The organism is Pseudomonas sp. KCJK8993 (assembly GCF_046230915.1).
Classification (GTDB): Bacteria; Pseudomonadota; Gammaproteobacteria; order Pseudomonadales; family Pseudomonadaceae; genus Aquipseudomonas; species Aquipseudomonas piscis.
This window is the reverse complement of sequence record NZ_JBJJLO010000028.1, coordinates 1-56,370: the sequence shown is the minus strand read 5'-3', so window position 1 is coordinate 56,370 and position 56,370 is coordinate 1. Positions and strand designations below refer to the sequence as shown.

Below are 56,370 nucleotides of genomic sequence, written 5' to 3'. Positions count from 1 at the left end.
ATCGGGCCGGCAACGTGCTCGACAGTGGCATCGAAAACAAGGCGCCGAACATGTTGCTCAACCGTGCCGCGCAAACCAGTTTGCGCCGCGTGGAAAAAGTCTCGCCGTTCCCGGCGGACGCCTTCTCGGGCAAGAACAAGCAACGGTTCACCGCGACCTTTAGCTACAACGTGGAATAACCCATCACCTATTAACGAAAGTTGTAAGCAAGGGATTGACCCGTGAAGATCAATAAACTTTATGCCCTGCTTCTGGCATCGGGCCTGGGCAGTTTTGCGCCATTGGTTCTGGCCGACGATAGCGTGGACGTCGGTGCGGTGAACGTTGCCGGCAAACAGTCCCTGGGCAATGGCCACATGATCAAGGAAGAAAGCGCCAAGGCGCGTTCCACCGTGACCAAGGAAGCCATGGACCAGATGGCGCCCACCGCCAACGCCGTGGACAAGCTCAAGTACACCCCGGGGATCAACGTCTCCAGCACCGATGCCACGGGCCTGAGCGGCACCAACTTCACCATGCGCGGGATGAACTCCGACCAGGTGGGCCTTTCCTCCGATGGTTTCCCGATCAACGATTCGGGTGACTACTCCATCTATCCGAACCTGATGGGCGATTCGGAAAACTTCAGCGAAGTGTTCGTCACCCAGGGCTCGTCCGAGGCCGACGGTCCGCACATCGGCTCCAGCGGCGGCAACATCGGCCTGGTGACCGCGCGCCCGACCAAGGACTTCGGTGTATTCGTCAAGCAATCGGTGGGTTCGAACAACCTGCGCAAATCCTTTGCCCGGCTGAACACCGGTGACCTGGGCGGCTTCAAGACCTGGGTCTCGGCCTCCCACACAGAAGGCGACAAGTGGAAGGGCAAGGGCACCCTGCGCGCCGACAAGATCGAGTGGAACACCCTGTTCGAAGACGGCAACGGCAACTCCACCAACGCCATCTTCAAGTACAACAAGCAGGAAAACTACAACTACAACAGCGTCAGCAAGGCCCAGTTCCAAAACCAGGGGCGACGCGTGGACTATTCGGAAAGCACCGTGTTCAAGAACGGCAGCGTGTCCCAGTCCTACAAGCTCAACCGCAACCCCTTCGAAAGCCTGACCGCTTCGGTGACCCAGCGCTTCCAGCTGCGTGACGACCTGAGCCTGACCTTCAACCCGTACTACGTGTGGTCCAACGGCGGCAGCTTCAGCGGCCAGACCGCCACCACCCTGTCCGCCTCTTCCAGCAAGGCCGGCAACTATGACCTGAGGGGCCTGCCCAGCGGTACCTACTACCGGCCTTCCTGGACCGAGACCTGGCGCCCGGGCATGACCACCAAGCTCAAGTGGGACCTCAACGAAGAGCACAGCCTGGACGTTGGCTACTGGTACGAGCGCGCCCGCCAGCGCCAGACCCAGCCCTTCATCGGCATCAAGGCCAATGGCGCGCCGGAAAACGTCTGGGGCGACTACCAGGGTTCCGACCAGCTGGTGGATCGCAATGGCGCCACGGTCCAGGGCCGGCACCAGTACACCGTGACCCCGGCACAGAAACTCTGGGTGCAAGACACCTGGCAGGCGACCCCGGACCTGACCCTGACCGGGGCCCTGGCCTACCAGCATGTGGAGCGTGACGGCAACAACCTCGGCAGCCTGACCGACAAGCCGGAAAAGCGGAACGTGCGTTATCACGAGTTCTTGCCCAGCTTCAACGCCAAGTACCAGATCGACCCGAACAACCAGGCGTTCTACAACGTCACCCGCAACATGCGCACGCCGCCCAACTACGTGCTCTACAACAAGGGCGACTCGATCAGCCTGAAACCCGAGCTGAGCTGGAACCAGGAACTGGGCTGGCGCTACAGCGAAGACAACATGGCCCTGAGCGCGACGCTGTTCTACATCACCTTCAAGGACCGGCAGATCTCCACCACCGACGTCAATGGCGACTACGTGGTGGCCAACGTCGGCGAGGTGAAGAACCGCGGCCTGGAGCTGGAGTGGAGCGGGTTGCTGCCGCACAACTTCAACTACTACGCCTCGTACACCTACACCAAGTCCGAGCAGATGGACGACCTGACCAACAAGAACGTGTTGCTGCCGACCTCCGGCAAGCAACTGGCCAACGTGCCGCAGAACATGTTCAACCTGAGCCTGGGCTACGACGATTCGCGCTACTACGGCAACGTCGTCGGCAAGTACGTCGGCGCCTTCTACGGCGACCTGACCAACGACGAGAAGATCTCCGGGCGCACCGTGTTCGACCTCAACGCCGGTATCCACCTGCCAGTGGACAAGAAAGTGCTGAAGTCCGCGACCCTGCGCTTCTCGATGCTCAACGTGTTCGACAAGGAATACCTGGCCTCGACCCGCACCGTGTCGTTCAACACCGTGAAGACCAATGGCCTGGCGCCGAGCACTGCCTACTACAACGTCGGCGAGGAGCGGACCGCGATGGTCTCCCTGGAAGCCGCGTTCTGATTCGTTTCAGGTACAAGAGGACATGACGATGGACATGAATCTGCTGCACGACATCACCTTCTACACCATGTACGGCGCCGCCGCGATCGCCGCCTTCATCGCGGTGGAGCGGGGTATCTACTTCAGCTTCAGCCTGCGCCAGGCAAAGAAACTGGAGACCGTGCTCAACCCGAAGATGCACAGCGTCGACGACCTGCCGGCGCAGCTGCGCGAGCGCAACAGCCTGCCCCTGGAAATGGTCGCCGAGCTGTTCGCCCACAAGCAGGGGCTGGCCAGCCACAAGGACCTGGAAGACCTCAGCGAGTCGATCTACATCGCCACCCGCAGCAAGCTGATGCATGGCCTGTGGCTGCTGGAGACGGTGGTTACCGCTGCACCTTTGCTGGGCCTGCTGGGCACCATCCTGGGGATCATCGACACCTTCAAGGCCTTGGCCGAGACCGGTGTCTCCGACCCGGGCGAGGTGTCCAAGGGTATCGGCACCGCGCTGTACGCCACGGCACTGGGGATCGCCATCGCCCTGGGCAGCATGATCTTCCACAACCACTTCCAGGATCGGGTCGAACGCATCACCGACCACCTGAAGATCCTGCTGCTGCGCGCCGGCATGGGCACGGCCCTGAAAGCCCCGGCACCAGCGCAAGCGGTGCAGGGCACCCTGCAACCTGCCTGATAAGCTACGCGCCGTAGCCGCTGCCCAAGGCCGCGGGCGATGACCGGGCGGGCGCTCCCAGAGCGTCCGCCAGGCTCGCCGCGCCGCCTGCGCCAGCGGCTTTTTTCTTGCCGACAATACAAGGACTTTTTCCATGTCGCGTCCTCGTCCCGTCCCCCTGTTGCTGGGGGCGCTGACCCTGGCCCTGGCCACCCTGGCCGGTTGCAACTCGGTCTCCCACGAACCGCAACCGGTGGCGGTGAACATCGTCGCCATCAACGACCTGCACGGTAACTTGCAAGCCAACCCCTTCAGCTTCAAGGACCCGAGCGCCCCCGGCGGCGTGCGCAAGCTCCAGGCCGGCGGTATCGCCACCCTGGGCGGCATGCTCGGCCAGCTACGCCAGGAAGATCCGCAACTGTTGTTCATCGGCGCCGGCGACCTGGTGGGTGGCAGCCCGCCCTTGTCGGCCATGTGGGCCGACGAGCCGACCCTGGACGCCCTGCGCCAGATGGGCCTGAAGCTCAGCGCCATCGGCAACCACGAACTGGACCAGGGCAAGGCCGAGTTCCTGCGCCAGGTCAACGGTGGCTGCCAATCGCCACGGCCGGACAAGGCCTGCCAGTTCCGCCCGGACTACGCAGGCAGCGGCTTTCCCTACCTGGCCGCCAACCTGATGGACAGCGACACCGGCATGCCGCTGCTGCCGGCCTACCGCATCGAACAAGTGCGCGGGGTCAAGGTGGCCTTCGTCGGCGCGGTATTGCGTGACGTGGCCTCGGTGGTCAGCGCCAAGGGCATGCGTGGCCTGCAAGTGGCGGATGAAGCCGACTCCATCAACAAGCTCATTCCCGAGCTCAAGGCCCAGGGCGCCAACGCCATCGTCGCCGTGGTGCACCAGGGCGGCGCGACCCCCGAGCCGTTCGACAAGCCCGACTGCTCGCAACTGGGTGGCGACATCGTCGACGTGGCCAAGCGTCTCGACCCGGCGGTGGACGTGCTGGTCAGCGCCCATTCGCACCAGGGCTACCTGTGCAAGGTCGGCTCGCTGCTGGTGACCCAGGGCAATTCCTATGGCCACCTGCTGACCCACCTGACCCTGCAAGTGACCCCGGGCCAGCACCGGGTCACGGACATCAAGGCGGTCAACCTGCTGGCCGACCCGGCGCGTTATCCACAGGACCCGGGCCTGGCCCGGTTGCAGCGCGACGTCGAGGCGCGCAGCAATGAAGTGTTGCTCAGCCCGGTGGCAGCGATTGGCGCCCCGTCCATCACCCGACGCGCCGATGGCGCCGGGGAAATGCCCCTGGGCGACCTGATCGCCGATGCCCACCTGGCCGCCGGCCAGGCCAATGGCGCGAAGATCGCCTTCATGAACACCGGTGGCATTCGCAGCGACCTGGCCCTGGAGCCCGGGCAGGCCAAGCTCAACTACGGGCAGTTGGCGACCCTGCAACCCTTCAACAACGCCCTGGTCGCTTTCGACCTCACTGGCCGGCAGTTGCAGCAAGTGCTCAACCAGCAGTGGAAAGGCACGGACGATGCCAACATCCTCCAGGTCTCACGGGGTTTCAGCTACCGCTGGGACGCCAAGCGCCCGGTGGGGGACCGCGTGGTGCCGGACAGCTTGCGCCTGGATGGCCAGCCATTGCGCGCCGATACCCGTTACCGGGTGGTGATGAACGCCTTCCTGGGCGAAGGCGGTGATCGTTTCAGCCTGTTCAAGGACGGCACCCAGCGCAGCGACCTGGGCATCAGCGACCTGGACGCCATGTTGCAGTACCTCAAGGACATGGAGCACCAGGGCAAGCCGGCCGGCTCCGCCACCAGCGCCGGGCGGATCCAGCGCAGCAATTGAGGTGTGCGGGCGACAGCCGATGGGCCGCTGAAGGTCCTGCGGACCTTGTCGCCGCTTCGCAGGCTCAGCAGCGGCTACAGGTGCTTCGGGCACTTGCTGGGTGTAGCCGCTGCCGCAGGCTGCGCCCGGGCGCGCAGCGGTCGTAGAACCGGCTTGCCAGGTCCGCTCGTGGACTCACTCCAACGCGGCTGAAAATATTTTCAAAAAATGGCTGAGGTCTTTGCCCTCGACATCCGTGTAGTGCTTGAAAGTGCGATCAATTCGCATTCAATGTGCTCCTACACACGAGTCTCAAGCATGAAGTCCAGGGCAAATTCGGTGGCAAACGCTGCGGTAAAACGTTGGTTCGGCGCATCCGCGCTGATGGTGTCGGGGTTGGCGCTGCTGCCCCTGGGCGTGGCCCTGGCGGCCGAATCCGGCAGTGCCCAGCACAGCGCGCTCTTCAACTTCACCATTGCCGCCAAGCCACTGCCCCAGGCGTTGAGCGATTTCACCCGGGTCACCGGTATCAGCGTGGTCTACACCACCGATACGCCCTATGGCGTCCAGGCGCCGGCGCTCAATGGCCAGTTCGGGGCCGAGCAGGCCTTGCAGCGCTTGTTGGGCGGTTCCGGGTTCACTTACCGGCGCAGCGATGCCCGCACCCTGGTCCTCGAACCGCTGCCCCAAGGTGCCGGCTTGAACCTGGGCGCCACCAGCGTCACCGCCCTGGGGGCCGACGACAGCACCAGCTACCAGCCGCCGGCCACCACCTCGGTGGCGCGCAGCCAGGCGCTGAACCAGGAAATCCCGCAGATCATCAACGTGGTCCCGGCCCAGGTCCTGAAGGACCAGGTCCCGCGCAACCTGGACGACGCGCTGAAGAACGTCAGCGGCATCACCCAGACCAACACCCTGGGCGGCACCCAGGATGCGGTGCTGCTGCGGGGTTTTGGCGACAACCGCAACGGCTCGATCATGCGCGATAGCATGCCGGTGGTGCAGGGCCGCGCCCTGAACGCCACGGCCGAGCGGGTCGAAGTGCTCAAGGGGCCGTCCTCGCTGCTCTACGGCATCCAGGACCCGGGCGGGGTGATCAACGTGGTCAGCAAGAAGCCTGAGCTGCAACAGTCCACCGCCCTGACCGTGCGCGGCTCGACCTACGGCTCGGGCAAGAACGGCAGCGGTGGCAGCCTGGACACCACCGGGCCGCTCGGCGACTCCGGGCTGGCCTACCGCTTGATCGTCGATCACGAAGACGAAGATTACTGGCGCAACTTCGGCACCCATCGCGAATCCCTGGTGGCGCCGTCCCTGGCCTGGTATGGCGAGCGCACCAAGGTCCTGCTGGCCTACGAGCATCGCGAGTTCCTGACCCCGTTCGACCGTGGCACGGCCATCGATCCCAAGACCAACCATCCACTGGACATCCCGGCCACCCGGCGCCTGGACGAGCCGTTCAACGACATGGAAGGGCGCTCGGACCTGTACCGCTTCGAGGTCGACCACGAACTTGGCGACGACTGGCAGGCCCACTTCGGCTACAGCTGGAACCGCGAGACCTACGACGCCAGCCAGGTGCGCCTGACCGCGGTGAATGCCAACGGCACCCTGACCCGGACCATGGACGGCACCCAGGGCGCCCTGACCACCGATCGCTACGCCACCGCCAGCCTGGAAGGCAAGGTGCAGCTGGCCGGCATGCAGCATGACCTGGTGTTCGGCCTCGACGACGAGTACCGCAAGATCTATCGCGCCGACCTGATTCGCGGCAAGAACACCCGTTTCGACTACCGCAACCCGGTGTACGGCCAGCAGGTGGCGGGCACCAACGTCAGCGCCCCGGACAGCGACCAGACCGACTTGCTGCGCAGCGACTCGCTGTTCTTCCAGGACGCCATCCACCTCACCGACCAGTGGATCCTGGTGGGCGGCGGACGCTTCCAGGAGTACGACCAGTACGCCGGCAAGGGCCGGCCGTTCCATGCCAACACCGACAGCAACGGGCAGAAGTTCGTGCCCCGTGCCGGCCTGGTGTATCGCTACACCGACCAGCTGTCGTTCTATGGCAGCTACACCGAATCGTTCAAGCCCAACTCCAGCATCGCCCAGCTGGCCGGTGGCACCGCGGTGCTGGATGGCTCCATCGAGCCTGAAGAAGCCAAGTCCTGGGAGCTGGGGGCCAAGCTCGATATTCCCGGGCGCATCACCGCCAGCGCGGCGCTGTTCGACATCACCAAGCGCAACGTGCTGGTGTCCACCGCCACGGCCACCGAGACGGTCACCAGCGTGGCCGGCGAGGTGCATTCCAAGGGCCTGGAGCTGGACCTGACCGGCCAGCTCAGCGACCAGTGGAGCCTGATCGGCAGCTACGCCTACACCGATGCCCAAGTGACCAAGGACACCCAGTACAAGGGCAAGCAGTTGCAGAACGTGGCCAAGAACAGCGGCTCGCTGTCGGCAGTCTACGACTTCGGCAGCCTGCTGGGCGGCGATCGCCTGCGGGTCGGCGCCGGCGCTCGTTATGTCGGCGAGCGCGCCGGCGATGCGCCCAACAGCTTCGACCTGCCGGGCTACACCGTGGCCGATGCCTTCGCCACCTACGACACCAAGCTCGAAGGGCAGAAGGTCAAGTTCCAGCTCAACGTCAAGAACCTGTTCGACAGGACCTACTACACCTCGTCGGCGAGCAAGTACTTCGTCTCCCTGGGCGATTCACGGCAAGTGTCGCTGTCCAGCACCCTGGAGTTCTGATGAGGATCCGTCACCTGTGGTTCCTGGCCCTGGGCTTCTGCCACCTGGCCCTGGCGGCGCAACCCGAGGGCGCGGCGGCCGATGCCCGCCTGTATCACCGTGAGCACCAGGCGCTGTTGCCGGGCGCCGGTTCGAGCTGGGGCTTCATCGCCCTGGACCCGGTCCGGCCCTATCTGTTCCTGGCCCGGCGCGACAACGGCCTGAGCGTGTTCGATGTGGACAAGCAGCGCCCGCTGCGGACCCTGGAGCAGTCGGCGGGGGCCAATGGCGTGGTGTTCGTGCCCGAACTGGACCGGGTGCTGGTGCTCAATACCGATGGCAGCCTGGGCGTGGTGCAGTTATCCACACTCAAGCCGCTCAAGCGTATCGCCGTGTCCCAGAGCAACCTCAACAGCGCGGTGTACGAGCCGAAAACCGGCCAGGTGATCATCGTCAGCGGGCGCCGGGCCGATCGCTCGACGCTGTTCGTCTTCGATCCGCAGCAGGAGCGGATCGTCGCCGCCCATGACCTGGCGGTGAAGAAGATCGACCCGCTGCTGCTCAAGGGCGATGGCAGCTTCTTCTTGCCGATGCGCGACGAAGGCGTGCTGGCGCGGTTGTCGTCCAGCAGCTTCGAGGTCCTGGATCGCTGGCAGTATCCCGATTGCCAGCGGCCCAGTGCCCTGGCCCAGGATGAACAGCGTTCGCGGTTGTTCCTCGCCTGTCGCGGCGAGCGCCCACGGTTGCTGGTGCTCGATCGCGACAACGGCGCGCTCAAGGCCAGCCTGCCGCTCACCCGGGACGTCAACGCCCTGGCCTACGACCCGCAGTCCCGGCGCGTGCTGGTGGCCAGCGGGGTGGACGCCAACCTCAGCCTGATCGCCCAGCTCGATGCCGACCGCTACCAGGCGCTGGGCAGCGTCAGCACCCAACCCATGGCCTATAACATGGCGTTCGACCCGCGTAGCCGGAAGGTCTACCTGGCAGCGATGGACTTCACTCAACCGGCGCCGACCCCGGGTGAGCCGAAGCCGGACCCGTTGTTCCATGCCAATACCTTCAAGGTCCTGACCCTGGCGCCCTGAGGCCGGGGTCAGCCGGCGAAGGCCTGGCGGTATTCGCCCGGGGTGCCGCCCACGGCCTGGCGGAAGCGGTTGGTGAAGTGGCTGGCGCTGGCGAAGCCGCAGGCCAGGGCGATGTCCCCCAGGGGCCGGGCGCTGCTGCGCAACAGCAGGCGCGCCCGCTCCAGGCGCCGGGCCAGCACATATTGGTGCGGCGGCAGGCCGAAGCTTGCGCGGAACATCCGCGCGAAGTGGTACTCGGAGAGGGCGCACAGGCCGGCCAGTTGGCCCAGGCTCAGGGGCGTGTCGAGCTGGCTGTCGATGTAGTCCGCCAGCAGGCGCCGTTGGTGGGCGGCCAGGCCGCCCTTGAGGCGCAGGCCCTGGCGCAGGCCGGCCTGGTTGAGCAAGGCGTGGCCGAGCATCTCGTGGGCCAGGCTGCTGGTCAGCAGGCGTTCGCCGGGCTCGTTCCAGTTCAACCGGATCAGTTGCTGGAAGTGCCGGGTCTGCTGCGGGTCGTCGAGGAACAGGCTCTCGCGCAGCTGCATCTCCCGGGGTTCGCGGTCCAGCAAGGTGACGCAACCCAGGGCGAACTGCTGTGGGCTGAAGTACACGTGGGCCAGGCGAATGTCGCCATTGATCACCCAGGCCGACTGGTGCTCGGCGGGCAGGATGCACAGCTTGCCCGGGCCGCCCAGGGTTCCGGGCCGGTCGCGGCGGAAGGTACCGGTGCCGCCGGCGATGTAGCAGGACAGGGTGTGGTGGCTGGGCGCGGCATATTCCTGGGCGTCGTGATGGTTGCTCCACATGGCCGCCCACAAGCCGTCCCCCAGTTCGGCGCTGTGCTCCAGGCGCGCGTGGGGCGAGCGGTTCAGGGCTTGGAAGACTTGCAGGCTATCCAGTGCGGACATGGTGATCGAATCGCGAGGTTCGTGTGCCGATGTTGCGCATCCTACTCCGTCGCGTCCGGGCTGCCAGCCGGTTGCCGATAAAAACCGCAAGTTTGTGCAAGCGCAGGCTGGGTTCCGGGCGCGAGACTGTGTTCCTTATACAAGGAGCCGTGCCATGAACCTGTCGTTGTACTTGTTGACCGTGCTGATCTGGGGCACCACCTGGATCGCCCTGAAGCTGCAGTTGGGCGTGGTGGCGATTCCGGTATCCATCGTCTATCGCTTCGCCCTCGCGGCCCTGGTGCTGTTCGTCATGCTCCTGGCCAGCGGCAAGCTGCAGGCGATGAACCGCCGCGCCCACCTGATCTGCCTGGCCCAGGGCCTGTGCCTGTTCTGCCTCAACTTCATGTGCTTCCTGCATGCCAGCCAGTGGGTGCCCACTGGCCTGGTGGCGGTGGTGTTCTCCACCGCGACCTTGTGGAACGCCCTCAATGCGCGGGTGTTCTTCGGCCAGAAGATCGCCCGCAACGTGCTGCTCGGTGGCGGCCTGGGCCTGCTGGGGCTGGGGCTGCTGTTCTGGCCGGAGCTGGTGGGCCATGGCGCCAGCCCGCAGACCTTGCTCGGCCTGGGGCTGGGCCTGTTGGGCACCCTGTGCTTCTCGGCCGGCAACATGCTCTCCAGCCTGCAGCAGAAGGCCGGGCTCAAGCCCATGACCACCAACGCCTGGGGCATGGCCTACGGAGCGACTCTACTGGCCCTGTACTGCCTGGCCCAGGGCATCGCCTTCGATGTGGAATGGAGCACGCGCTATATCGGCTCGCTGCTGTACCTGGTGATTCCCGGCTCGGTGATCGGTTTCACCGCCTACCTGACCCTGGTGGGGCGCATGGGCCCGGAACGGGCGGCCTATTGCACGGTGCTGTTCCCGGTGGTGGCGCTGAACGTCTCGGCGGTGGTGGAGGGCTACCAGTGGACCGCCCCGGCCCTGGCCGGCCTGGTCCTGGTGATGCTGGGCAACGTCCTGGTCTTCCGCAAGCCCGGCACCGCCAGCAAACCCGCGAAACTGCGCGCAACGGCCTGACCCCCACCACTCTGCGAGGCTGCGCCCTCGTGCGCAGCCTCGCAGGCTCGACAGCGGCTACAGCTTCAGGCCTTCCACACCTGGGGGTTGACCAGGTCTTGCGGGCGCTGGCCCAGCAGGGCGCTGCGCAGGTTGCTCATGGCGCGCTCGGCCATGGCGTCGCGGGTCTCGCCGGTGGCCGAGCCGACATGGGGCAGGGTCAGGGCGTTCTTGAGCTGGAACAGCGGCGACTGCGCCAGCGGTTCCTTTTCGTACACGTCCAGGCCGGCACCACGAATCTGGCCGTTCTGCAGGGCTTGGACCAGCGCCGGCTCGTCCACCACCGGGCCACGGGAAATGTTCACCAGGATCGCGCTGGGCTTCATCAACGCCAGTTCGCGCTGGCCGATCAGGTGCCGGGTCTGCTCGCTCAGCGGCACCACCAGGCAGACGAAATCGGCCTCGGCCAGCAACTGCTCGAGGCTGCGGTACTGCGCGCCCAGCTCCTGTTCCAGGGCGGCCTTGCGGCTGTTGCCGCTGTAGAGAATCGGCATGCCGAAGCCCAGGCGTCCACGGCGGGCGATGGCCGCGCCGATATTGCCCATGCCGACGATCCCCAGGGTCTTGCCATGTACATCGCAGCCGAACAACGCCGGGCCGACGCTGGCTTGCCACTGCCCGGCCTTGGTCCAGGCGTCCAGCTCGGCGACCCGGCGGGCGCTGCCCATGAGCAGGGCGAAGGCCAGGTCGGCGGTGCTTTCGGTGAGCACATCGGGGGTGTTGGTGAGCATCAGCCCGCGTTCGTTGAAGTAGTCCAGGTCGTAGTTGTCGAAGCCCACCGAGATGCTCGACACCACTTCCAGTTGCGTCGCGTGCTCCAGCTGCGCGCGCCCCAGCTTGCGGCCGACGCCGATCAGGCCGTGGGCCCGGGGCAGGGCTTCGTTGAATTGGGCGGCGATATCCCCCTGCTTGGGATTGGGCACTATGACTTCGAAGTCCTGTTGCAGGCGCTCGGTCATCTGGGCAGTGATGCGGCTGAAGGCTAGTACGGTCTTTTTCATCGCGAAGCGGCTCGTCAGGCGGGGGAAAATGCTTGGCACGCTACCATCAAACAGCCCGTTCCATGGGCTTTTTCTGGCCTGGCCTCCGCGCCAGGGGCCGGTTGTTCAGTGCCCGGAGCGGGCGCTGGCCAGGGTGCCGCTCAGCTCATAGGACGCCAGTTCGGTCTGGTTCGCGGCGAGGATCTCCGGCAACGAACCGCGCAAGTACTCGACCCAGGTCTTGATCTTGGCGTCCAGGTACTGGCGCGAGGGGTAGATGGCGTAGAGGTTCAGCTCCTGGGAGCGGTACTTGGGCATGACCCGCACCAGGGTCCCGTTGCGCAGGGCCTCGATGGCCGCGTACACCGGTAGCACGCCGATGCCCATGCCGCTGATGATCGCGGTCTTCATGGCGTCGGCCGAGTTCACCAGGAACGGCGAGCTGTTGATAGTGACCATTTCCTGGCCTTCCGGACCGTCGAAGGCCCACTTCTCCAGGGGAATCACCGGGCTCACCAGGCGCAGGCAGGCATGGTGCAGCAGGTCGCTGGGCTTCTGCGGGCAGCCGTGGGCCTTCACGTAGGCGGGCGAGGCGCAGACGATGCTGTAGGTGATCCCCAGGCGCTGGGACACGAACCCCGAGTCGGGCAACTCGCTGGCCAGGACGATGGACACGTCGTAGCCCTCGTCCAGCAGGTCCGGCACGCGGTTGGCCATGGTCAGGTCGAAGGTCACGTCCGGGTGCGACTTGCGATAGCGGGCGATGGCGTCGATCACGAAGTGCTGGCCGATGCCGGTCATGGTGTGGACTTTCAACTGCCCGGCGGGGCGGGCATGGGCGTCGCTGGCCTCGGCCTCGGCTTCCTCGACGTAGGCCAGGATCTGCTCGCAGCGCAGCAGGTAGCGCTTGCCGGCCTCGGTCAGGGCAATACGCCGGGTGGTGCGATTGAGCAAGCGGGTTTGCAGGTGTGCCTCGAGATTGGAGACGGCGCGCGAGACGTTGGCCGTGGTGGTGTCCAGTTGCACGGCAGCGGCAGTGAAGCTGCCGGCTTCGGCGACACAACTGAAGGCACGCATGTTTTGCAAGGTGTCCATGGGGTGCTCTCAAAGGAGATTGCAAATTGTGACACGAAGTTTCTGTTTTTACAGGCGTCTGGGGATACGACCAAGGGATTATCGCGTTTACGGTAACAAAGATTCACAGGAATCCCAGCTTATCGCCGAACCGGCCGCCCCCTAGAATTGCGCCGATCCGCAGGAGCCTTGCCGACGAAGCGCCGTCCGACCCGATATCCGGGCCTGGACCGTTGGCCAGCCGGCACCTGCGAGAGATTTGCCATCCCCCTCGATCTCAGGAATTCGCAGCAGTGCCGCGTCGCATCAGCAGAGGGTTCAAGACCCTCAGTGTTTGGGCTTTATCGTTAGCAATCAGCGGCTGCATCGGAACCGGAGGCATTGCCCCACAAGGCAAGACACTTCCCGCTAATACATTGGCCACCGACGAGGCGATCCAGAGCGCCGCGCGCGATGCCCACTGGCCCAGTGCCCAGTGGTGGCAGGCCTATGGCGACCCGCAGCTCAACCGTTGGATCGACCTGGCCCTACAAGGCAGCCCGAGCATGGCCATGGCCGCTGCCCGGGTGCGCCAGGCCAAGGCCATGGCCGGCATCGCCGAGTCGGCCGAGTCGCTGCAGGTCAAGGGCGACGCCACTCTCAAGCGCCACAACTGGCCCACCGACCCGTTCTATGGCCCCGGGGCGCTGTCCAACAGCACCACCTGGGACAACAACGCCGCCCTGGGCTTCAGCTATGCGCTGGACCTGTGGGGTCGGGAAAGCAACGCCACCGAGCGCGCCGTGGACCTGGCCCACATGAGCGTGGCCGAGGCCCGCCTGGCCCAGCTGGAACTGGTGAACAACGTGGTGCGCAGTTATATCCAGTTGTCCCTGCACTTCGCTCAGCGCGATATCGCCCTGGCCACCCTCAAGCAGCAGCAACAGATTCTCGAGCTGGCGCAGCGGCGCCTGGACGCTGGCATCGGCACGCATTTCGAAGTGAGCCAGGCCGAAGCGCCGCTGCCGGAAACCCATCGCCAGATCGACGCCCTGGATGAAGAAATCGCCCTGGCCCGCAACCAACTGGCGGCCCTGGCCGGCAAGGGGCCGGGGGAGGGCGCGCAGTTGCAACGACCGAGCCTGGCCCTGGACGCGGCGCTGAAACTGCCGTCGGCCCTGCCCGCCGAACTCCTGGGCCAGCGCCCGGACGTGGTCGCCAGTCGTTGGCAGGTGGCGGCCCAGGCCCGGGGCATCGACGTGGCCCATGCCGGTTTCTATCCCAACGTCGACCTGGTGGGCAGCATCGGCTTCATGGCCACCGGCGGCGGGGCCCTGGAGTTCCTCACCGGCAAGAAGCTCAACTACAACGTCGGCCCGGCCATCAGCCTGCCGATCTTCGACGGCGGCCGCTTGCGTTCGCAACTGGGTGAAGCCTCGGCCGGCTACGACCTGGCCGTGGCCAGGTACAACCAGACCCTGGTGGATGCGCTCAAGGGCATTTCCGACCAGTTGATTCGTCGTGAGTCCATGGACAAGCAGCAGTCGTTCGCCGCCGAGTCGGTGGCCGCCGCGCAGAAGACCTACGACCTGGCCACCGTGGCGTTCCAGCGCGGCCTGACCGACTACCTCAATGTGCTCAATGCCCAGACCCTGCTGTTGCATCAGCAACAGGTGCAACAGCAGGTCCAGGCCGCGCGCCTGGTCGCCCAGGCCGACCTGGTGACCGCCCTGGGCGGTGGCCTGCAAGCCGGTCGCGACGTGCCCTCCGACAAACAGATCCAAGCGCCCAAGACCCCGGCGGCCCTGGCCGTCCTTGATCACTGAAGCAGGTTTCGATGACTTCCTTGCCCGCACCCTTGCGCTGGCTGTATTCCCTTGAGTGGCGCCGGGGTTTCTTCGACTGGGCACGCAGCGACGGCGTGACCTGGGTCTATATCTTCAAGGTCCTGGCGGCGGCGTTCCTCACCCTGTGGCTGGCCATGCGCCTGGAGTTGCCGCAGCCGCGCACGGCGATGATCACCGTGTTCATCGTCATGCAGCCGCAGAGCGGCCAGGTGTTCGCCAAGAGCTTCTATCGCTTCCTCGGTACCCTGGCCGGCTCGGCGGTGATGGTGGCGCTGATCGCCTTGTTCGCCCAGAACACCGAACTGTTCCTGGGCTCGCTGGCGATCTGGGTCGGTATCTGCTCGGCTGGCGCTGCGCGCTATCGCAACTTCCGCGCCTATGGCTTCGTCCTCGCCGGCTACACCGCGGCCATGGTCGGCTTGCCGGCCCTGGCCCATCCGGAGGGCGCCTTCATGGCGGCGGTCTGGCGGGTGCTGGAGATCTCCCTGGGGATTCTCTGCTCGACCCTGGTCAGCGCCGCGATCCTGCCGCAGACCGCCAGTGCCGCCATGCGCAACGCCTTGTACCAGCGCTTCGGAGTGTTCGCGATGTTCGTCACCGACGGCCTGCGCGGCCGCAGCCAGCGCGATGCCTTCGAAAGCAGCAACGTGCGCTTCATCGCCGAGGCGGTGGGCCTGGAAGGGCTGCGCAGCGTGACCGTGTTCGAAGACCCGCACATGCGCCGGCGCAACGGTCGCCTGAGCCGCCTGAACAGCGAGTTCATGGGCATCACCACGCGCTTCAACGCCCTGCATCAGTTGCTCGAACGCCTGCGCAGCAGCGGTGCCGATCACGTGGTGGCGGCGATCAAGCCCGGGCTCTACGACCTGGCGGAGTTGCTGGACGGGTTCTCCGGGCGGGCCCTGACCAGCCCCGACGCGGCCCGCCTGGCCACGGCGCTGGCGGCCTATAAAGGCGAGCTGCCGGCGCGGGTGCGCAGTCTGCGCGCGGCGTTCCAGGACACCGCCCCCAGCGATGCCGAGCAACTGGACTTCCACACCGCCTACGAGCTGCTGTACCGCTTCGTCGACGAACTGCACAGCTACGCCCAGACCCACGCCTCCCTGGCCGAGCACAGCCATGAGCGCGAACGCTGGGACGAGCCCTACACCCCGCGGACCAACTGGCTGGCCTCGGCCGCCTCGGGGATTCGCGCCGCCTTCGTCCTGCTGGTGCTGGGCAGCTACTGGGTCGCCACCGCCTGGCCCAGTGGCGCCACCATGACCCTGATCGCCGCCGCCACCATCGGCCTGTCGGCCGCCACCCCCAACCCCAAGCGCATGGCGTTCCAGATGGCCTGCGGGACCTTCATCGGCGCCCTGGTGGGGTTCGTCGAGATGTTCTTCGTGTTCCCCTGGCTCGACGGTTTCCCGCTGCTGTGCCTGACCTTGGCGCCAGTGATCGTGCTGGGCTCGTTCCTGGCCTCGCGGCCCAAGTACGCCGGGGTCGGCCTGGGCTTGCTGATCTTCTTCAGCACCGGCTCGGTGCCGGACAACCTGACGATCTATAACCCCTACGCCTTCATCAACGACTACATCGCCATGGTCATGGGCATGCTGGTGTGCGCCGCGGCCGGGGCGATCATCCTGCCGCCCAACAGCCGCTGGCTGTGGCGCCGCCTGGAGCAGGACCTGCGCGGCCAGGTGGTGTATGCCATCAGCGGCAAGCTCAAGGGCCTGGCGTCGAGCTTCGAGAGCAGCACCCGCGACCTGCTGCACCAGGCCTATGGCCTGGCGGTGGGCCAGCCCAAGGTGCAGAGCGAGCTGCTGCGCTGGATGTTCGTGGTGCTGGAGGTCGGCCACGCCATCATCGAGCTGCGCAAGGAGCAGGCGATCCTCCCGGTGCACCCGGCCTATGCCGAATCCCAGCCCTGGCGCCAGGCGATCCGGGTCATGGGTCGCTCCCTGGTGCGGCTGTTCCTGCAACCGAGCCAGAGCAACCTGGAGCGCGGGCTGATCGCCGTTGACCACGCCATCAGCCGGGTCCAGGCCACCGACGAACCCTTCGCCCCGCACTTCGACACCTCGGCCTTGCGCCGGGTGAAGAGCTACCTGCATTTCATCCGTACTTCGTTGCTCGACCCGCAATCGCCGCTGGCGGCCTATGCCGTGGCCAAGCCGGCGGTGCCCGCGCCCCAAGGACCTGCACATGCCTCGTGAAATCGCCTTCCACGGCGTTTACATGCCGACCATGACCCTGATGTTCTTCATCGCCGCGGCCCTGGCCTGGGCCCTGGACCGGTTCATCTCCGGTTATGACCTGTATCGCTTCTTCTGGCACCCGGCGCTGCTGCGCCTGAGCCTGTTCTGCTGTCTGTTCGGCGCCATGGCGCTCACTGTCTACCGTTGAGACCCCCGCAATGAAAAAGTTCTTCAGCCTGCTCGCCACCCTGCTCGTGCTGGCCCTGGCCCTGTGGATCGGCCGTACCCTGTGGGAGCACTACATGTACACCCCCTGGACCCGCGATGGGCGGGTACGGGCCGACGTCATCAACGTCGCCGCCGACGTCACCGGCGAGGTGATGGACGTACCGGTCAAGGACAACCAGCTGGTGCACAAGGGCGATTTGCTGATGCAGATCGACCCCGAGCACTACCAGATCGCGGTCAAGCAGGCGCAATCGCTGGTGGCCTCGAAAAAGGCCACCTGGGAGATGCGCAAGGTCAACGCCCGGCGCCGCGCCGACCTGGACAGCCTGGTGATCTCCAAGGAAAACCGCGACGACGCCGGCAACATCGCCGACTCGGCCCTGGCCGACTACCAGCACGCCCAGGCCCAGCTGGAAGCCGCCGAACTCAACCTCAAGCGCACTCAGGTGCGGGCGGCGGTGGACGGCTACGTCACCAACCTCAACGTGCACCGTGGCGACTACGCGCGCATCGGCGAGGCGAAGATGGCGGTGGTGGACATGAATTCGTTCTGGGTCTACGGCTTCTTCGAGGAAACCAAGCTGCCCCACGTGCGCGTGGGCGACAAGGCCGATATGCAGTTGATGAGCGGCCAGGTGCTCAAGGGCCATGTGGAAAGCATTTCCCGAGGGATCTACGACCGTGACAACCCCGAGAGCCGCGAGCTGATCGCCGACGTCAACCCGACCTTCAACTGGGTGCGCCTGGCCCAGCGGGTGCCGGTACGCATCCACATCGACGAGGTGCCCGAGGGCGTGCTGCTGGCGGCGGGTATCACCTGCACGGTGGTGGTCAAGCAAGGGCGCGAGGAATGAGAGTTTGGGCGTTTGAGCTGACGGCATCGCGGGCAAGCCTCGCTCCTACAATGCGGGAACGTTGAACCTGGAGGAGCGAGCGGGTGGCGATCCGACTTGCCCGCGATGCTCTTGAGATCTAAAGCTTGCCGCTCAGGCCGAAGCGCTTCATCAAGGTCGACTCCAGCAAGCCCTTGGGCACAAGGTTGGCCAGCAGCGGCAGGGCGCGGCTGCCGTTGCCCAGGCGCACCAGGCGCGGCGGGTTGGGCTGTTGCACGGCCTTGAGCAGGCCGGCGGCGAATTCGCTGGCCGGGGTCGGCTTGTCCTGGGAAGCCTTGGCCCGGGAGCGGATGCCCTCGCGCAGCGGCCACCAGGGCGATTGTTCGTTGAGCAGTTGTTCGGCTTCATGCCCGGCATTCTTGGCAAAGCTGGAGGCGATGGCCCCGGGCTGTACTTCCATGACCCTGATGCCGAACGGCGCCAGCTCCATGCGCAGGGCATCGCTGAGCGCATGCACCGCGGCCTTGGACGCGCAGTAGGCGCCAGCGAACGGCGTCACCAGCACTCCCGAGACGCTGCCGATGTTCACCACCAGGCCACGGCTGCGGCGCAGCACCGGGAACAGCGCCCGGGTCACCCCGACCACGGCGAACACGTTGGTTTCGAACTGGCGCTGCAGGGCCTCCACGCCACCGTCCAGCAGCGGGCCCATGGCGCCGTAGCCGGCGTTGTTGATCAGCACATCGAGGCCGCCGTACTGCTGGTTGATGTTCTCGGCCAGGGCGGCCAGGGCCGCACCGTCATTCACATCCAGCTGCACCGCATGGAAGCCGGCGGCTTGCAGGGCGGCGACGTCCTCGGCCTTGCGGGCGCTGGGCATAACGGTGTAGCCGGCCTGTTTGAAGGCATCGGCCAGGGCGCGGCCGATGCCGCTGGAACAACCGGTGATCAACGCTACGGGCATGGCGCGGTCCTTGTGCTGGGCGATGGGAAGGGGATCAGCGAGAGAAACTACCCTGTAAACGCTCGGCGCGAAACTCCAGGGTTTGCGGGCGATAGCCCGGGCGTAGCGGTGGCAGGGGCAGGCAGTCCTGCCAGTTGGCGCCGGCCTGCAATTCGCCGGGGCCGCGATAGCGTGGGGCGCTGTACTGGTTGTCGGCGAGGTTCACTGTGTCGCCCGGGGCGTAGGCGGCGACGCGCCAGCGCAGTTCGGTCAGGGGCACCGGGTTGCCGTTGTTGAGCTTGACCTCTAGTGGGCGGTCGGCCGGGCAGTGTTCGGGGGCGTATGCCAGGCGCAGTTCCAGGCGCGCCAGCTGCTGGGCTTCGCGGTTGTCCAGCCAGACCACCCAGCCGGCCACCAGGGCCAGGCCGCAGGCGGCGGCCAGGGACACCGGGACGGCCTTGGAGGGGTAGCGCAGGAGCAGGACCAGCCAGGTGATGACCAGCAGAACGCCGATGAACATGACGCGAACCTCTGGGAAATGTGGGGGCATCCTACCTAAGCGTAGGTGGGGTTGGCGATGCAGGGGCTCGGCTCTTGATTTTCACCGATCTGCCAGAAGCCCAGAGGAAGTTGCTGGCTGAGCGCGCGGTCTGTCAACGATGAATGATCTTTGAGAAACAGCCATTGCAACCTGCCATGGCGATCATTGGCTCTATATGAAGAGCGACAAGGTGCCTTCTTCACGGAGCGTGTGGATGACCCATGGGGTGTATAATTTCCAGGCTTTGATAAAAGTCATGGGGTCGAATGATGGGCGTATCGCTGCAACAGATTTTCCACACTGCACAGGTTGATGACCTGAAGGCATTGGGGAAGTTTCTCGAAATAAAACGCTTTGTCGAGACCCAGCTTTACTTGAAGCTAGGCGCCAAAGGCTGGAACTCCTTGTTGCTGAGGTTGCAAACCATCCGTGCCTTGGAGAAATTGAGTTTCGATTATGAACATTATTCTCGCGCTACGAATTCTTATCCAGTCGCTCGAGCCAACGCATCGAAAATGATTGGTTTTGAAATAACGGCAAAAAACTGGATGGAGTTGAAGGATGCGCTTCACGGGATTTCGACATGCGTCACTCCCCGCGAGCTCGACCTGCATGAACGTTTCGAAAAGAAGAAACGCAAGAATTTCATGCATAGTTCAAGGCTGGAAGGCATCGAAATTCCTGCTTTTGACGAGAAACTCTCCCTGGAAAACATCCTGGCCAAACATGGACGGCAGTTGAATGGATAAGTATGACGCCTCTAACGATCATTACTGTTATCCCAGTTCATCGGTACTCAGGAACAAACTGAACATCCAGGTAATGGCGGACCTCGAGGCCGCTGAAAGAGATATCACGGCTGTCACAGTCAGTAGGGTCGTCTATGTGGCACCTCCCTACAGTCTCGAGAACTTTAAGGTATTGCATCGGAAACTGTTTTCAGATCTTTATGAATGGGCTGGGGAGTTAAGAAATGTTGATATCTCCAAGGGCGGGACTCGTTTCTGTAATTGCACGCGAATTGAAGCCGAGGCACTGAAGATTTTTTCCGATCTTCAAAAAGCAAATTGGCTGGGTGGTCTCGATAAAAAACGTTCTGTGAGAAGCTGGCGGAGTTCTATTGCGAACTCAACATGATTCATCCATTTCGTGAAGGCAATGGTCGAGTCCAACGACTATTTTTCGAACATCTCGCCTTATCTGCGGGCTATGAACTCGACTGGGAAGATGTCAGCCAGCCTGAATGGCTCGAAGCCAATATCAATGGGGTCTATGTGAACTACGCCCCCATGACAGAAATATTCAAGCGCATCGTAATCTCCCTGTAGCCGCTACCGTAGGTTGCGTACGGGTGCGCAGCGGCCGCTGGGTCTTGAATGTGCTGAAGGTCCTGCGGCCCTTGTCGCAGCCTCGCCCAGGCTCGACAGCGGCTTCAGAGGCAAAAAAATCCCCCGGTCCAACCGCCTGCGGATAGGGGACGCAGGCGACCGGAAGGGGGTTGAAAGGACTCGCTGACAACGACTATCTGCTTCTACTTGCAGCTTGCCGCTTGAAACTTGCTGCGGCCCTTATTGGGCGATGGTCTTCACCGAGACGCCGCGCTCCACCGGCGTCGAACGCCCGTAGATATCCTCGAACCGCTCAATATCGTCCTCACCCAAATAGCTGCCCGATTGCACTTCGATGATCTCCAGGGGGATCTTGCCGGGGTTGCGCAGGCGGTGCACCGAGGCGATGGGGATGTAGGTGGACTGGTTTTCGGTGAGCAGGAACACGTTTTCGTCACAGGTGACTTCGGCGGTGCCGCTGACCACGATCCAGTGTTCGGCGCGGTGGTGGTGCATCTGCAGGGACAGGCAGGCGCCGGGCTTGACCGAGATGTGCTTGACCTGGAAGCGCCCGCCCATGTCCACCGAGTCGTAGGAGCCCCACGGGCGGTAGACCTCGCAGTGGTTCTGGGTTTCGCTGCGGCCCTGTTCGTTGAGGGTGTTGACCATCTGCTTCACGCCTTGGACCTTGTCCTTGTGGGCGATCATCATGGCGTCCTTGGTCTCGACCACGACGATGTTCTCCAGGCCGATCACCGACACCAGCTTGCCGTTGCCGTGGATCATGCAGTTCTTGCTGTCCTGGATCACCACATCGCCCTTGCTGACGTTGCCGTCGGCGTCCTTTTCATGCACGTCCCACAACGACGACCAGCAGCCCACGTCGCTCCAGCCGGCGGTCAGCGGGACTACGCAGGCGCGCTGGGTCTTTTCCATCACCGCGTAGTCGATGGAATTGTCCGGGCAGCAGGCGAAGGTGGCTTCGTCGATCATCACGGTGTCCGGGTCCTGCTGGCTGCGCTCCAGGGTCAGCAGGCAGGTGTCGTAGATGTCCGGATCATGTTTTTTCAGCTCTTCGAGGAAGCGGCTGGCGCGGAACAGGAACATGCCGCTGTTCCAGAAGTAGCCTCCGGCCTGGACGAACTCGGTGGCGCGTTGTTCATCGGGTTTCTCGACAAAGTGCGAGACCCGGCTGACGCCCTCCGGCAGCAGCGCATCGTGGGTGGACTTGATGTAGCCGTAGCCGGTTTCCGGCTTGGTCGCCGGTACGCCGAACAGCACCATCTCGCCGCGCTCGGCGGCCACGGTGGCCAGGGCCAGGGCCCGCTGCAGGGCCTTCTGGTCGTCCATCACGTGGTCGGCCGGCAGCACCAGCATCAGCTCGTCGCGACCTTCGTTGACCAGCATCATCGCGGTCAGGGCCACGGCCGGCGCGGTGTTGCGACCGAAAGGCTCCATCAGGATGCGCTGGGCTTCGAGGCTGCGGTTGCTCAATTGCTCGTTGACGATGAAGCGGTGATCCTTGTTGCAGACCACGATCGGCGTGTCCATGCCTTCGAACACCAGGCGCTCGAGGGTTTGCTGGAACAGCGTATGTTCGCCGGTCAGGGCGAGGAATTGTTTAGGGAACTGCTTGCGCGAAAGCGGCCAAAGACGTGAGCCGCTACCACCTGACAAGATCACCGGAATCATGTTGTTACTCCTAATAAATGCAGTTGGGAGCCGCAAGCTGCAAGCGACAAGTTAAAAGCTCTTCACTTGCCGCTTGAGGCTTGTGGCTGATAGCTCGCGCGGTTAGCGCGTTGAGACTGGGCGTTTCACCCACACTGGCGACAGGTTGCTGCCGCTGCCGGTGACGTAGAGCACCGCCGCTTCGCCGCGCTCCAGGGCCACGGGCTTGAGGTCGCTGACCTTCTTCTGGCCGTCGTACAGGGCGAAGCTGACCTTCACCGGGTTGATCTCGCGTTCGCCGCGGCCCTTGGCGGCCACGGCCTGGACCACGTCGGTCTTGCCGTCGGCGGTCTTGAGCGTTAGGGCCTGGTCGCTGAGGTTCTGCACTCGCACCAGGGATTTCTGCTTGTTCTTGAACGGCGGTTCCTCGATCAGTTGCGGCTGGCCGCTGGCGTTGTTGACCAGGGTGTAATAGTGGTCGGCGGCCAGTTTCACCGGCACGCTCTGGCTGCCGACCTTGGCGGTGTAGTCGCCGCCGGGCATGAAGCTGAAGTCGCTGCTGGCCAGCGGCGCGACGTCGTTGACGTTGGTGCTGCCGATGGTGGCGCTGACTTCGCTGTTGCTGGCGTTGTAGATGCGCACGAAGGTCGAGCCCTTGGGCGCGGTGGGGCCGTACAGCGCGGCGTCACCCCCGGCGAAGGCGGGCAGGGACAGGACGCTCATGCCGGCAGCCAGGGTGATGGCCTTGGCGAGACGACGCGGATTGATAGTGCAATTCATGGGTGTCACCTCTCTTTTTCAGTTGTGTGCCCGGTCGGGCGTCTCGGATGTGTTGAGTGCAGCTACGTTTTGTTGGCCGGGCTGGGTAGAAGCTGCTGCGCTCGGCAATCCAGCGTTAAAAACAGGCTCGGACTGCTCATTTACAGCTCGTAAACTCCGCGTCCTCGCCTGTTTTTGCCTTGTCTTACCTTCGCTCGCGACGCTTCTACCCGGCCCGGCTTGGGCACCGGCTTGCTTGAGCTCTGCGACCCACTGCGGGTCGGCGTCGCCGATTTCGTTGTTCACCGGCAGGTAGCGTTCGGGGAATTCCCAGATCAGCACCTGGGGCGGGTGGTTCTTGAAGTCGTCGCTCTTGAGGTAGCTGAGCATCGGCAGGATCGGGCCGTGGCCGTCTTCGGCGTAGCTCAGCACATCGCTGTGCAGGGCCTGCTTGAGGGCGCCGACGAAGTTCCAGTTGGGGTTGGCGCTGTAGCTGGTACCCACCAGGGTCACGGGCACTTCGTGGTCGGCGAACAGCTTGTCTGCGGCGTCGGCCTGTTCCCCGGCGGCGTGGGTCACGCGTTTTTGCAGGGGCTCCGGGGCCGGCATCAGGTTCTCGAACAACGGGTCCAGGGGCAGGAAGCGCCGCAGGTCGCCCTGGTGCTTGACGGTCTCCTGAGTCTGGGTGACGAAGCGTTGCGGCTGGCCACTGAGCGGCGCCTGGCGGGCGATGGCCTGGGCCAGTTGGCGGGCGACGACTTCGGCGCCGGCCGGGGTCCAGTGGGTGTCGGTGCGCAAGAACACTGGCTGGCCCTGTTGCTTGGCCTGTTGCAGAGGCCCCAGCAGGTCGGGGGCGAGGATCTTGTCGGCGGCCACCCGGGCATGGAAGTCCTGGTAGAGGTTGGCGTGGATGCGCGCCGGGCGCACGGTGTCCAGGTGTTCCGGATACAACCGCACCTTGGCCGGGACGATCGCCATCACCAGTTTCACCCCGTGCTGTTTCAAGGTCTGGCGCACGCCCTCCACCAGGGCATAGTTACCCTGCAGGTTGAGCTCCTCGTTGACCACGGGGTTGAACTCTTCATCGCTGTACAGCCACTGGTCGCGGCCGAGGATCACCCCCGGGCGGCCTTCGTTGAACAGCTTGAAGTCCAGGGCGGCCCAGAGGTTGGTACCCAGGCGCTTGATCGGGAACTGGTCGTCGTAGTGGGTTTCCACCGCCTTGGTCCAGCGCCCGTCGAGCACGGTGGCGTCGCTGTTGGTGCTGAAGCCGAAGAAGCTGCGCGCCGACCACAGCCCCAGGACCAGCAGGGTCAGCAGGAACAGTGCGACGTAGAACAGGCGTAATGAGCGGGTCATGAGCGGCCTCCTCAGAACTGGAAGTACAGGAACGGCGAGAAGCTTTGCGCCGAGAGTTTGAGAATCGAGGCGATGAACAGCAGCAGCACCAGGGCGCGCATGGCATAGCGCGACCAGTCGGCGCTCCAGTAGGCCGGTTGCACCTGGGCCTCGCGGCCGACGATATAGCCCGGTTGGTGGATGCTGCCGGGGTTGTCGCCGGGCGCTGCCTTGATCAGGCCGGGTTGGGCGGTGGCCGGGCCATCGGCCCGGGTGTCCAGGGCCGGGCCGGCTTCGGGCTTGCTCTTGGTCGGTGCCGGGTTGCGATACAGGTCACGCAGGCCGAAGAGCGCCAGGGTGATGTAGGCCACCACCAGGGTCGCCACTTGCAGGCCGGTGAGGCTGGCACGGTTGAGTTCCGACAGCGACCAGTCGCCGAAGCTGAACATGGCGCCGTACATGCGCCCGGCCACGTGCAGGTTCTCGGCGCGGAAGATCACCCAGCCCATCACCACCAGCAGGAAGGTCAGGGCCCAGCGGATCGGGTTGAGGCTGCGTGGGCTGGTGTTGATGCCCAGGGCCTTCTCGATGGCCAGCCACATGCCGTGCCAGGCGCCCCAGACGATGTAGGTGAAGTTGGCGCCGTGCCACAGGCCGCCCAGGAGCATGGTCAAGAATAGGTTGCGATAGGTGATCAGGGTGCCTTTGCGATTGCCGCCCAGGGTGATGTACAGGTAGTCGCGCAGCCAGGTGGACAGGCTGATGTGCCAGCGCCGCCAGAACTCGGTGATCGACTGGCTGATGTAGGGCTGCTTGAAGTTTTCCATGAAGCGAAAGCCCATCATCAACCCCAGGCCGATGGCCATGTCGCTGTAGCCGGAAAAGTCGAAGTACAGCTGCGCGGTGTAGGCCAGGGCGCCCAGCCAGGCGTCACCCGTGGTGGGGTGTTGCAGGGCGAAGCAATGGTCGGCGACCACCGCCAGGGTGTCGGCGATGAACACCTTCTTGATGAAGCCCTGCATGAAGCGCGTGCAGCCTTCGGAGAACTTGTCCAGGGTGTGGGTGCGATGGTTGAACTGGTCCGCCAGGTCGCGAAAGCGCAATACGGGGCCGGCGATCAGGTGCGGGAAGATCGCCACGAACGCCGCGAAGTCGATCAGGTTGCGGGTCGCCGGGGTGTCGCCGCGGTAGACGTCGATGATGTAGCTGATGGACTCGAAGATGTAGAACGAGATACCGATCGGCAGCAGCACGTGGGTCAGGATGAACGGCTCCAGGCCCATGGCGGTCATGATCGCGTTGAGGCTCTCGACGCCGAAGTTGGCGTACTTGAAGTAGCCGAGGATGCACAGGTCCACCGCCACGCCGAGCAGCAGCCAGCGCTGGGCGGGCTTGGTCCTGACGCCGGCGGCGCCGACCTTCAGGCCGATCCAGTAGTTCCACAAGGTGACCGCGGCGAACAGCGCGAGGAAGTCCACCCGCCACCAGGCGTAGAACACGTAGCTGGCGATCAGCAGCAACAGGTTGCGATAGCGTTGCCCGCTCACGTAGTACAAGCCAAGGAACACCGGCAAGAACAGGAACAGGAACACATTGGATGAGAAAACCATCCCGATCTCTCCATGTTTAACCAATAGTCAGGGCCGCAGCCCCCCAAACCCCCCCGTGGAAAACCATGGGAGGCGTATTGCATTCACCGACGCCGTCTGGCGTGCGCATCGACCGCAACGCCCCCTGTAGGAGCGGCCGGTCGACGCTCGATTGCCCGCGATGAACGATGACGCGGACCGGCGCTTGGACCGAGGTGCCTTGATCGCGGGCAAGCCTCGCTCCTACGGGTTATGAGCCCTTCTTGCCCTTCTCGAAGGCCGGGTCGTAGACCTTGGTCAGGTCGCCGCCCAGGCGGAAGGTCTTGAACGGCTGCATCTTGTGCTTGCGTTCCAGCACATCCGGGGCGCAGGTGTAGAGGCTGCAGAAGGGCTCGAGCCAGGCGAATTTCGCGTCGACCTTGAGGTCGGTCATGTCCTGCTGCTTGCCGTTCTTGCGCTCGAAGGTGTCCGGGTCCTTGACCCCGGCCAGCACCCGCTCGCCCAGGCGCTTGAGCGCGCCGTGGTTTTCCTGGCGCAGGTCGACGCCGTTGACCTGGGCGAAGCTGGCGATCATCGCCAGCGGCGGCAGGGCGTAGTTGTGGTAGGCCAGGGCCCGTTGCTGACGCTTGAGTTCGTTGGGTAGGTAGCCGTCGGCGTCGACCTGGCCGGCGCCGATCTTGTATTCCTTGACGGCCCAGTCGAACAGGTCGCGGCGGTTGGTGGCCACGGCGGTGGCCATCACCGACCAGGCGGCCCAGTAGGAATGGTTGTTGGTCTTGTCCAGGGGCAGGTTGTCCCAGTCGCTGACCACCTGGTCGGCCATCTTGCCGAACCAGGCCTCGATCTTCTGCGCCTGCTCCTGGTGAGTGGCCAGGGGATGGGAGTCGGAGAACTTCAGCCGCAGGTAGGCCGAGGCCATGCTGCCCAGGGCCCATTTGCGCATGGACTTGCCGGTGTGGTTGAAGTCCTTGGACATCAGCGCGTCGGCCTGCGCCCAGGCACTGAGCCAGGCGAGGGTGCAGTCCAACTGTTGCGGGCGACCGTCGCGCATGAACTGCATGACCTGCTTGCTGGTGCCGCGCTCGATCTTGGTGATGTCCGCGGTGCTGTCATGGAAGGCCTGCTGCGATTGCACGTTGAGGGTCGCCCGGGCCTTGTCCGAGCCTTCGTACTTGCTGCGAAACTGCAGGGCGCCGGTGTAGGGCGCCGGCATCGCGTCGCAGCCGTCGCGGTCGTCGCTGGTCTTGAACTTGTCCACCGGGGCGTAGTAGCCCTGGGGCGGGCGCAGCGGCGCGGCGGCCTGGGCACTGCCGGCGACCATCGCCAGGCCCAGCAGGCCCGGTATCAGTAGTTGTGTCACGCGTGTGCTGTGCATGGATAACCTCACTGCCCGATCCGCGCGGTGCGTTGCTCGGCGCTCGGGAACACGTTGCGTTTGCAGATTTTCGCTTCGACCTTCTGCCCGGCGGTGCCGGCCTCGGGGCCCTGGATTTCCACCGCCAGCAGGTTTTGCGCGGCCCAGTCCTCGTCGGTACGCAGTTCGAAGGCGAAGCGCCCGTCGGTGTCGGATGTCTCCGGTTTTTCGATCTTGATGTCCTCGTGCCGGCCGTTCATGTACCAGAGGGTGGCCTGCAGGGTTTTCACCGAGGTGTCGGCGAAGCGGATGTCCACCTGGTGGGCGCTGTTGCGCAGGTCCTTGTTCTGGCTGTTGACCAGCAGTTCGTTCTTGCCGGGCTTCAAGGTGGTGCTGGCGCTCATCTGCGCCGGCTTGCCTTCGCAGCCGTTGTCCAGCAGCGCCATCATCTGCCGATAGATGGTTTCCTGGTCCAGGCGGTACAGCGGCGAGAACTCCCAGATCAGGATCTTCGGCGGGGTCTTCTGGAACTCCTCGCTGCCCAGGTATTGCAGCATCGAGCCTTCCAGGCCGCCGCCGGGGAAAGCGACGTTGAGGATGTCGGCGCCGATGGCCTCTTCCAGGAAGCCGGCGAAGTTGTAGTTCTTGCCGCTGTGGCTGGTGCCCACCAGGGTGATCTGCGGGTTGCCGGAGTCGCCGAACAGGTCGCCGTCGCCGGCCTCGCCCTTGGGCTCGGTGGTGAACTGGTCCATGTACTGGATCGCATAGCTGGTGCCGCACAGTTGCCCGGCCATGTTGTGCAGGGTGCCGGTCTTGCCCATGCGTCCGGATTTGTGGGTCTCGAATTCGCGCCGGGGAATGTCGGCGAACGCCGGCAGTTGCTTGACCTTGTCGGCGACGATTCGCGCCGTGCGCTGGGCGCCGTAGGGGGTCCAGTGCTGGTCGCCACGGAAGTAGAAGTCGTGGGCCGGCAGGGTCTCGGGCAATTGCTCATCGGTCAGCGGCGACAGGTCCGGGACCACGTAGCCCATCTGCGCGAAACGCCCGAGCATGGCCTTGTAGTTGGCCAGGGCCTTGTCGTAGTCGAAGCGGGCTTTTTCCGCCGGGTTGAGCTTGTTGCGGTTCACCAGGCCGCGGGTCGGCTGGTAGACCACCACCAGTTCCACGCCCTTGCTCTTGAAGGCGTCGTGCAACTGCTTGAGGCGGCGGTAGCCTTGCGCGGTGGTGTCGAACTCGGTACGCAAATCCTCCTGGGTTCGGAACAGCCAGTCGCCCTGGGCCTGCACCAGGGTGGTGAAGTTCTGCTGGTAGCGGGTCACGTAGTTCTTCGCATCGTGGGCGGCCGGGCACAGGTTGCAGCATGGCTCGGCCTTGAACGACGGCGCGGCGACCTCATCGGCCCGGGCCGTGGCGCTGGCGGCGAGGATGCCCGCGGCGAGGGCCGACAAGCCCAGGAATTTGATCAAGTGTGGGTGCATGCAAGTCATCCTCAATCGCGCATTTCGGTCTGGCGTTCGACGGGGTCGATCAATACGGCTTTGCGCTGGCGTACCAGCAGGTCGAGAATTTCGTCCTGGCGCTCGCCCAGCACGCCGGAGAAGCTGATGCCGCTGCTCTTGGTCGGTGCCAGCATCGACACCCGGTACAGCTCCACGCTCAGGGGCGAGTCGATGGACATCGGGCCGCTGCCGTTGGCCGCCAGCTCGCCGCCGACCACGATCAGCGAGACCTGGGCATCGAACGGGTCGAGCTTGATGTCGCGGTCGGTGTCGGTCAGGTCCTTGATATGGCCGTAGACCCCGGTCAGGCCGTTGGCCATGGCGACGTTCTCGTAGAGGCGGATGTTGACGCTGTTGCGGATGCGGATGCCGTGGCGCCGATTGCTGACCACCTTGTTGCCGTAGATCAGGTTGTCGGCACTCTCGTAGAGGGTGATGCCGTCGGTGTGGTTGCGGTAGATCTCGTTGTAGGCGATCAGGTTGTTGATGCTGTTACGGTCGATCACCAGCCCCGAGAGGTGGTTGTCGTAGCTGCGGTTGTTGAAGATGAAGCTGTCGTTCACCTCCCGGGAAATGATGATGCCGTGCTTCTTCCGGGTGCCGTAGACGGTGTTCTCGGCAATGATCAGGCCATGGGAACGGTCGTGGGGGTCGATGCCGTAGACGATGTTGTCGCGGTAGGTATTGCCCTTGAGCACGAAGCCTTCGGTCTCGTAGCAATAGAAGCCGTACCACATGTCCGAGAACTCCGAACCGATGATCCAGCCAGTGGGCTCGGGACGCTTGAGCACCTTGGCCATGTTCGGCGTGTACTGGGAAATGCTCACCCCGTAGGACTTGGAATTGGCGTAGCCGAAGCTCGCCATCTTGCTGTTGGCGATGTAGGTCTGGGTGCCGCCCCAGGCCAGCAGGAAGGGGCGAAACTCCTTGGCCGAGCGGAAGGTCGCCGGGCCGTTGTCCTTCTCGCGCCAGCCGGTGACCTGGGTATCGCGCACGAACAGCTGGCCATCGTTGACCAGGAACGCGCCGGCTTCCTGGGACAGGCGCAGCTCGCGGGTCTGCTGGTCGATCTCCAGGATGCCGTGGCGCCCGACCACGATCGGCAGGCGGGCCAGGTAGACCCCAGGGGCGGTTTCGCTGATGTACTGCTTGGGCAGCTTGCCTGCCAGGTCCTTGAGGTTGACGTAGCCATCGTCGACGAAGATCGCCTGGGGAATGCCGTGCTGGCGCACCACCCATTCGGCCATCTTGTTGTCGCCGCCGATGAAGTCCTTCAGGGCGTCTTCCTGCATCATCCGCCGCACGCTGATCTTGCCCGGCTTGCTGCGCACGATCTTCGCCGCCACGGCTTCGGCGGTGTAGCCGGAAAGGTCGGGCAGGGTCGGCTTGGCCAGGGCCAGCGGTTCGCTGGGGGCGCTGCTGACGGTGTAGGTCTTGGCCTGTTGCAGCTCCTTGACGACGGTCGGCGCCTTGGCCGTCTCGACGTTGCCCAGGGCCGTGCCGCTGGCCAGCAGCAGGGCACCGGCCAGCAGGCCCAGGGAGCCTTTGTGCAGCGGGGTGTGGGGATGGCGATGCATCTGGGGGACTCCGTTCATGGCTGGCCTCAGAAGCGCCAGATCACGTCGATGAAGGCGCGGTGCATATAGGAGTCGACGTCCTTGCCGTAGGCGTCGCCGGGCTTGAACACGCCCCCGCGAAAACGCACCAGGGCTGCGGGCTCGTCGATCGACTGGCTCAGGGCCGCCGGCAACAGGCCTTGCTTGAAGTACTTGGTGACCACCAGGTCCATCTCCTGGCCAAGGTCCTTCTTGCCGTCTTGCAGGGGGAGCGAGGTGCTGCCCAGCAGGGCGCCGGTGCTGTCGTCGTAGTCGTTGTGCACGGCATTGATGCCGTTGCTGCCCACCGGCTTGTTGCCGTCCACGCGCCAGAACTTGTGGTAGAGCAGGCTGGCGTCGTAGTCCTCGCGCAACTGCCAGGAGCCGAACAGAGTGGCGGTCTGGGTGTTGTTCAGCTCGCCACGAAAGGCTTCGCCGAAACGGTGCACCCGCGAGCGGGTGCCGGTGAAGTTCGAGCGGTTGCTTTGCAGGCCGTTCTGCTCGTACTCGGCGCTGGCCCGGGCATAGGCCGCGCCCACTTGCCAGTTCGGGTCCAGGCGCAGGCGCACGCCCAGGTCGGTGGCCCAGCCGTTGAGGTTTTCACCACGCTTGGCCTGGGTCGGGCGGCTGCCGTCGGCATTCAGCGGGTTGACCGTGTCGCGGTCGCCGCGCATGCCGGTGAGGCTGGCCCAGTAGTTGACAGTGTTGGTGTTGCGCCAGTTATAGGCGTCGCTGTTGGCCTCCAGGCCAAGCCAGGTCAGGTCGCCGTTCTGTTGCTTGTCCAGCGGGTCTCTGGCCTCTCCGGGCTTGGCATAGTCGAGCTTGCCGTCATCGTGGGTATGGTGGGCGCGAATGCCCACCCACTGGCCGGGCGTCCACTGGTAGGCGACGTCGGCGTAGGCGTGCAGGCGGTCCTTGTCCTTGGGCGCCAGTTCCTTGAGGTCGGTGCGGTATTCACTGAAGCGCTCGGCCAGGCCCAGGTTGGCCCGCAGCAGGGTGGTGTCGAAGGTCCAGTTCAGCGCTTCGATGTTGGTGTCGCGCCATTGCCCGTCGTCGTTACGCAGGCGCTGGCGGCCGAACTTCAGTTGCTCGCCGGGGTAGGCGGTGAAGCCGCTGTAGCCGACCCAAAATTCGCGCAGGGCCAGGTAGTTCTTCTTGGCCTTGCGGTCGTCGTTGGCCGACTGCTGGCTGGCATCGTCGCTGGATTGTTGCAGGGTGTCGGTCTCGATCACGTCGGTGGAGGTCACCGCCTGGCCCATGGCATAGGCGCTCCAGTTGCCGCTTTCGCCATAGACCCAGGGCCGCAGGTCCAGGCCGATGCCGTTGACGTCGCCGCCACCCTGGGTACCCAGGTCGCGGTCGTCCTCCGATTGCGCGGTGATCTTCACTTCCAGGCCGAAGTTCTTGGTCTCGCTCAGTGCCGCGAAAGAGGGTGTCGACCAGGCCAGGGCGCAACCCAGGGCAAGCCCCAGCTTCGACAGGCGCAAGGGGGCCTGGCGGTCGCAGCCTGCGGCAGCGGCTACAAGGGCGCGCGTGGGCAATGGGATGTACTTCATAGGGATTCCTCGCCGTCTTCTTCCTGCAGGGCCTGCAGTTGCAGCGTGCTCTGGGCCAGGGTGCCGCGTACGGCCTGTTCCTGTTGCAGCAGGCGCTGGGCTTCGGCGCGTTGGCCGGGGGGCAGTTGTTCATCGAGTTGTTGGGCCAGTTCGTTGGCCTGGGGGGTGTCCTGGACCTTGGCCAATTGGCTGAAGACGTAGGCATTGACCGGGTCGGGCCGGGTGCCGCGGCCCTGGGAAAACAGCTGGGCAATGGCGAAGTCGGCGCTGTTCTGGCCGTTGCGGGCAGCGGTCAGCAGGTGGTCCAGGGCCTTTTGCGGATACACCTGGCCCAGGTAGCCACGGCGGTAGATCTGGCCCAGGTAGTAGTCGGCGGCGACCTCGCGGCCCTGGGCTTGCTTGAAGTGTTGCTCGGCCACCTTGGCATCGGCCGGCACCCACTTGCCCTCGTAGTAGAGCTTGCCCAGCAGCAGTTCGGCGCGAGGCTGATCGGCGGCGCGGCCGTTGTCCAGGTACTTCATCATTTGCTCGACATCGCCCAGTTCGGGGAAGTCGTAGAGCAGTTGCGCCAGGCTGACCCAGGACGCCGGGTACACCGGGGCCACTTGCTCGAGCAGGGCCTGGGCGGTTTTCTCGTCGGGCTTGCCGAGGCTGGCGTCGCCCAGGACCCGGGCCACGCTGTCGACCCGCTGGGCGCTGACGGTGCCACGGCCATGGCTGGCTTGCAGTTGCTTGAGCAGCTCGGCTTGCTGCTCGGCCTGGTCGCGCTTCTGGTAGACGGTGGCCAGCTCGACGTAGCAGATGTCGGTGCTGTTCAGGGACGCCTTGCAGATCTTCTCCACCTCATCCAGATGTTGGTCGTAGGTGCCCTGGGTGCGATACAGCAGGACCTGGGCCAGCCCGGCCTCGGGGTAGCCGGCGGCGCGCCATTGGCCGATCTGCCGCTGGGCGTCGACGTTGGGGAAGCTGTGGGGATATTGCAGGTAGAGCATCGCCAGGGGGATCAGGGTGTTGCCTTCGCCGTTGGCGAAGGCCTTCTGCAGCAGGCCCTCGGCTTCGTGCCGTTCGGCTTCGCTGGCCCCGGGCTTGGTCGCCAGCAACCGGCCCAGGCGCGCCTGGGCCCGTGGCGAGGTATCGGCGGCGGCGCGGTAGGTGGCCTCGGCCTGCTTGATCTGCGCCGGGTCGCGGCTTTCCACCTGGATATCCGCCAGGCCCACTTGCGCCTCGCTATAACCCAGGTCCGCCAGCTGGCGATAGTTCTGCTGCGCCAGGGCGGTGTCGCCGCGCTTGAGGGCCTCGTTGGCCAGGCGCTGGTCCGGCAGGCCGGCGCAACCGGCCAGGGCCAGGGCGGCCACCAACGGCAACACCGCGAGTTGGGTAGGCGTGTTCATGGTTACAGACCCGCGGCCATGGCTTTGTCGATCAGCCAGTTCATCGATGGCCCGCGGTCACTGCTGACTTCCACCGGGCGGCCGGCGAACTCGCTGCCCAGGGGCGCGTCGGGCTTGATCTGCACGCGGATATCCGAAGACAGGTCGTTGCCGTTGAGGCTGGTGCTGCTGACGATGGTGCCGGTGCGCACCTGGTCTTCCCCGGCGACCTGCAGGTTGACCTTGGTGCCCGGGCGCACGTCGCCGAACTGACGGTAAGAGAAGCGCGCCTCGACGGTGGCCAGGCTGCCCCGTGGCACCAGTTGGTAGATCACGTCGCCCTTGCTGGCGTACTGACCGTCGGCCACCAGCTGCTGGGCCACGGTGCAGTCGCAGGGCGAGGTCAGGGTGCCGGTCATCTGCTTGCCGAACAGCTCCTCGACCTTGGCCGGCTGCAACTGGTTCTCGTCCAGGTGGCCCTTGAGCACATCCAGCATGCTGGTGCTGAAGCTGGCCAGGGGCGCGCCCTTGGCCACGTTGCCGTTGGCCTGCACCAGGCTTTGCACGGTGCCGTCGCGCGGCATGGTCACGTTCATTCCCGGCACGTTCACCAGGCCGGCCTCGGCGTGGCTGACGAAGTACAGGCCATACACCGACTTGAGGATGAAGCCGAAGGCGGCCAGGCCGACGATGAAGATCCCGGCGCTGAAGGTCACGGCCCGCAGGCGGCCCAGGGGACTCATGCCGCTGCCGTTGTCCTTGTTCTTGCGCGCCTTGGTGAAGTTGTCGCGCTGCAGGGTGGCGAGCACGTCGCCCATGCTGACGAGGTCGCCGGCCAGGTGCGAGGTGATCAGGTGGCGCAGGGTGGCGATGTCCTGGGGTTCCAGGTTCTGGAACTGGCAGCCGACGCGGCCGCTCTGGCGGTCGAAGGAGCGCACTTGCAGCTCCACGTCCATGGCCAGGCCGAGGTTGTCGATGACGAATTGCAGGCGGCCCTTGTGCACGCTGCCCACGGCCAGCAGTTGTTGCCCGGCGTTGAAGCTCAGGCCACCGGCGGAGAGGTCGTGGAGCCGCACTTCCAGGGGCTTGGCCTCGGTGCCGAAGAAGCGCAGCTTGGCCGGGATCCTGACCCGGGCGTGCTGGCGCTGGGCTTCGGATTCATGCACTACGTTGACGTTGACGGCGGTGTTCATAGGGTCGATTTCCTAGTTCATTCAGGCAGGGCGGTTCAGACCATCAGCAGCAGTACGGCGACGAATACGCTGCCGGCCGAGAAGGTCATGGTCCGGGACGACCAGGTGTTGAACCAACGTTGAAAACTGGCGAGGTCGCGGGTCAGCTTGGTGTCCTGGCGGGTCCAGGATTGCTGGTCGAGGCGGAAGAACACGTAGATCTTCACCAGGGCCCCGACGATCTGGTTGTAATAGAGGATCAGCGGATAGGCCGGGCCGATCCGGTGCCCCGAGCAGGACAGCAGCAGGGTCAGGATCAGTCGGGTGATGCCGATCCACAGCAGGTAGGCGAGGATGAACGCGGTGCCGTACTTGAAGCTGGCGATGATGGCCACCGTCAGGCCCAGCAGCGAGGTCCACATCGATACCCGCTGGTCGAACAGCACCACGCTGGTGAACAGGCCCAGGCGCTTGATCCCCAGGCCCAGGGCCCGGGAGTTCTGCCGCAGGTTGTTGCCGTACCAGCGGAACATCAGCTTGCGGCTGGCCTTGATGAAGCTCTTTTCCGGCGGGTGCTCCACGGTGTTGATCGCCGCGTCGGGCACGTAGAAGGTGTCGTAGCCCAGGCGCATCAGGCTGAACCAGCTGGACTTGTCGTCGCCGGTGAGGAACTTGAAGCGGCCCAGGCGCCAGTGTTGCAGGGAGTCGCTCTCGACGTCGGCGATGAAGTCCGGGTCGGTGACCACGGTGGCGCGAAACACCGACATGCGCCCGGTCATGGTCAGCACCCGCTTGGACAGGGCCATGGAACACATGTTGATGTGCCGCTGGGCGAAGCGCAGCTTGTGCCACTCGCTCATGATGTAGCCGCCGCGCACTTCGCAGAATTCGTTGGTGGTCAGGCCGCCGACATTGCCGAACAGCTGGAACCAGGGCACGGTCTTGCGCACCACGCCTTCGGCCAGCACGGTGTCGCCGTCGATCACCGCGACCACGGCACGCTCGTCCGGCAGGTGGCGGGAGATGGCGCGGAAGCCGAAGGCCAGGCCGTCGCGCTTGCCGGTGCCGGGAATGCGCACGAAGTCCAGCTTGACCCGCTCGGGCGGGTTCAGCCGCGCCCACAGGCTCTTGATCAGCAACTCGTCGGACATCTCCACGATCGAGCAGACCACGGTCGTGGGGAAACCGCAGTCGATGGCCTCGCGGATCACCGAGCCGTAGACCTGGGCGGTGGTCAGCGCCTCGATGCGAAAGCTGGTGACCATCAGGTACACATGGGACGGGTCCGCCGCCTTGCCGAGCTTGTGCACCTTGCGCCGCAGGTGTGGGTAGACCACGTAGAGGAACAGCATGCCGCGCACGAAATGCGTGGCGCCCATGGAGTAGCGCCAGATGCCCACGGCGCCGATCAGGAAGATGAAGTCCTTGGACTGCGAGTCGAAGGTCGAGGCGGGCAGCAGCAGGGCCATCCCCATCAACAGACTCAGGTAGAACAGCCAACCGGCGGCCTGGAGCAGGCAGTGTTTTAGCCTGTGCATAATCAACGTCCTAAAATCAGTTGCAGGCTCCAAGCGGCAAGCTGCAAGCGCGGTGCTCTCACTTGCGGCTTGAAGCTCGGAGCTTGCCGCTGCCGTTACCAGCAAATGCCTTCGGTACGGCCCTGGGCGCAGGTCGGCTTGGACATGAAGCCCACCAGGTCGACGACCTGCTTGCCGTGGGGGACGTCCTCGACCAGGGGGCGGAACTTCTCGTCGCGGTTGCCCAGGATGATCAGGTCGGAATGTTCGATCACGGCGTCGAAGTCCGAGTCGAGCAGGGACGAGACGTGGGGGATCTTCGATTCGATGTAGTCCTTGTTGGCGCCATGGACCCGGGCGTACTCGACGTTGCGGTCGTAGATGCGCAGGTCGAAGCCCTTGCCGATGAGCATTTCTGCCAGCTCCACCAGCGGGCTTTCCCGCAGGTCGTCGGTGCCGGCCTTGAAGCTCAGGCCGAGCAGGGCGACCTTGCGCTTGTCGTGGCTTTCGACGATGTCGAAGGCGTTCTGCACCTGGGATTCGTTGCTGCGCATCAGCGAGTTGAGCAGTGGCGCCTGTACATCCAGGGCACCGGCGCGGTAGGTCAGGGCACGCACGTCCTTGGGCAGGCACGAGCCGCCGAAGGCGAAGCCCGGGCGCATGTAGTACTGGGACAGGTTGAGGGTCTTGTCCTGGCAGACCACGTCCATCACTTCGCGGCCATCGACGCCCACCGCCTTGGCGATGTTGCCGATCTCGTTGGCGAAGGTGACCTTGGTCGCGTGCCAGACGTTGCAGGTGTACTTGATCATCTCGGCGACCTCGATGTCCTTGCGGATGATCGGCGCGTCGAGTTCTTCGTAGAGCGCTTGCAGCATGTCGCCGGAGGCCTGGTCGAGCTGGCCGATGACGGTCATGGGCGGGAAGTCGTAGTCCTTGATCGCGGTGCTTTCGCGCAGGAACTCGGGGTTGACCGCGACGCCGAAATCGACACCGGCCTTCTTGCCCGAGCAGTCCTCGAGGATCGGGATCACCACGTTCTTCACCGTGCCCGGCAAGACGGTGCTGCGCACCACCACGGTATGGCGGGTGGCCTTGTCGCGCAGGACGAAACCGATTTCGCGGCATACCGATTCGATGTAATCCAGTTCCAGGTCGCCGTTCTTCTTGCTCGGGGTGCCGACGCAGATCATCGACAGGTCGGTATCGCGGATGGCTTCGGCGAAGTGGGTGGTGCCGCGCAGGCGGGCCGTGCGGATTCCTTGCTCCAGGAGTTCACCCAGGCCCGGTTCGACGATCGGCGACTTGCCGGCATTGATCAGGTCGATCTTGTCTTTGGAAATATCTACGCCAACCACTTCATGGCCCCGAGCGGACAGGCAACCGGCACAGACTGCACCGACGTAACCCAAACCAAATATGCTGATGCGCATCGCATTTACCTCCGTGTTATTCACGCCATTAGATGGCCGGAGTTAATGTTTGCCAGCTGTAGTTGTGCACTGTGAAGTACAGCGAAAGACGCCGTAATATCCTGTGCAGGCAGACTAAGTTGCGAGTGATTAAATAAGTTCACTCAAGTTGTGCGCAACCGATCCTTGTTGTTTCGATGTGCCCTTGAATGTTGCCGGCGGCTCCTGCTGCAGGTCTCCCGGAAATCATCCACGTTCCTGTGGATGGCTGGATGCCACGTGTTCCGTGCTCTCCAGTTGCTTGCAGGGAGGCCTTGAAGGCCAGCTGTTCCTTGGCTTGTTAGGGGATAGTTGGGGCTCTTATCTCCTGTTTTTATTCCGTTAGTTAAAGTGTGAGTTACGCCGTTGGAAGCGGTTTCGTAAGTTATTTAGTTTTCCGGGTGTCCGTGTAAGTCATCTCGTACGCTGTCGTTGAGAATCGTTACCGGTGGTATGAGCGGTCTTCGCAGGCATAGTTCCTGCCCGCTCATCCTGTTTTCTGAAATTTCTTGAAATATCGAGAAAGATGGCACTGCTCGCAATTTGATAGCACTAAGGGTTTGGCCCTTTAGTTCTGGGGAGTTAAAGCGGTGGGATATTTTTGTGCCACTACCGAATAAAAAAAGTGGTGCCACTACTGAAAAAAATCACTCTTGTCGAGTGAAAGAAAAGTCATGGAAATAGATGAAATTTTTATGGCGCCAAAAAAATGACTTGGCGGTGTGGGAAGAATGTGCAGGGGATCACATTCTGGCGCGCTCGCCGTGAAAACGAGCGCGGCAGGGGGAACGCTTTACTGCGGTGCGTGGTCGCGCAGAAAGACCAGGTTGTCGGCCTTGGATTGCTCGGCGCTGAAGCGATAACCCTGGAGGTCGAACTGCTTGAGTCGGGCCGGATCGTCGATGCGCTCCTGGATCACGAAGCGGCTCATCAGGCCCCGGGCCTTCTTGGCGTAGAAGCTGATGATCTTGTACTGGCCGTTCTTCAGGTCCTTGAACTCGGTGTTGATGATCCGCGCCTTGAGAGCCGTGCGCTTGACCGCCGAGAAGTACTCGTTGGACGCCAGGTTGAGCAGCAGGTCGTCGCCTTGCTCGGCCAGGGCCTCGTTGAGCCATTCGCTGATGCGAGTGCCCCAGAATGCATACAGGTCCTTGCCCCGGGCGTTGGCCAGCTTGGTGCCCATTTCCAGGCGATAGGGCTGCATCAGGTCCAGGGGGCGCAGCAGGCCATAGAGGCCGGAGAGCATGCGCAGGTGCTGCTGGGCATAATCGAAATCCGCCTCGCCCAGGGTCTGGGCATCGAGCCCGGTGTAGACGTCGCCCTTGAACGCCAGCAAGGCCTGCTTGGCGTTGGCGGGGGTGAAGGCCGGGGTCCAGCTGCCGAAGCGCGCGGCGTTGAGGCCGCCGATCTTGTCGGAGACGTGCATCAGTTCGCTGATCTGCGCCGGGGTCAGTTCCCGCAGTTGCTGGATCAGTTCCTGGGAGTGGTCGAGGTACTGCGGCTGGGTAAAGCGCTGGGTTACCGGCGGGGTCTCGTAGTCGAGGGTCTTGGCGGGTGAAATCACCATCAGCATGGGGCGTCTCCTTTAAGCGTCGGGGGATTCTAGGGGCTCGGGCCGCCGGACTCCACCTATCGAGGCAATAGCTGACGCGTGGCGCGGGTGGGGATCGGCTATAGTGCCGCGCGGGTTCTGTTCTGGAGGCATCCCTTTTGCGTATCGCGTTTTTCTTTTCGGCCTGGCTTTTGAGTCTGAGTGCACTGGCGGCGCCCAATGATGTGGCGACCCTGGACCGCAGCACCTGGCCGGAAAAGCTCGACAGTCCGACCCTGTTCGACGTTGCCTCGCGGGCCGAGATCCTCACGTTCGCCCGCGCCTTGCTGGTCAGCGAAGCCTGGGACGAGGCGTCCTTGAAGCAGCGCCTGGGCTTGCGGATGATCAACATGGAGGCCATCGGCAGCCTGCGCGAGCAACTGTGGAAGCGCCTGCTGGAGAACTACGACTTCGCCCAGCAGAGCTGCGACCAGGATGCGTCCTTCTGTTTCCTGGTGGAAAACATGCAACAACTGCGCAAGCAGGCCGGCAAGTTCCAGCTGGGCGAGGACTCCTATTACGCCCGCTGGGCCGAGCCGAGCCGGACCTTCCATGAACAGTACCTGGACGAGTTGCTGCGCAAGGCCGCCCTGACGCCGCAGACCAGCAGCGAGGTCTTGCGCCTGGGCGACTACGAGCGCAATGGCGACGAACTCCATGACCGGATGTTCCTCTTGACCTTCGACAGCGCCGCCAACCTGGCGCCGGACAACACCGCCTGGCTCACCGAGTACCTGCGCAAGTCCAACCTCAACGGCACCTTCTTCGTCCTGGGCAACGATATCCAGGGCCGCCTGGACAAGGCTTCGGTGGCCAGCCTGCAAGCGCTGTACTCGCAGCAGTGCGTCGGGGTCCAGGGCTGGGAGTTCCGTTCCCATAGCCATTGGCAGGATTGGCAGTACTCGATCCAGCGCAGTGCCGACCTGGTCAAGGGCAAGCTGCCGGAAAACTACGTGCCGCTGTTCCGCCCACCCATGGGCCAGCGCCGGGCCGACGCCCAGGCCTTCTTCAATGCCCAGGGCATGCAGGTGGCGCTGTGGGACATCGATGCCCAGGACGGCCCGGGCAAGCTCAAGGCCCAGGAGAGCGGCCAGCGGGTACTGACCCTGATGCTGTTGTGGCGCCGTGGAGTGATTGCCTTCAATGCCAAGCAGGATGGGGTCAAGGCCAGCCTGCCCTGGTTGCTGGGACAGACCGCGCAAAGCGGGATCGGTTGGGAAGACTGCCAGGACGCGTTTCGCTGAAAAACGCAAAATGCCCGTAAATACGGGACCGGGCAGGAAAACCAGGGGAAAAGGGCAAATCCGCAAGGGATTTCGAGGCAGGCGGACTTCCGACTTTAGCGGCGCCCGGGCCGCTCGCCAAGGGCTATTCGTCACTCTGAAAAATAAACATCAAAAAAGCTTCAAAGTGCTTTTTCCTGTCACGCTTTTTGGAGTATTACGGACTCAGACCGCCGAAACCTGCAACACAGGTGGCGTCTCCCAAGACTCCTTGTGTGCGGCTCACCTCCAGCCCGGATGGGTGGATTTCGGTGGTCCTTCGAGGCGCGATACCCGATGGTATGGCGTCGACTGGCTCCCACATAAGGTGACCGAGTATGGATGACCGCGGACGCAGCCCTTCCTCCAACCAGCCAATCCTTTACGTACTCGATACCAATGTATTGATTCACGATCCCAACGCCCTGCTGAATTTCGAAGAACACCATGTCGTGATCCCGATGACCGTCCTGGAGGAGCTGGACAAGCTCAAGAGCGGGCATCACAGCGTGGCCGCCGAGTGCCGCCAGGCGATTCGGCTGATCGACAAGACCCTGGGCGAGGCCTCGCCCGAGGATGTCGAGCTCGGGGTGCCGATCCAGCGTGGCAAGGGCGAGCCAAAGGGCTTGCTGTCGATCCTGATGAGCAAGCGCAACGAACCCAACAGCCTGCTGCCGGACAACCTCAACGACAACATCATCATCAACCAGTTGGTCGACCTGCACGCGCGCAACAAGGACTTGTCCGTGGTGCTGGTGACCAAGGACATCAACATGCGCCTCAAGGCGCGGGCCTGCGGGATCGCCGCCGAGGACTACAGCACCGACCAGCTGGTGGACGACGTGGAGCTGTTGCCCAACGGCTTCCACAACATGAGCGGTTCGTTCTGGGACCGGGTGAGCAAGGTCGAGACCCGCCAGGATCACGGCCGTACCTGGCACCAGGTGCAGTTGAACGACGAGCTGCCGGTGGTGCACATCAATGAGTTCATCATCGACGAGCAGGGCTTCGTCGGCTGGGTCAAGGAGATCCGCGACGGTGTGATGCTGATCCTCGACCTGCACCAGGAGCCCCTGCTGCACCAGGAGGCCTGGGGCCTGAAGCCGCGTGATATCTACCAGGCCCTGGCCTTGTACGCGCTGCTCGATCCGGACATCCACCTGGTCAACCTGTCCGGCGCCGCCGGTTCCGGCAAGACCATCCTGGCCCTGGCCGCCGCCATCGAGCAGACCATGGTCAGCAAGCGCTACCGGCGCATCATCGCCACCCGCAGCGTGCAGGGGCTGGACCAGGAGATCGGCTTCCTGCCGGGCACCGAGGCGGAGAAGATGGAGCCCTGGCTCGGCGCGATCACCGACAACCTCGAGGCCCTGCACATGGATGACGAGAGCACCCATGGCAGCGTCGACTACATCCTCAGCAAGGTGCCGTTGCAGTTCAAATCCCTGAACTACATTCGCGGTCGCAGTTTCCAGCAGAGCCTGATCCTGATCGACGAATGCCAGAACCTCACCCCGCACCAGATGAAGACCATCATCACCCGTGCCGGCGCCGGTTCCAAAGTGGTGTGCCTGGGCAACCTGGCACAGATCGATACCCCTTACCTGTCGGCCACCAGCTCCGGGCTGACCTACCTCACCGAACGCTTCAAGGACTTCCCCAACGGCGTGCACATCACCCTGCAAGGGGTGCCGCGCTCGATCCTGGCCGAATACGCCGAAAGCCACCTGTAGTTCCCTCACACCTGCCACGGGTGGCCTTCGGGCCGCCCGTTTTGCATCCGCCCCCGGCCTCTGGAGTATCCTGCGTTCCCGCCGTGAACCTGGAACGCCCGGATGGCCACTGTTTCCCTGCGCAATATCGACTTGAACCTGTTGGTGGTGCTCGATGCACTGCTGACGGAGAAGCACGTGACCCGCACCGGCGAGCGCCTGCACCTGAGCCAGCCGGCCATCAGCCACTCCCTGGGCAAGTTGCGCTCGCTCCTGGACGACCCGCTGCTGATCCGCCAGGGCAACGATGTGTTGCTCAGCCCACTGGCCCGCAGCCTGCAAGCGCCGCTCAAGGAAATCCTCAGCCAGATCGAGACCCTGCTGGGCAAGTCCATCGACTTCTACCCGGCCGCGTCCCAGCGCATCTTCCACCTGGCGATGTCCGACTACGGCGCCGCGATCGTGCTGCCCCGGTTGCTGGTGCGCCTGCGCCAGGAGGCCCCGCTGATGCGGGTGGTGGTGACCCAGGGCAGCCGCCACGAGATGTTCGAGCAAGTGCTGCAGGGCAAGCTGGACCTGGCCCTGGGGGTGTTTCCCGACCTGTCGGAGGAGGTGGTCAAGGAGGTGCTGTTCGAGGAGACCTTCAGTTGCCTGCTGGATCGCACGACCCTGGGCCCCGATGGCACCCTGGACTTGGCGCAGTACCTGGCCCGGCCGCATTTGCAGGTGTCGATGGATGGTTGTTTCAACGGCGAAGTCGATCATCGCCTGCGGGATAAGGGCTTGCAGCGCCAGATCGTGGTCAGCGTGCCCCATTGGGGCACGGCGCCGGGGATGATCCGTGGCACCGACCTGATCCTCACGGTGGCCAGTCGTACCCTGGATGAGCTGGCGCTGGAGGGCGGCCTGGTGCGCCTGGCGCCGCCGATGCAGGTGCCGGCGTTCAATTTCGTCCAGATCTGGCATGGGCGCTCCCGTGACGACCCGGCCCATGCCTGGCTGCGCGAGCAGATCCGCCTGGCCAGCGTGGCCGGCCCCTGAGGGGCGTCAGCCGCGGACGGTGATCACGAAACCGCCGATCACCACCAGCACGCCGAAGAGCTTTTGCAGGCTGATGTCCTTTTGCGGCAGGCCCACCAGGCCGAAGTAGTCGATGATCAGCGAGATCAGCAGCTGGCCGATGATCACCGCCATGATGAAGTTGAGCGCTCCCAGGCGCGGCGCCATCAGCAGCGCCACGGTGATGTAGAGCACCCCCGCCAGGCCCCCGAGCCAGATCCACCAGGGCCCCTGGGCGGCGGCCAGCAGGTTGGGCCGAGGCACCTTGATGAACAGCAGCAGCACGCCCAGGGCCAGCAGGCTCACCAGCAGCGAGAGGCCGGTGGCCCAGAGCGGGTGCCCCAGCAGGCTGCCCAGCCGGGCATTGGTTCCGGCCTGCAGGGGCACGGCGAAACCGGCGAGCAGGCTGAGCAGGATCGGGATAAGCAAGGCCATGAAGAGGTTCCTCTGTGTCGTTGCCTGACCTTGTACGCGGATGCCGGCAGCGGCTCCAATTCGCTGTTCTGATGCGGGCTATTCGTCGGGTCGATCCCCGGCCGCAGCGCCCTGGCGGCGCTAGATTGTCCCGTGCGGAAAACTGACCTGCGGGTTTACAATCGCCCCACCTGATCAGGAGTAACGCCGTGCTGACTCATCTCGATTCCCAAGGGCGCGCCAATATGGTCGACGTCACCGACAAGGCCGTGACTTTTCGCGAGGCGACGGCCGAAGCCCGGGTGCGCATGCTCCCGCAGACCTTGCAGATGATCGTCAGCGGCGGTCATCCCAAGGGCGATGTGTTCGCCGTGGCGCGGATCGCCGGGATCCAGGCGGCGAAGAAGACCAGCGAGCTGATCCCCCTGTGCCATCCGTTGATGCTCACCAGCGTCAAGGTCGAGCTGCGCGCCGAGGGCGAGGACAGCGTGCATATCGTGGCGCGTTGCAAGCTCTCGGGGCAGACCGGGGTGGAGATGGAAGCGCTGACCGCCGCCAGCGTCGCCGCGCTGACGATCTACGATATGTGCAAGGCCGTGGACCGGGGCATGACCATCGAGGGCGTGCGGGTACTGGAGAAACTCGGCGGCAAGAGCGGCCACTACCAGGCGGAGCCGGCATGAAGATCAAGGTGAAGTTCTTTGCCCGTTATCGCGAGGCCATCGGCCTGGATGAGACCCAGGTCGACGGCGAGTTCCGTACCGTCGAGGATGTGCGCCAGCACCTGCTGCAGGGCGTAGGCGCCCCGGTGCTGGGGGAGCAGAACCTGATGTGCGCGCGCAACGAGGAGTTGTGCCAGTTGGCCGAACCCCTGGCCGATGGCGACGAAGTGGCGTTCTTTCCCACCGTGACCGGAGGCTGACATGGGCATTCGGGTACAGGACGCGGCATTCGATCCCGGCGCCGAACTCAATGCCATGCACGCGGCCAATGTCGGCGTCGGCGCGGTGGTGGGGTTCGTCGGCTACGTGCGTGATTTCAACGATGGCCAGGATGTCCATGGGATGTTCCTCGAGCACTATCCGGGCATGACCGAGAAGGCCCTGGCCAAGATCGCCGAGGAGGCCGGGCAGCGCTGGCCGTTGCTCAAGCTGGAGATCCTGCACCGCATCGGCGCCCTGGCCCCGGGTGAGCCGATCGTCTTCGTCGCCGCGGCCAGCGCCCATCGCCAGGCGGCCTTCGACGCGTGTGCCTTCGTCATGGATTACCTCAAGCCCCGGGCGCCGTTCTGGAAGAAGGAACAGACCGCCGATGGCCCACGCTGGGTCGAAGGCCGGCACAGCGACCAGGCCGCCGCCGAGCGCTGGGAAGACTGATCCAGCACAGGCCTTGGCGCCTTCCTGCGCCTTGTGCAAAACCTCACACGCTGCGCGCCTGTTCCTGGTGGCCACCGGGTACAGGTGTTGCCGTGCCCCGTTGACGATATGTACATTAAAGTCCAGTATGGATTTAAAAGTACAAAACAGCTGCGCCGTTCCACCTCTTCTTTCTGTCTTGCCAAACCAACAACAATTCGCGAGAGAACGAACATGAAAAAACTCCCCCTCATCGGTGGCCTGGTCCTGGGCCTGTTGGCGTGCACCCAGCTCTCGGCCGCCGAGAAGACCCTGCGCTTCGGGATCGAGGCCGCTTATCCGCCCTTCGCCTTCAAGACCGCCGAAGGCAAGATCGCTGGCTTCGACTACGACATCGGCAATGCCTTGTGCGCGCAGATGCAGGTCAACTGCGAGTGGACCGAGGTCGAGTTCGATGGGCTGATTCCATCGCTGAAGGTGAAGAAGATCGATGCCGCGCTGTCGTCCATGACCATCACCGCCGAGCGCCGCAAGTCGGTGGATTTCACCCACAGGTACTACTTCACTTCGTCGCGCCTGGTGATGAAGAAAGGCGCGGTGGTGGACGACCAGTACCAGAGCCTCAAGGGCAAGACCATCGGTGTGCAGCGTTCCACCACCACCGACCGCTACGCCACCGAGGTCCTGGAACCCAAGGGCATCAAGGTGACGCGCTACAGCAATAACGAAGAGATCTACATGGACCTCGCGGCGGGGCGCCTGGATGCGATCTTCGCCGACACCATCCCGCTGGAGGACTTCCTGGCCATGCCCCGCGGCGCCGACTATGCCTTTGTCGGCCCGGAGCTCAAGGATCCGAAGTACGTTGGCGAGGGCGCCGGGATCGCCGTGCGCAAGGGTAACGAGCCACTGGTGGGCGAGCTGGACAAGGCCATCGCCGGCATCCGCGCCAACGGCGAGTACCAGAAGATCCAGGCCAAGTACTTCAAGTCGGATATCTACGGCGACTGATGTCGCCGGTGCTTGCGAGCGATCGCTGCCAGGGGCGCTCGCTCGTCGAGGATCACTGCGCCTTGAGTTCCTTGAGGTGCTTGTACACCGTCGCCCGGCCCATGTTCAGCACGTTGGCCACATAGTTGGCGGCGCTCTTGCCCTTGAATGCGCCTTCGGCGTGCAGCGCCAGCACCAGTTCGCGCTTGTGGTCGCGGGTCAGCAGGTTCAGGCCCAATTGGCGCTCGCGCAGCCAGTTGTGCAGGAAGGTGTTGATCCGCTCCTGCCAGTCATCGCGAAACAGTGAGTCCGGCTGCGGGATCAGCTTGCTGGGGGAGAGGAACAGGTCCAGCGCGGCCTTGGCATTCTCGAACAGCGAGATGTTCAGGTTGATGCACAGCACCGCCAGCGGCTGGCCCTTGGCGTCGCGCAGCACGGTGCTCAGGCTGCGGATCTTCTGGCCGTCCCAGTTGAGCTTTTCGTAGGGGCCGATGTTCCGTTCATCGCTGTCGCCGCTGAGCATGTCTTCCAGGGCCGCATCGTCACCCACTTCACGCTTGGACAGATTGTTGGCGATGTAGTCGACCTTCTGCGTGCGCAAGTCGTGGAGCACCACTTCGGCGTGGGGGAAGAACAGGGTGGCAATGGCGTCGGCGATCGCCCGGAAATTGTCCAGGGCAGGGTCCTTGGCGGGTTTGGCTATGGGTGGTACTCCTGGCGGCTTCAGCGCCCGCCGCTGGCGGGCGCTGGGAGTGTGCCGCAATCGTCCGGGCGCGTCATCCCGGGGTATCAGCCCAGGCGGGCGGGGGACAGCATGGCGGCGTCCAGGCCGAAGGCCGCCAGTGCCTCCGGCAGGGCGGCGCCGCGTACCAGGGCGGCGCTGGCCTGGCCCATGGCCGGTGAGGTCTGGATGCCGTAGCCGCCTTGGCCGGCTACCCAGAACAGCCCGGGCACTTGCGGATCGAACCCGGCCAGCAGGTCGCCATCGCTGACGAAGCTGCGCAGGCCGGCCCAGGTCCGGGTCGGGCGGCGGATGCTCAAGGTCGTGGCTTCCTCGATCCGGTGGATGCCCAGGGCGATGTCCAGTTCTTCCGGCTGCACATCGTGGGGCGGCACCGGGTCGGCGTTGGCCGGGGAGCCGAGGAACAGGCCGGCATCGGGTTTCATGTAGAAGGATTCGTCGAGGCTGACCAGCATCGGCCAGTGCTGGCAGTCCGGGTCTTGCGGGCCGGCGAAGATGAACGCGGCGCGGCGCTTGGGCTGCAGGCCCAGGGGGCGGGCGCCGGCGAGGACGCCGACCTGGTCGGCCCAGGCGCCGGCGGCGTTGATCAGCACCGGGGCGCTGAAGGTCTGGTCGCTGGTGCGTACCAGCCAGTGGCCCTGGGCATCGCGCTCCAGCCCCAGGACTTCGCAATCGGTATGCAATTGGCCCTGGTTGCGGCGGATGCCGCGCAGGTAGCCCTGGTGCAGGGCATCGGTGTCGATGTCGCTGGCAGTCGGGTCGTAGAGGGCGCCGTGGACCTTGTCGCGGCGCAGGATCGGCAGGCGGGCGCAAGCTTCGTCGGCGTCGAGCAGTTGCATCTGCGGCACGCTGGCCTTGGCGCTCAGGTACTGGCGCTGCAACTCGTCGGGGGCGTTGTCGAAGTCCACGGTCATCTCGCCTCGCGGGCTCAGCAGCGGATGCTCGCAGAAGCCTTCGGGCGGCTGGTCGAAGAACGCCCGGCTGGCCAGGGTCAGCGCGCGGACCTGGGGCGTGCCGTAGGCGGCGGTGTAGAGGGCGGCGGAGCGGCCGGTGGAGTGGTAGCCCGGATGGGATTCGCGTTCCAGCACCAGCACCCGGCCATGGCGCGACAGCCAGTAACCGGTGGAAGCTCCGGCAATACCGCCGCCAATGATGATGAAGTCTGCCTCGGTCATTCGAAACTCCGCAAAGGATTCAGGTAACGGGTGCTCATTGCTGGCGGCGCAAGTGGTACAGGGCGTTGGCCAGGGCGATGTCTTCCAGGCCCAGGCCGATGGAGCGGAAGAACACGTGGCGTTCGCCGCTGGGCAGCCGGGCCTGGCCGCTGAGCAACTCCGGCAGGTCGCCGAGAATTGCCCCGCTGTCCCAGCCGTGCTGTTGGCTGGCGATCAGCATGTCGCCGGCCGCGCCGGGGGTGGTGCGCCGGTAGTCACAGTACACCTGCATGTCCTGCAGGGCGGCGGGCGGCACCTCGTGGGCTTGTGGCGCATTGGTGCTGATGGAGGTGATCAGCGCGGGCCGCTTTAGCTGGCGCGGATCGATCACCGGCCCGGCGGACGAGGTGCAGAGCAGGATCACGTCGGCTTGCTCCAGGGCCGCCTCGCGCTGGTCGACGAGCACCAGGCGCGGGTCGAGGGCTTGCAGGCGCGCGCGCTGGGCTGCGGACCGCCGGGCCAGGCTTGGGGAGTACAGGCGGATGTCCTGCCAGGGGCGCAGGTCCTTGATGTAGTGCAGGTGGGCCTGGGCCACCGGGCCGCTGCCGATGATCGTCAGGCGCTGGGCGCCAGGGCCGGCCAGGGCATCGACGGCGACGGCGGTGGTGGCGGCGGTGCGAGCGGTGGTCAGTTCCCCGGCATCGCACAGCAACAGCGGCTGGCCGTGGTCCATGGACATCAGCAGCGTCCAGGCGGTGACCAGCGGGCCTTGGGTACGCACGATGTAGGGGGAAGTCTTGACCCCGTAGACCCGATCTTCGGCCAGCACGCCCTGGAAGTTGATGAAGTCTCCGGCGCCCTGTGGGAATTCCACCAGCTGTTGCGGTGGTTGCACGGCCAGCCCGGCGGCCAGGTCACGGAACAGCTTGCGCAGGATCCGGGGCACGTCGAGTTGCGCGAGCAACTGGCGGGCCTGGGGCTGGGCAATCACGAATGGCGTGCTGGACATGGAGGTACTCCGTTTTTATAAACTTATTTGTCCATTATGGACTTTTAGTTTATTCGGGCAATATCCAGGCGAAAAAAAACGCAGCCCGAAGGCTGCGTCTTTGCTTGGCCGGGTCCGCTTGGACTCAGGCTTGCGGGCGCTTGCGCTCCACGGCGCGCAGCAGCTCGGTGGGCGGCATTTCGCAGCTGATCTTGCGTCCCAGCAGTTCTTCGATCGCCGGCAACTGGTAGGAGTCGTCCTCGCCGGCGAAGCTGATGGATACGCCGTCGGCACCGGCACGGCCGGTCCGGCCGATACGGTGCACGTAGTCGTCGGGGACTTCCGGCAGGGTGAAATTGATCACGTGGCTGATGCCGTCGATGTGGATGCCGCGGCCGGCCACGTCGGTGGCCACCAGGACCCGGATCTTGCCTTCGCGGAAACCTTCCAGGGTCTTGATCCTTTTGTGCTGCGGTACATCGCCGGACAGCTGGGCGGCATTGACGCCGTCGCGCACCAGGCGCTCCTCGATGCGCCGCACTTCATCCTTGCGATTGGCGAAGACCATCACCCGCTCCCAGCCGTTGTCGTTGACCAGGTTGTACAGCAGCTTGTACTTGTCGGCGCTGGCTACGGCGTAGATGTGCTGCTCGACGTTGGCGTTGGCGACGTTCTGGGCTTCGATCTCGACGATCGCCGGGTCGGTGGTCCACTGCTTGGCCAGGTTCATCACGTCGTCGGTGAAGGTGGCGGAGAACAGCAGGGTCTGGCGTTCGCTCTTGGGCGGGGTCTGGCGAATGATCTGCCGCACCTGGGGGATGAAGCCCATGTCGAGCATGCGGTCGGCTTCGTCCAGCACCATCACCTCGACCATGTCCAGGTGCACGTCGCCGCGCTGGTTGAAGTCCAGCAGGCGGCCGGGGGTGGCCACCAGGATGTCGCAGTGGCGGGCTTCGAGCTGCTTGAGTTGCTTGTCGAAGTCCATGCCGCCGACGAAGGTCATCACGTTCAGGCCGGTGTACTTGGTCAGCGCCGCGGCGTCCTTGGCGATCTGCACCACCAGTTCCCGGGTCGGCGCGATGACCAGCGCCCGCGGCTCGCCCATGTAGCGCTCCTTGGGCGGCGGGGTCTGCAGCAGCTGGGTGATGATCGAGATCAGGAACGCGGCGGTCTTGCCGGTACCGGTCTGGGCGCGACCGATGGCGTCCTTGCCCGCCAGGGTGAAGCCCAGCACCTGGGCCTGGATCGGCGTGCAGTAGGGGAAGCCCAGGTCGTGGATGGCATGCATCAGTTCCGGGGCGAGCTTGAAATCATGGAAACGGGTCTTGCCTTCCTGGGGCTCGACCACGAAGTCCTCGAGCTTCCAGGTGCTGACCGGTGGTTTCGGGGCGCGTGGACGACGCTGCTCGGCCTTGGTTTTTTCCGCGCGCGGCGCCTTGGGAGTGGAAGGGGCGGCCGGTGTGGTCACCGGTTCTTTTTTAGTGGCGGTAGCGGGCGCGCTCCGTTCCGGCTGGTGGCCGTCATGGCGGCTGCTGGAAGGGGGGATGGGAGCGCTGGGGCTTGGCGCGCTTGGCTCTGCCTCGCTTTTACCGAAGATCTTCTTGAGTGCTTTGAGCACGGTCATCTCATCAATTGGTTAAGGAATGTACGCCGGCCAGTGTAATGCAAGAAACGGGCGCGGCGTAGTCTGTTGCTCGCCCTGTGCTCCCAGGGTGGACGGTTAGCGCAGGCGTGCGGCCAGCCAGGTGCCGATATCGCGAACTTCCTCGGGCAGCACCTCGTGTTCCATCGGGTATTCCTGCCAGCTCACGTCGACCCCGCGTTGCTTGAGGTGTTCGTAGGCGGTGCGGCCCATGGCGTTCTGCACCACTTCGTCGTACTGACCGTGCAGCGCCAGCACCGGGATCCGCTGCTGGCTGGCCGACAGCTGCAGTTCGTCGCTGAAAGTCGGGGCATAGGTGGACAGCGCCAGCACGCCGCCCAGGGGGCCTTGCCACCTGAGGAAGGCGGTGTGCAGCACCACCGCGCCGCCCTGGGAGAAGCCGGCGAGGAAGATCCGCGAGGCATCGATGCCGCTGGCCCGTTGCTCCTCGATCAGGCGGATGACCTCGTCGGCCGATTCCTCGAGCTGCTCGCGGCTGATGGCCCGGGCCGGGTTCATGGCCAGGATGTCGTACCAGCTGGGCATGGCGTAGCCGCCATTGATGGTCACCGCGCGGGTCGGCGCCTGGGGCAGGACGAAACGGGTGCTCAGCAGCGTCTCTTGCAGCGCCTCGGCCACCGGCAGGAAGTCGTAGCGATCCGCGCCCAGGCCGTGAAGCCAGATCACGCAGGCATCGGCAGGCTTGCTGGGCTGAAGGGTCAGGGGCTGGGTCATGGTTGCTCCAATTGTGTGCGTGCGCGCCGGCCCGGGCAGGGACCAGGGGCGCGGCAAGTTGATCGGTGAGGATGGCGCCAGGGCCAGCGGTTGCTGGCGTAACACTAACAGGCTGGCGCCGGCCTGGGGATAGCCAGCTATGTCCTTCAGCTTGCAGGATGAGGTACAGGAGCAAGACAGGACATTGAACTCCGAGAAAAGCCTGAATACCATGTCGGGAAATTCGTCCAATGATTGGATGATACGAGTAAATGCCATGAGTGAAATGCCTCCTTTGATCAAGCGTTCCCTGGTCGACCAGGCCCTGGAGCAGTTGCGCCTGCGGATCACCCGGGGCGCCTGGGCCGTTGGCCAGCGCCTGCCTACCGAGCCGGAACTGGCGGCCGAGCTGGGCATCAGCCGCAACACGGTGCGCGAGGCGATGCGGGTCCTGGCGTTTTCCGGATTGATCGAGATCCGCCAGGGCGACGGTAGTTACCTGCGGGCGGTGGCCGATCCCCTGGACATGCTCCAGGCCCTGTCCCAGTGCTCCGTGGAGCAGGCCCGGGAAACCCGGCAGATCCTCGAAGTGGAGGCCGTGGGCCTGGCGGCCTTGCGTCGCACCGAGCAGGACCTGCACGAATTGCAGGTGGCGCTGCATGACAGCAGTGAGCACTTCCATGGCGACCTGGAGCGCTACATCGCCTGCGACCTGGTGTTCCACCAACGCCTGGTGGACGCCGCGCACAACCCGACCCTCAGCCAGCTGTACCGCTACTTCTCCAGCGTGGTGGGAGCCCAGTTGCGCCAGAGCCTGAACATCACCCCGCGCCGCCAGGACGTCTTCGACCTGCACCGGCACCTGCTCGATGCCATCGAGCAAGGCGACCCCGAGCGTGCCAAGGGCATTTCCCGCCAGCTGATCAACGAATCCTGAAGCCGAGACCGACCATGTCCAACCACCAGGCACTCCCCCATACCCCACCGCCGGAACTGCTGATCGACGCCGAGGCCGACGACGAAGAGGTGCAGCAGGCTCCCCCGGTGCTGCGTCGCCCCTGGCTGTTGCTGCTGGGGTTGATCCTGGTGGCGCTGAACCTGCGTCCGGCGCTGTCGAGCATGGCGCCGCTGCTCAGCGAGGTGTCGCGGCACTTGGGCTTGTCGGCGGCCCAGGCCGGCTTGCTGACCACCTTGCCGGTACTTTGCCTGGGGCTGTTCGCGCCCCTGGCGCCGGTACTGGCCAGGCGTTTCGGCGCCGAGCGGGTAGTGCTGGGGATCCTGCTGACCCTGGCCCTGGGCATCGTCCTGCGCAGTTCGTTCGGTGAGGTCGGGGTGTTCGCCGGGAGCATCCTGGCGGGCGCCAGCATCGGCGTGATCGGCGTGTTGCTGCCGGGCATCGTCAAGCGCGATTTCGCGCGCCACGCCGGGACCATGACCGGGGTCTATACCATGGCCCTGTGCCTGGGGGCCGCCATGGCGGCCGGAGCCAGCGTGCCCCTGAGCCATGTCCTCGGCGACAGCTGGGCCATGGGCCTGGGCTTCTGGGTGGTGCCGGCGCTGGTGGCGGGGGTGTTCTGGTTGCCCCAGGTCGGGCAGAAGCACGGCGCCCACCATGTGGCTTATCGTGTGCGGGGGCTGTTGCGTGACCGCCTGGCCTGGCAGGTGACCCTGTACATGGGCCTGCAATCGTCCCTGGCCTACATCGTGTTCGGCTGGCTGCCGTCGATCCTCATCGGTCGTGGCCTGAGCCCGACTCAGGCCGGGCTCGTGCTGTCGGGCTCGGTGATCGTGCAGTTGATCAGCTCCCTGGCCGCGCCCTGGCTGGCGACCCGCGGCAAGGACCAGCGCCTGGCCATCGTGATCGTCATGCTGATGACCCTGGGCGGCCTGTTCGGTTGCCTGTACGCGCCGCTCGATGGCCTGTGGGGCTGGGCGATCCTGCTGGGCCTGGGCCAGGGCGGCACCTTCAGCCTGGCCTTGACCCTGATCGTGCTGCGCTCGCGCGATACCCACGTGGCGGCCAACCTGTCGAGCATGGCCCAGGGCATCGGCTATACGTTGGCATCCATGGGCCCGTTCGCGGTGGGCCTGGTGCACGACTGGACCGGTGGCTGGAATGCCCTGGGCTGGATCTTCGCGGTGCTGGGCGGTGGCGCCATCATCGCCGGGCTGGGCGCTGGCCGTGCGCTTTACGTGCAGGTGCAAAGCGAAAGGATCTGAGCGGCCTCACCGGTGGTATTTGCCCGGCAAATGTCGGTAGTGTTCCGCCGGTTTGCGGATTATCGTGCAGGCATTCCACGTTCCTTCGGAGTCTGTCCATGAGCGATGCCCATCGTGCGCTGATCAGCGAGTTCTACCAGGCTTTCCAGCGCCTGGATGCCGAGGCCATGAGTGCCTGCTACACCGAGGATGTGCTCTTCAGCGACCCGGCATTCGGTGAGCTGCGCGGGCGTGACGCCGGCGACATGTGGCGCATGCTGGCCTCGCGGGCCAAGGATTTCTCGTTGACCTTCGACAGTGTGCGCGCCGATGAGCGCAGCGGTGGCGCGCACTGGGTGGCGACCTACCTGTTCAGCCAGACCGGGCGCACCGTGGTCAACGATATCCAGGCGCGTTTCGTGTTCCGCGACGGCAAGATCTGCGAGCACCACGATCATTTCGACATGTGGCGCTGGGCTCGCCAGGCCCTGGGAGCCAAGGGCTTGCTGCTGGGCTGGACGCCGCTGCTGAAGAATGCCGTGCGTGCCCAGGCGCGCAAGGGTTTGAAGGCCTTCCAGGGCGCTCGCTGAAGCCATCCTCTGTTAAGATCGCGGCTTGTTATCCACAAGCCCGATGCCTTTCGTGACCAACCCCGATCCGTCCCCCGTCGCTTGCGCCGTGCCACCGGCGCCGGCCAGCAAACCCTGGTTCGTCTACCTGGTGCGGGCGGCCAATGGCGCCTTGTACTGCGGAGTCAGCGACGATCCACAGCGGCGTTTCGCCAAGCATCAAAGCGGCAAGGGCGCGCGTTTCTTTCTCTCCAGCCCGGCGGTCGCGCTGGTCTATACCGAAGCCTGTCGCGACAAGAGCGAAGCCCTGCGCCAGGAGCGGCTGATCAAGAAGCTCAAGAAGAGTGCCAAGGAGTGCCTGGTGGCGGGAGCGACCGGGCCATCATCAATCTGACTGATGGTTTCCCATCAGTCGAATTCGTAGGTCATCCGCTGATTGCGCGCTAAGCTCAAGCCTCTTTTTCTCATGGCGGAGCCTGGTATGTCTGAGTTGATCCTTCATCATTACTCGACCTCACCCTTTGCGGAGAAAGCCCGCTTGCTGCTGGGTTTCAAGGGGCTTTCCTGGCGTTCGGTGAAGATCGCCCCGGTGATGCCCAAGCCCGACCTGACCGCGCTGACCGGTGGCTATCGCAAGACTCCGGTGCTGCAGGTCGGTGCCGACATCTATTGCGACACGGCATTGATCGCCCGGCGTCTGGAGCAGGAAAAAGCCAGCCCCGCACTGTTTCCCGAAGGCCAGGAACTGACCAGCGCGATCTTCGCCGCCTGGGCCGATTCCACGGTGTTCCAGCACGCGGTGACCCTGGTGTTCCAGCCTGAATCGGCTGCGGTGCGCTTTGGCAAGCTGCCGCCGGAGGCGGTCAAGGCATTCATGGCCGACCGGGCCGGACTGTTCAGTGGCGGCACTACCAGCCGGGTGCCCTTGGAGCAGGCCAGGCACCAATGGCCGACCTTCATGGCGCGCCTGGAGCAGCAGTTGCAACGCGAGCCGGGGGACTTCCTGTTTGGCCCGCCGTCGATCGCCGACATTTCCATGGCCCACCCCTTGTGGTTCCTCAAGGGCACCCCGGTGACCGCGCCGCTGGTGGATGAATACCCGGCGGTCTGCGCCTGGCTGGCCCGGGTGCTGGATTTCGGCCACGGCGCCTCCAGCGAGATGAGCGCCGAGGATGCCCTGGCGGTGGCGCATGCCGCGACGCCGGCCCCGCTGCCCCAGGAAGCCTTCGTCGACCCCAATGGATTCAAGGCGGGCCAGCAGGTGGTGATTGCCGCGACCGACTATGGGGTCGATCCGGTAGCCGGGGAGTTGCTGTTCGCCGGGAGCGAAGAGCTGATCCTGCGTCGCGAGGACCCGCGCGCCGGCGTGGTGCACGTGCACTTCCCGCGCCTGGGGTTCGGCATCCAGGCCCAGTGACCTGCTGCCATGGCCGCTACTTGGGCAGGGCGGCCATGATGGCGTCGGGATCGTAGGTGCGGATCAGGGTGCCGTTCACGTCCAGGATCGGAATCCCGGCGCCGCCCAGGTCGATGTAGGCCTGGCGCGCGCTGGGGTCTTTCTCGATATCGAACTCCCGATAGGGAATGTCCTTCTGGTCGAGAAAGCGCCGGGTGGCCTTGCAGTAGCCGCACCAGTCGGTGGCGTACAGCACTACGCGGGCCTGGCTACGGGTGGTCTCGGAAACCGCCGCGCCAGGATCGAACAATCGCTCGATCTTGCCCCAGTGCTGGTAGATCACCACCACCAGCAGGATCAGCAGGAATTTCTTCAAGACCCCCTGGAGCATCAGTTGCGACGCTTGAGCTGGTCGGTCAGTTGGGTCGGCAGGCCCTTGATGATCAAGGTCCCGGCTTCTTCGTCGTACTCGATCTTCGAGCCCAGCAGGTGGGCCTCGAAGCTGATGGACAGGCCCTCGGCGCGGCCGGTGAAGCGGCGGAACTGGTTGAGGGTGCGCTTGTCTGCCGGGATTTCCGGCGACAGGCCGTAGTCCTTGTTGCGGATATGGTCGTAGAACGCCTTCGGCCGGTCTTCGTCGATCAACTCCGACAGTTCTTCCAGGCCTACCGGTTCGCCGAGCTTGGCCTGGCTGCTGGCGTAGTCCACCAGGGCCTTGGTCTTCTCCCGCGCCGAGTCCTCGGGCAGGTCTTCGCTTTCGACGAAGTCGCTGAAGGCCTTGAGCAGGGTGCGGGTCTCGCCCGGGCCGTCGACGCCTTCCTGGCAACCGATGAAGTCGCGGAAGTATTCCGAGACCTTCTTGCCGTTCTTGCCCTTGATGAATGAAATGTACTGCTTGGACTGCTTGTTGTTCTGCCACTCGGAGACGTTGATCCGCGCCGCCAGGTGCAGTTGGCCCAGATCCAGGTGACGGGAGGGCGTCACGTCCAGCTGGTCGGTCACCGCCACGCCTTCGCTGTGGTGCAGC

Annotated in this window: 49 protein-coding genes and 2 pseudogenes (1 of these 51 only partly in view); 25 read left to right on the top strand and 26 right to left on the bottom strand. The window is 64.6% G+C overall.

The genetic code is table 11. The annotated features are described in order from the left end of the window. The 6 genes from ACK6AU_RS11955 to ACK6AU_RS11930 all read left to right on the top strand — a co-directional run. Window positions 1–179, top strand: partial view of an energy transducer TonB gene (locus ACK6AU_RS11955; protein WP_409299455.1) — the final stretch only. It extends 586 nt beyond the left edge of the window; the window shows 179 of its 765 coding nt (coding positions 587–765); the start codon falls outside the window, past its left edge; the stop codon is at window positions 177–179. 42 nt (window positions 180–221) lie between these two features. Beyond that, window positions 222–2,462 (top strand): TonB-dependent receptor family protein, encoded by a 2,241-nt coding sequence (locus ACK6AU_RS11950; RefSeq protein ID WP_409299454.1) that lies wholly within the window; start codon window positions 222–224, stop codon window positions 2,460–2,462. A 28-nt stretch (window positions 2,463–2,490) separates the two neighbouring features. Then, window positions 2,491–3,135 carry a MotA/TolQ/ExbB proton channel family protein gene (locus tag ACK6AU_RS11945; RefSeq protein ID WP_185699196.1) on the top strand — a complete coding sequence of 215 codons (645 nt, stop codon included), beginning with the start codon at window positions 2,491–2,493 and terminating at the stop codon, window positions 3,133–3,135. Window positions 3,136–3,268: 133 nt separating this feature from the next. Next, complete coding sequence (locus ACK6AU_RS11940; RefSeq protein WP_409299453.1) at window positions 3,269–4,972, top strand: bifunctional metallophosphatase/5'-nucleotidase; 1,704 nt, start codon at window positions 3,269–3,271, stop codon at window positions 4,970–4,972. 297 nt (window positions 4,973–5,269) lie between these two features. Beyond that, window positions 5,270–7,705, top strand: coding sequence for a TonB-dependent siderophore receptor (locus tag ACK6AU_RS11935; RefSeq protein WP_409299452.1), 2,436 nt, complete (start codon window positions 5,270–5,272; stop codon window positions 7,703–7,705). Further along, window positions 7,705–8,769 carry a YncE family protein gene (locus ACK6AU_RS11930; RefSeq protein ID WP_409299451.1) on the top strand — a complete coding sequence of 355 codons (1,065 nt, stop codon included), beginning with the start codon at window positions 7,705–7,707 and terminating at the stop codon, window positions 8,767–8,769. The genes ACK6AU_RS11935 and ACK6AU_RS11930 overlap by 1 nt, the downstream gene beginning before the upstream one ends. An 8-nt stretch (window positions 8,770–8,777) precedes the next feature. On the opposite strand, the gene ACK6AU_RS11925 is transcribed toward ACK6AU_RS11930, so the two are convergent. After that, the gene (locus ACK6AU_RS11925; protein ID WP_409299450.1) at window positions 8,778–9,653 is read right to left on the bottom strand and encodes a helix-turn-helix domain-containing protein; all 876 of its coding nucleotides are present in this window, start codon (window positions 9,651–9,653) and stop codon (window positions 8,778–8,780) included. 154 nt (window positions 9,654–9,807) lie between these two features. Between ACK6AU_RS11925 and ACK6AU_RS11920 the strand changes: the two genes are divergently transcribed. After that, a complete protein-coding gene (locus tag ACK6AU_RS11920; RefSeq protein WP_409299449.1) occupies window positions 9,808–10,713 on the top strand; it encodes a DMT family transporter in 906 nt (301 codons plus the stop codon). A 65-nt stretch (window positions 10,714–10,778) separates the two neighbouring features. Here the strand turns inward: ACK6AU_RS11920 and ACK6AU_RS11915 are convergent, their stop codons facing one another. After that, window positions 10,779–11,753, bottom strand: a complete 975-nt coding sequence (locus ACK6AU_RS11915; RefSeq protein ID WP_409299448.1) for a 2-hydroxyacid dehydrogenase — start codon at window positions 11,751–11,753, stop codon at window positions 10,779–10,781. 105 nt (window positions 11,754–11,858) lie between these two features. Next, the gene (locus ACK6AU_RS11910; RefSeq protein ID WP_185699203.1) at window positions 11,859–12,827 is read right to left on the bottom strand and encodes a LysR family transcriptional regulator; all 969 of its coding nucleotides are present in this window, start codon (window positions 12,825–12,827) and stop codon (window positions 11,859–11,861) included. A 272-nt stretch (window positions 12,828–13,099) separates the two neighbouring features. Between ACK6AU_RS11910 and ACK6AU_RS11905 the strand changes: the two genes are divergently transcribed. The 4 genes from ACK6AU_RS11905 to ACK6AU_RS11890 are packed head-to-tail and all read left to right on the top strand — an operon-like array spanning window position 13,100 to window position 17,894. After that, a complete protein-coding gene (locus ACK6AU_RS11905) occupies window positions 13,100–14,611 on the top strand; it encodes an efflux transporter outer membrane subunit (protein ID WP_409299447.1) in 1,512 nt (503 codons plus the stop codon). A gap of 11 nt (window positions 14,612–14,622) precedes the next feature. Continuing rightward, on the top strand, window positions 14,623–16,830 hold the full coding sequence (locus ACK6AU_RS11900; protein ID WP_185699205.1) for an FUSC family protein: 2,208 nt from the start codon (window positions 14,623–14,625) through the stop codon (window positions 16,828–16,830). Continuing rightward, the gene (locus ACK6AU_RS11895; protein ID WP_007930063.1) at window positions 16,820–17,020 is read left to right on the top strand and encodes a DUF1656 domain-containing protein; all 201 of its coding nucleotides are present in this window, start codon (window positions 16,820–16,822) and stop codon (window positions 17,018–17,020) included. Before ACK6AU_RS11900 ends, ACK6AU_RS11895 begins: the two co-directional genes overlap by 11 nt. Before the next feature lie 10 nt (window positions 17,021–17,030). After that, window positions 17,031–17,894, top strand: a complete 864-nt coding sequence (locus ACK6AU_RS11890; protein WP_409299446.1) for an efflux RND transporter periplasmic adaptor subunit — start codon at window positions 17,031–17,033, stop codon at window positions 17,892–17,894. A 118-nt stretch (window positions 17,895–18,012) separates the two neighbouring features. Here ACK6AU_RS11890 and ACK6AU_RS11885 read toward each other — a convergent pair whose 3' ends face one another. Together ACK6AU_RS11885 and ACK6AU_RS11880 are read right to left on the bottom strand one after the other, a co-directional pair. Next, window positions 18,013–18,837 carry an SDR family oxidoreductase gene (locus tag ACK6AU_RS11885; protein WP_409299445.1) on the bottom strand — a complete coding sequence of 275 codons (825 nt, stop codon included), beginning with the start codon at window positions 18,835–18,837 and terminating at the stop codon, window positions 18,013–18,015. A gap of 34 nt (window positions 18,838–18,871) precedes the next feature. Further along, on the bottom strand, window positions 18,872–19,336 hold the full coding sequence (locus tag ACK6AU_RS11880) for a multidrug transporter (RefSeq protein ID WP_185699210.1): 465 nt from the start codon (window positions 19,334–19,336) through the stop codon (window positions 18,872–18,874). 290 nt (window positions 19,337–19,626) lie between these two features. Here ACK6AU_RS11880 and ACK6AU_RS11875 point away from each other — a divergent pair, with 290 nt between their 5' ends. Next, window positions 19,627–20,106 carry a YhfG family protein gene (locus ACK6AU_RS11875; RefSeq protein WP_409299444.1) on the top strand — a complete coding sequence of 160 codons (480 nt, stop codon included), beginning with the start codon at window positions 19,627–19,629 and terminating at the stop codon, window positions 20,104–20,106. Continuing rightward, window positions 20,099–20,685, top strand: a pseudogene (locus ACK6AU_RS11870) (putative adenosine monophosphate-protein transferase Fic). The gene ACK6AU_RS11875 and the pseudogene ACK6AU_RS11870 overlap by 8 nt, the downstream one beginning before the upstream one ends. A 240-nt stretch (window positions 20,686–20,925) precedes the next feature. Here the strand turns inward: ACK6AU_RS11870 and ACK6AU_RS11865 are convergent. The 13 genes and pseudogenes from ACK6AU_RS11865 to yaaA form a co-directional block, all read right to left on the bottom strand. Then, complete coding sequence (locus ACK6AU_RS11865; RefSeq protein ID WP_409299443.1) at window positions 20,926–22,377, bottom strand: mannose-1-phosphate guanylyltransferase/mannose-6-phosphate isomerase; 1,452 nt, start codon at window positions 22,375–22,377, stop codon at window positions 20,926–20,928. A gap of 102 nt (window positions 22,378–22,479) precedes the next feature. Next, window positions 22,480–23,136: an alginate O-acetyltransferase AlgF gene (locus ACK6AU_RS11860; protein ID WP_409299442.1), complete on the bottom strand. Its 657-nt coding sequence runs from the start codon at window positions 23,134–23,136 to the stop codon at window positions 22,480–22,482. A gap of 219 nt (window positions 23,137–23,355) precedes the next feature. Then, window positions 23,356–24,474, bottom strand: a pseudogene (locus ACK6AU_RS11855) (alginate O-acetyltransferase); the annotation flags it as partial. An 11-nt stretch (window positions 24,475–24,485) separates the two neighbouring features. Then, a complete protein-coding gene (locus ACK6AU_RS11850) occupies window positions 24,486–26,063 on the bottom strand; it encodes an MBOAT family protein (RefSeq protein ID WP_185699215.1) in 1,578 nt (525 codons plus the stop codon). Window positions 26,064–26,292: 229 nt separating this feature from the next. After that, on the bottom strand, window positions 26,293–27,417 hold the full coding sequence (locus tag ACK6AU_RS11845) for a mannuronate-specific alginate lyase (RefSeq protein WP_185699216.1): 1,125 nt from the start codon (window positions 27,415–27,417) through the stop codon (window positions 26,293–26,295). An 8-nt stretch (window positions 27,418–27,425) separates the two neighbouring features. Further along, window positions 27,426–28,874 carry an alginate O-acetyltransferase gene (locus tag ACK6AU_RS11840; RefSeq protein WP_185699217.1) on the bottom strand — a complete coding sequence of 483 codons (1,449 nt, stop codon included), beginning with the start codon at window positions 28,872–28,874 and terminating at the stop codon, window positions 27,426–27,428. Window positions 28,875–28,885: 11 nt separating this feature from the next. Then, window positions 28,886–30,472: a mannuronan 5-epimerase AlgG gene (gene algG / locus ACK6AU_RS11835; protein WP_185699218.1), complete on the bottom strand. Its 1,587-nt coding sequence runs from the start codon at window positions 30,470–30,472 to the stop codon at window positions 28,886–28,888. 26 nt (window positions 30,473–30,498) lie between these two features. Beyond that, window positions 30,499–32,046 carry an alginate export family protein gene (locus ACK6AU_RS11830; protein WP_409299441.1) on the bottom strand — a complete coding sequence of 516 codons (1,548 nt, stop codon included), beginning with the start codon at window positions 32,044–32,046 and terminating at the stop codon, window positions 30,499–30,501. Further along, window positions 32,043–33,437 (bottom strand): alginate biosynthesis TPR repeat lipoprotein AlgK, encoded by a 1,395-nt coding sequence (gene algK, locus ACK6AU_RS11825; RefSeq protein WP_409299440.1) that lies wholly within the window; start codon window positions 33,435–33,437, stop codon window positions 32,043–32,045. Before algK ends, ACK6AU_RS11830 begins: the two co-directional genes overlap by 4 nt. A 2-nt stretch (window positions 33,438–33,439) precedes the next feature. Next, the gene (locus tag ACK6AU_RS11820) at window positions 33,440–34,609 is read right to left on the bottom strand and encodes an HlyD family efflux transporter periplasmic adaptor subunit (protein WP_409299439.1); all 1,170 of its coding nucleotides are present in this window, start codon (window positions 34,607–34,609) and stop codon (window positions 33,440–33,442) included. Between the two features lie 35 nt (window positions 34,610–34,644). Continuing rightward, window positions 34,645–36,126: a mannuronan synthase gene (gene alg8 / locus ACK6AU_RS11815; RefSeq protein WP_409299438.1), complete on the bottom strand. Its 1,482-nt coding sequence runs from the start codon at window positions 36,124–36,126 to the stop codon at window positions 34,645–34,647. Between the two features lie 95 nt (window positions 36,127–36,221). Then, entirely contained in the window at window positions 36,222–37,538 is a 1,317-nt protein-coding gene (locus ACK6AU_RS11810; protein WP_409299437.1) for a nucleotide sugar dehydrogenase, read from the bottom strand. An 811-nt stretch (window positions 37,539–38,349) separates the two neighbouring features. After that, complete coding sequence (yaaA, locus tag ACK6AU_RS11805; protein WP_185699223.1) at window positions 38,350–39,129, bottom strand: peroxide stress protein YaaA; 780 nt, start codon at window positions 39,127–39,129, stop codon at window positions 38,350–38,352. A gap of 137 nt (window positions 39,130–39,266) precedes the next feature. Between yaaA and ACK6AU_RS11800 the strand changes: the two genes are divergently transcribed. The 3 genes from ACK6AU_RS11800 (at window position 39,267) to ACK6AU_RS11790 (ending at window position 43,162) form a co-directional block, all read left to right on the top strand. Next, window positions 39,267–40,391: a polysaccharide deacetylase family protein gene (locus ACK6AU_RS11800; RefSeq protein ID WP_409299436.1), complete on the top strand. Its 1,125-nt coding sequence runs from the start codon at window positions 39,267–39,269 to the stop codon at window positions 40,389–40,391. A 356-nt stretch (window positions 40,392–40,747) separates the two neighbouring features. Next, window positions 40,748–42,142 (top strand): PhoH family protein, encoded by a 1,395-nt coding sequence (locus ACK6AU_RS11795; RefSeq protein WP_185699225.1) that lies wholly within the window; start codon window positions 40,748–40,750, stop codon window positions 42,140–42,142. 102 nt (window positions 42,143–42,244) lie between these two features. Beyond that, window positions 42,245–43,162: a LysR family transcriptional regulator gene (locus ACK6AU_RS11790; protein ID WP_409299435.1), complete on the top strand. Its 918-nt coding sequence runs from the start codon at window positions 42,245–42,247 to the stop codon at window positions 43,160–43,162. 6 nt (window positions 43,163–43,168) lie between these two features. Here the strand turns inward: ACK6AU_RS11790 and ACK6AU_RS11785 are convergent, their stop codons facing one another. Then, the gene (locus ACK6AU_RS11785) at window positions 43,169–43,615 is read right to left on the bottom strand and encodes a DMT family transporter (protein WP_085596238.1); all 447 of its coding nucleotides are present in this window, start codon (window positions 43,613–43,615) and stop codon (window positions 43,169–43,171) included. A 188-nt stretch (window positions 43,616–43,803) separates the two neighbouring features. On the opposite strand from ACK6AU_RS11785, the gene moaC reads away from it, so the two are divergent. From moaC to ACK6AU_RS11765, 4 genes are all read left to right on the top strand, one after another. Next, entirely contained in the window at window positions 43,804–44,277 is a 474-nt protein-coding gene (moaC, locus tag ACK6AU_RS11780; RefSeq protein WP_409299434.1) for a cyclic pyranopterin monophosphate synthase MoaC, read from the top strand. Continuing rightward, entirely contained in the window at window positions 44,274–44,516 is a 243-nt protein-coding gene (locus tag ACK6AU_RS11775) for a MoaD/ThiS family protein (protein WP_152896699.1), read from the top strand. The genes moaC and ACK6AU_RS11775 overlap by 4 nt, the downstream gene beginning before the upstream one ends. 1 nt (window position 44,517) lies before the next feature. Beyond that, window positions 44,518–44,970 carry a molybdopterin synthase catalytic subunit MoaE gene (moaE, locus tag ACK6AU_RS11770; RefSeq protein ID WP_409299433.1) on the top strand — a complete coding sequence of 151 codons (453 nt, stop codon included), beginning with the start codon at window positions 44,518–44,520 and terminating at the stop codon, window positions 44,968–44,970. A gap of 213 nt (window positions 44,971–45,183) precedes the next feature. Next, window positions 45,184–45,960, top strand: coding sequence for an ABC transporter substrate-binding protein (locus tag ACK6AU_RS11765; RefSeq protein WP_409299432.1), 777 nt, complete (start codon window positions 45,184–45,186; stop codon window positions 45,958–45,960). Window positions 45,961–46,012: 52 nt separating this feature from the next. Here ACK6AU_RS11765 and ACK6AU_RS11760 read toward each other — a convergent pair whose 3' ends face one another. The 5 genes from ACK6AU_RS11760 to ACK6AU_RS11740 form a co-directional block, all read right to left on the bottom strand. Then, window positions 46,013–46,642, bottom strand: coding sequence for a transcriptional regulator (locus ACK6AU_RS11760; protein ID WP_409299460.1), 630 nt, complete (start codon window positions 46,640–46,642; stop codon window positions 46,013–46,015). 86 nt (window positions 46,643–46,728) lie between these two features. Further along, a complete protein-coding gene (locus ACK6AU_RS11755) occupies window positions 46,729–47,856 on the bottom strand; it encodes an FAD-binding oxidoreductase (protein WP_185699230.1) in 1,128 nt (375 codons plus the stop codon). Between the two features lie 34 nt (window positions 47,857–47,890). After that, window positions 47,891–48,844: an ornithine cyclodeaminase family protein gene (locus ACK6AU_RS11750; protein ID WP_409299431.1), complete on the bottom strand. Its 954-nt coding sequence runs from the start codon at window positions 48,842–48,844 to the stop codon at window positions 47,891–47,893. Window positions 48,845–48,968: 124 nt separating this feature from the next. Then, a complete protein-coding gene (gene rhlB / locus ACK6AU_RS11745; RefSeq protein WP_409299430.1) occupies window positions 48,969–50,447 on the bottom strand; it encodes an ATP-dependent RNA helicase RhlB in 1,479 nt (492 codons plus the stop codon). 96 nt (window positions 50,448–50,543) lie between these two features. After that, entirely contained in the window at window positions 50,544–51,200 is a 657-nt protein-coding gene (locus ACK6AU_RS11740) for an alpha/beta hydrolase (protein ID WP_409299429.1), read from the bottom strand. A 256-nt stretch (window positions 51,201–51,456) separates the two neighbouring features. Here ACK6AU_RS11740 and ACK6AU_RS11735 point away from each other — a divergent pair, with 256 nt between their 5' ends. The 5 genes from ACK6AU_RS11735 to ACK6AU_RS11715 all read left to right on the top strand — a co-directional run bounded on the left by ACK6AU_RS11735 (window position 51,457) and on the right by ACK6AU_RS11715 (window position 55,364). Further along, window positions 51,457–52,116, top strand: coding sequence for a FadR/GntR family transcriptional regulator (locus ACK6AU_RS11735; protein ID WP_185699233.1), 660 nt, complete (start codon window positions 51,457–51,459; stop codon window positions 52,114–52,116). A 14-nt stretch (window positions 52,117–52,130) separates the two neighbouring features. Continuing rightward, window positions 52,131–53,399, top strand: a complete 1,269-nt coding sequence (locus ACK6AU_RS11730) for a CynX/NimT family MFS transporter (protein WP_409299428.1) — start codon at window positions 52,131–52,133, stop codon at window positions 53,397–53,399. A gap of 98 nt (window positions 53,400–53,497) precedes the next feature. Continuing rightward, the gene (locus ACK6AU_RS11725) at window positions 53,498–53,968 is read left to right on the top strand and encodes a nuclear transport factor 2 family protein (RefSeq protein WP_185699235.1); all 471 of its coding nucleotides are present in this window, start codon (window positions 53,498–53,500) and stop codon (window positions 53,966–53,968) included. 52 nt (window positions 53,969–54,020) lie between these two features. Continuing rightward, window positions 54,021–54,341, top strand: coding sequence for a GIY-YIG nuclease family protein (locus ACK6AU_RS11720; protein WP_409299427.1), 321 nt, complete (start codon window positions 54,021–54,023; stop codon window positions 54,339–54,341). An 87-nt stretch (window positions 54,342–54,428) separates the two neighbouring features. Then, complete coding sequence (locus tag ACK6AU_RS11715; RefSeq protein WP_185699237.1) at window positions 54,429–55,364, top strand: glutathione S-transferase family protein; 936 nt, start codon at window positions 54,429–54,431, stop codon at window positions 55,362–55,364. A gap of 16 nt (window positions 55,365–55,380) precedes the next feature. Here the strand turns inward: ACK6AU_RS11715 and ACK6AU_RS11710 are convergent, their stop codons facing one another. Together ACK6AU_RS11710 and ACK6AU_RS11705 are read right to left on the bottom strand one after the other, a co-directional pair. Next, window positions 55,381–55,734, bottom strand: coding sequence for a glutaredoxin family protein (locus ACK6AU_RS11710; RefSeq protein ID WP_409299426.1), 354 nt, complete (start codon window positions 55,732–55,734; stop codon window positions 55,381–55,383). Next, the coding region (locus tag ACK6AU_RS11705) for a nucleoid-associated protein (RefSeq protein WP_409299425.1) at window positions 55,734–56,370 on the bottom strand (637 nt) is incomplete at its 5' end. The genes ACK6AU_RS11705 and ACK6AU_RS11710, both read right to left, overlap by 1 nt.

Excerpts from the sequence above, each read along its gene's own strand:
- ACK6AU_RS11900 (WP_185699205.1), top strand. The coding sequence starts at position 14,623 with ATGACTTCCTTGCCCGCACCCTTGCGCTGGCTGTATTCCCTTGAGTGG.
- ACK6AU_RS11725 (WP_185699235.1), top strand. The coding sequence starts at position 53,498 with ATGAGCGATGCCCATCGTGCGCTGATCAGCGAGTTCTACCAGGCTTTC.
- ACK6AU_RS11885 (WP_409299445.1), bottom strand. The coding sequence starts at position 18,837 with ATGCCCGTAGCGTTGATCACCGGTTGTTCCAGCGGCATCGGCCGCGCC.
- yaaA (WP_185699223.1), bottom strand. The coding sequence starts at position 39,129 with ATGCTGATGGTGATTTCACCCGCCAAGACCCTCGACTACGAGACCCCG.
- ACK6AU_RS11820 (WP_409299439.1), bottom strand. The coding sequence starts at position 34,609 with ATGAACACCGCCGTCAACGTCAACGTAGTGCATGAATCCGAAGCCCAG.
- ACK6AU_RS11860 (WP_409299442.1), bottom strand. The coding sequence starts at position 23,136 with ATGAATTGCACTATCAATCCGCGTCGTCTCGCCAAGGCCATCACCCTG.
- ACK6AU_RS11850 (WP_185699215.1), bottom strand. The coding sequence starts at position 26,063 with ATGGTTTTCTCATCCAATGTGTTCCTGTTCCTGTTCTTGCCGGTGTTC.
- ACK6AU_RS11845 (WP_185699216.1), bottom strand. The coding sequence starts at position 27,417 with ATGCACAGCACACGCGTGACACAACTACTGATACCGGGCCTGCTGGGC.
- ACK6AU_RS11775 (WP_152896699.1), top strand. The coding sequence starts at position 44,274 with ATGAAGATCAAGGTGAAGTTCTTTGCCCGTTATCGCGAGGCCATCGGC.
- ACK6AU_RS11910 (WP_185699203.1), bottom strand. The coding sequence starts at position 12,827 with ATGGACACCTTGCAAAACATGCGTGCCTTCAGTTGTGTCGCCGAAGCC.
- ACK6AU_RS11740 (WP_409299429.1), bottom strand. The coding sequence starts at position 51,200 with ATGACCCAGCCCCTGACCCTTCAGCCCAGCAAGCCTGCCGATGCCTGC.
- ACK6AU_RS11880 (WP_185699210.1), bottom strand. The coding sequence starts at position 19,336 with ATGTTCATCGGCGTTCTGCTGGTCATCACCTGGCTGGTCCTGCTCCTG.
- ACK6AU_RS11750 (WP_409299431.1), bottom strand. The coding sequence starts at position 48,844 with ATGTCCAGCACGCCATTCGTGATTGCCCAGCCCCAGGCCCGCCAGTTG.
- ACK6AU_RS11710 (WP_409299426.1), bottom strand. The coding sequence starts at position 55,734 with ATGCTCCAGGGGGTCTTGAAGAAATTCCTGCTGATCCTGCTGGTGGTG.
- moaE (WP_409299433.1), top strand. The coding sequence starts at position 44,518 with ATGGGCATTCGGGTACAGGACGCGGCATTCGATCCCGGCGCCGAACTC.
- algK (WP_409299440.1), bottom strand. The coding sequence starts at position 33,437 with ATGAACACGCCTACCCAACTCGCGGTGTTGCCGTTGGTGGCCGCCCTG.
- ACK6AU_RS11730 (WP_409299428.1), top strand. The coding sequence starts at position 52,131 with ATGTCCAACCACCAGGCACTCCCCCATACCCCACCGCCGGAACTGCTG.
- ACK6AU_RS11940 (WP_409299453.1), top strand. The coding sequence starts at position 3,269 with ATGTCGCGTCCTCGTCCCGTCCCCCTGTTGCTGGGGGCGCTGACCCTG.
- ACK6AU_RS11735 (WP_185699233.1), top strand. The coding sequence starts at position 51,457 with ATGAGTGAAATGCCTCCTTTGATCAAGCGTTCCCTGGTCGACCAGGCC.
- ACK6AU_RS11930 (WP_409299451.1), top strand. The coding sequence starts at position 7,705 with ATGAGGATCCGTCACCTGTGGTTCCTGGCCCTGGGCTTCTGCCACCTG.
- ACK6AU_RS11920 (WP_409299449.1), top strand. The coding sequence starts at position 9,808 with ATGAACCTGTCGTTGTACTTGTTGACCGTGCTGATCTGGGGCACCACC.
- ACK6AU_RS11765 (WP_409299432.1), top strand. The coding sequence starts at position 45,184 with ATGAAAAAACTCCCCCTCATCGGTGGCCTGGTCCTGGGCCTGTTGGCG.
- alg8 (WP_409299438.1), bottom strand. The coding sequence starts at position 36,126 with ATGCACAGGCTAAAACACTGCCTGCTCCAGGCCGCCGGTTGGCTGTTC.
- ACK6AU_RS11945 (WP_185699196.1), top strand. The coding sequence starts at position 2,491 with ATGGACATGAATCTGCTGCACGACATCACCTTCTACACCATGTACGGC.
- rhlB (WP_409299430.1), bottom strand. The coding sequence starts at position 50,447 with ATGACCGTGCTCAAAGCACTCAAGAAGATCTTCGGTAAAAGCGAGGCA.
- ACK6AU_RS11790 (WP_409299435.1), top strand. The coding sequence starts at position 42,245 with ATGGCCACTGTTTCCCTGCGCAATATCGACTTGAACCTGTTGGTGGTG.
- ACK6AU_RS11925 (WP_409299450.1), bottom strand. The coding sequence starts at position 9,653 with ATGTCCGCACTGGATAGCCTGCAAGTCTTCCAAGCCCTGAACCGCTCG.
- ACK6AU_RS11755 (WP_185699230.1), bottom strand. The coding sequence starts at position 47,856 with ATGACCGAGGCAGACTTCATCATCATTGGCGGCGGTATTGCCGGAGCT.
- ACK6AU_RS11865 (WP_409299443.1), bottom strand. The coding sequence starts at position 22,377 with ATGATTCCGGTGATCTTGTCAGGTGGTAGCGGCTCACGTCTTTGGCCG.
- ACK6AU_RS11830 (WP_409299441.1), bottom strand. The coding sequence starts at position 32,046 with ATGAAGTACATCCCATTGCCCACGCGCGCCCTTGTAGCCGCTGCCGCA.
- ACK6AU_RS11715 (WP_185699237.1), top strand. The coding sequence starts at position 54,429 with ATGTCTGAGTTGATCCTTCATCATTACTCGACCTCACCCTTTGCGGAG.
- ACK6AU_RS11810 (WP_409299437.1), bottom strand. The coding sequence starts at position 37,538 with ATGCGCATCAGCATATTTGGTTTGGGTTACGTCGGTGCAGTCTGTGCC.
- ACK6AU_RS11795 (WP_185699225.1), top strand. The coding sequence starts at position 40,748 with ATGGATGACCGCGGACGCAGCCCTTCCTCCAACCAGCCAATCCTTTAC.
- algG (WP_185699218.1), bottom strand. The coding sequence starts at position 30,472 with ATGCATCGCCATCCCCACACCCCGCTGCACAAAGGCTCCCTGGGCCTG.
- ACK6AU_RS11895 (WP_007930063.1), top strand. The coding sequence starts at position 16,820 with ATGCCTCGTGAAATCGCCTTCCACGGCGTTTACATGCCGACCATGACC.
- ACK6AU_RS11890 (WP_409299446.1), top strand. The coding sequence starts at position 17,031 with ATGAAAAAGTTCTTCAGCCTGCTCGCCACCCTGCTCGTGCTGGCCCTG.
- ACK6AU_RS11840 (WP_185699217.1), bottom strand. The coding sequence starts at position 28,874 with ATGCACCCACACTTGATCAAATTCCTGGGCTTGTCGGCCCTCGCCGCG.
- ACK6AU_RS11935 (WP_409299452.1), top strand. The coding sequence starts at position 5,270 with ATGAAGTCCAGGGCAAATTCGGTGGCAAACGCTGCGGTAAAACGTTGG.
- ACK6AU_RS11915 (WP_409299448.1), bottom strand. The coding sequence starts at position 11,753 with ATGAAAAAGACCGTACTAGCCTTCAGCCGCATCACTGCCCAGATGACC.
- ACK6AU_RS11785 (WP_085596238.1), bottom strand. The coding sequence starts at position 43,615 with ATGGCCTTGCTTATCCCGATCCTGCTCAGCCTGCTCGCCGGTTTCGCC.
- ACK6AU_RS11875 (WP_409299444.1), top strand. The coding sequence starts at position 19,627 with ATGGGCGTATCGCTGCAACAGATTTTCCACACTGCACAGGTTGATGAC.